This window comes from Hugenholtzia roseola DSM 9546, assembly GCF_000422585.1.
Lineage (GTDB): Bacteria > Bacteroidota > Bacteroidia > Cytophagales > Bernardetiaceae > Hugenholtzia > Hugenholtzia roseola.
Genome location: NZ_AUGI01000032.1, coordinates 57,672 through 115,342, shown reverse-complemented (window position 1 = coordinate 115,342; position 57,671 = coordinate 57,672). Strand labels below are relative to the sequence as shown.

At 43.0% G+C, this 57,671-nt stretch carries 49 protein-coding genes and 2 tRNA genes (2 of these 51 cut by a window edge); 32 read left to right on the top strand and 19 right to left on the bottom strand.

The window, feature by feature from the left end; genetic code table 11:
- The 5 genes from G500_RS24695 to G500_RS0101415 form a co-directional block, all read left to right on the top strand.
- Positions 1–1,835, top strand: partial view of a PAS domain-containing protein gene (locus G500_RS24695; protein WP_051203205.1) — the 3' portion only. 1,243 nt of this gene lie to the left of the window's left edge; the window shows 1,835 of its 3,078 coding nt (coding positions 1,244–3,078); its start codon lies off the left edge, out of view; its stop codon occupies positions 1,833–1,835.
- A gap of 132 nt (positions 1,836–1,967) precedes the next feature.
- Entirely contained in the window at positions 1,968–3,491 is a 1,524-nt protein-coding gene (locus G500_RS21915; protein ID WP_051203204.1) for an ATP-binding protein, read from the top strand.
- Positions 3,492–3,520: 29 nt separating this feature from the next.
- Positions 3,521–5,590, top strand: a complete 2,070-nt coding sequence (locus tag G500_RS24690; protein WP_051203203.1) for a GAF domain-containing sensor histidine kinase — start codon at positions 3,521–3,523, stop codon at positions 5,588–5,590.
- A 117-nt stretch (positions 5,591–5,707) separates the two neighbouring features.
- A complete protein-coding gene (locus tag G500_RS24685; RefSeq protein WP_051203202.1) occupies positions 5,708–8,104 on the top strand; it encodes an ATP-binding protein in 2,397 nt (798 codons plus the stop codon).
- A 104-nt stretch (positions 8,105–8,208) separates the two neighbouring features.
- The gene (locus G500_RS0101415) at positions 8,209–9,366 is read left to right on the top strand and encodes a hypothetical protein (protein ID WP_027001304.1); all 1,158 of its coding nucleotides are present in this window, start codon (positions 8,209–8,211) and stop codon (positions 9,364–9,366) included.
- A 122-nt stretch (positions 9,367–9,488) separates the two neighbouring features.
- On the opposite strand, the gene G500_RS24680 is transcribed toward G500_RS0101415, so the two are convergent.
- From G500_RS24680 to G500_RS0101375, 6 genes are all read right to left on the bottom strand, one after another.
- On the bottom strand, positions 9,489–10,340 hold the full coding sequence (locus tag G500_RS24680) for a beta/gamma crystallin family protein (RefSeq protein WP_027001303.1): 852 nt from the start codon (positions 10,338–10,340) through the stop codon (positions 9,489–9,491).
- Between the two features lie 255 nt (positions 10,341–10,595).
- Complete coding sequence (locus tag G500_RS0101400; protein WP_027001302.1) at positions 10,596–11,324, bottom strand: MlaE family ABC transporter permease; 729 nt, start codon at positions 11,322–11,324, stop codon at positions 10,596–10,598.
- A 14-nt stretch (positions 11,325–11,338) separates the two neighbouring features.
- Positions 11,339–12,736, bottom strand: a complete 1,398-nt coding sequence (locus G500_RS0101395; protein ID WP_027001301.1) for a tetratricopeptide repeat protein — start codon at positions 12,734–12,736, stop codon at positions 11,339–11,341.
- Positions 12,737–12,903: 167 nt separating this feature from the next.
- Positions 12,904–14,331, bottom strand: coding sequence for a Glu/Leu/Phe/Val family dehydrogenase (locus tag G500_RS0101390; protein ID WP_027001300.1), 1,428 nt, complete (start codon positions 14,329–14,331; stop codon positions 12,904–12,906).
- 370 nt (positions 14,332–14,701) lie between these two features.
- A complete protein-coding gene (locus G500_RS0101380; protein WP_027001298.1) occupies positions 14,702–15,190 on the bottom strand; it encodes an HIRAN domain-containing protein in 489 nt (162 codons plus the stop codon).
- Positions 15,191–15,348: 158 nt separating this feature from the next.
- Positions 15,349–16,509, bottom strand: a complete 1,161-nt coding sequence (locus G500_RS0101375) for a BT_3928 family protein (protein ID WP_027001297.1) — start codon at positions 16,507–16,509, stop codon at positions 15,349–15,351.
- A 457-nt stretch (positions 16,510–16,966) separates the two neighbouring features.
- Here G500_RS0101375 and pheS point away from each other — a divergent pair, with 457 nt between their 5' ends.
- From pheS to G500_RS24675, 4 genes are all read left to right on the top strand, one after another.
- Positions 16,967–17,986, top strand: a complete 1,020-nt coding sequence (gene pheS, locus G500_RS0101360) for a phenylalanine--tRNA ligase subunit alpha (RefSeq protein ID WP_035755914.1) — start codon at positions 16,967–16,969, stop codon at positions 17,984–17,986.
- 90 nt (positions 17,987–18,076) lie between these two features.
- Entirely contained in the window at positions 18,077–18,463 is a 387-nt protein-coding gene (locus G500_RS0101355) for a DUF3127 domain-containing protein (protein ID WP_027001294.1), read from the top strand.
- Between the two features lie 128 nt (positions 18,464–18,591).
- Positions 18,592–19,284, top strand: a complete 693-nt coding sequence (trmD, locus tag G500_RS0101350; protein ID WP_027001293.1) for a tRNA (guanosine(37)-N1)-methyltransferase TrmD — start codon at positions 18,592–18,594, stop codon at positions 19,282–19,284.
- 115 nt (positions 19,285–19,399) lie between these two features.
- Complete coding sequence (locus tag G500_RS24675; RefSeq protein ID WP_161626058.1) at positions 19,400–20,884, top strand: OmpA family protein; 1,485 nt, start codon at positions 19,400–19,402, stop codon at positions 20,882–20,884.
- Between the two features lie 30 nt (positions 20,885–20,914).
- On the opposite strand, the gene G500_RS0101340 is transcribed toward G500_RS24675, so the two are convergent.
- Positions 20,915–22,108, bottom strand: a complete 1,194-nt coding sequence (locus tag G500_RS0101340) for a tetratricopeptide repeat protein (RefSeq protein WP_027001291.1) — start codon at positions 22,106–22,108, stop codon at positions 20,915–20,917.
- A 145-nt stretch (positions 22,109–22,253) separates the two neighbouring features.
- On the opposite strand from G500_RS0101340, the gene G500_RS26335 reads away from it, so the two are divergent.
- Both G500_RS26335 and G500_RS0101330 read left to right on the top strand, forming a co-directional pair.
- Complete coding sequence (locus tag G500_RS26335) at positions 22,254–22,601, top strand: helix-turn-helix domain-containing protein (protein ID WP_245574449.1); 348 nt, start codon at positions 22,254–22,256, stop codon at positions 22,599–22,601.
- The gene (locus tag G500_RS0101330; protein WP_027001289.1) at positions 22,594–23,193 is read left to right on the top strand and encodes a MunI family type II restriction endonuclease; all 600 of its coding nucleotides are present in this window, start codon (positions 22,594–22,596) and stop codon (positions 23,191–23,193) included. The genes G500_RS26335 and G500_RS0101330 overlap by 8 nt, the downstream gene beginning before the upstream one ends.
- Here G500_RS0101330 and G500_RS21890 read toward each other — a convergent pair.
- Positions 23,165–23,917: an MT-A70 family methyltransferase gene (locus tag G500_RS21890; RefSeq protein WP_086047768.1), complete on the bottom strand. Its 753-nt coding sequence runs from the start codon at positions 23,915–23,917 to the stop codon at positions 23,165–23,167. The genes G500_RS0101330 and G500_RS21890 overlap by 29 nt on opposite strands.
- A 183-nt stretch (positions 23,918–24,100) precedes the next feature.
- Between G500_RS21890 and G500_RS0101320 the strand changes: the two genes are divergently transcribed.
- The 3 genes from G500_RS0101320 (at position 24,101) to G500_RS0101310 (ending at position 26,967) form a co-directional block, all read left to right on the top strand.
- Positions 24,101–25,495 carry a bifunctional UDP-3-O-[3-hydroxymyristoyl] N-acetylglucosamine deacetylase/3-hydroxyacyl-ACP dehydratase gene (locus G500_RS0101320; RefSeq protein ID WP_027001288.1) on the top strand — a complete coding sequence of 465 codons (1,395 nt, stop codon included), beginning with the start codon at positions 24,101–24,103 and terminating at the stop codon, positions 25,493–25,495.
- Between the two features lie 96 nt (positions 25,496–25,591).
- On the top strand, positions 25,592–26,398 hold the full coding sequence (lpxA, locus tag G500_RS0101315; protein ID WP_027001287.1) for an acyl-ACP--UDP-N-acetylglucosamine O-acyltransferase: 807 nt from the start codon (positions 25,592–25,594) through the stop codon (positions 26,396–26,398).
- A gap of 323 nt (positions 26,399–26,721) precedes the next feature.
- Positions 26,722–26,967: a hypothetical protein gene (locus G500_RS0101310; RefSeq protein WP_154656971.1), complete on the top strand. Its 246-nt coding sequence runs from the start codon at positions 26,722–26,724 to the stop codon at positions 26,965–26,967.
- A gap of 128 nt (positions 26,968–27,095) precedes the next feature.
- Here the strand turns inward: G500_RS0101310 and G500_RS0101305 are convergent, their stop codons facing one another.
- The 4 genes from G500_RS0101305 to G500_RS0101290 form a co-directional block, all read right to left on the bottom strand.
- A complete protein-coding gene (locus G500_RS0101305) occupies positions 27,096–30,041 on the bottom strand; it encodes a T9SS type A sorting domain-containing protein (RefSeq protein ID WP_027001285.1) in 2,946 nt (981 codons plus the stop codon).
- A 5-nt stretch (positions 30,042–30,046) separates the two neighbouring features.
- Positions 30,047–30,463 carry a hypothetical protein gene (locus tag G500_RS0101300; RefSeq protein ID WP_027001284.1) on the bottom strand — a complete coding sequence of 139 codons (417 nt, stop codon included), beginning with the start codon at positions 30,461–30,463 and terminating at the stop codon, positions 30,047–30,049.
- Between the two features lie 93 nt (positions 30,464–30,556).
- The gene (locus G500_RS0101295; RefSeq protein WP_027001283.1) at positions 30,557–30,985 is read right to left on the bottom strand and encodes a hypothetical protein; all 429 of its coding nucleotides are present in this window, start codon (positions 30,983–30,985) and stop codon (positions 30,557–30,559) included.
- 125 nt (positions 30,986–31,110) lie between these two features.
- A complete protein-coding gene (locus G500_RS0101290) occupies positions 31,111–34,452 on the bottom strand; it encodes a T9SS type A sorting domain-containing protein (protein WP_027001282.1) in 3,342 nt (1,113 codons plus the stop codon).
- 327 nt (positions 34,453–34,779) lie between these two features.
- Between G500_RS0101290 and G500_RS0101275 the strand changes: the two genes are divergently transcribed.
- The 3 genes from G500_RS0101275 (at position 34,780) to G500_RS0101265 (ending at position 38,486) form a co-directional block, all read left to right on the top strand.
- A complete protein-coding gene (locus G500_RS0101275; RefSeq protein ID WP_027001281.1) occupies positions 34,780–35,211 on the top strand; it encodes a lipocalin-like domain-containing protein in 432 nt (143 codons plus the stop codon).
- A gap of 149 nt (positions 35,212–35,360) precedes the next feature.
- Complete coding sequence (locus G500_RS24670) at positions 35,361–37,667, top strand: ComEC/Rec2 family competence protein (RefSeq protein ID WP_051203201.1); 2,307 nt, start codon at positions 35,361–35,363, stop codon at positions 37,665–37,667.
- Positions 37,668–37,796: 129 nt separating this feature from the next.
- Positions 37,797–38,486, top strand: coding sequence for a YceI family protein (locus G500_RS0101265; RefSeq protein ID WP_051203200.1), 690 nt, complete (start codon positions 37,797–37,799; stop codon positions 38,484–38,486).
- 120 nt (positions 38,487–38,606) lie between these two features.
- Here G500_RS0101265 and G500_RS0101260 read toward each other — a convergent pair whose 3' ends face one another.
- The 3 genes from G500_RS0101260 to G500_RS0101245 form a co-directional block, all read right to left on the bottom strand.
- Positions 38,607–39,896 carry a citrate synthase gene (locus G500_RS0101260; RefSeq protein ID WP_027001279.1) on the bottom strand — a complete coding sequence of 430 codons (1,290 nt, stop codon included), beginning with the start codon at positions 39,894–39,896 and terminating at the stop codon, positions 38,607–38,609.
- 224 nt (positions 39,897–40,120) lie between these two features.
- A complete protein-coding gene (locus G500_RS0101250) occupies positions 40,121–40,492 on the bottom strand; it encodes a hypothetical protein (protein ID WP_027001278.1) in 372 nt (123 codons plus the stop codon).
- Positions 40,489–41,679, bottom strand: coding sequence for a glycosyltransferase family 4 protein (locus G500_RS0101245; protein ID WP_161626057.1), 1,191 nt, complete (start codon positions 41,677–41,679; stop codon positions 40,489–40,491). Before G500_RS0101245 ends, G500_RS0101250 begins: the two co-directional genes overlap by 4 nt.
- Before the next feature lie 30 nt (positions 41,680–41,709).
- On the opposite strand from G500_RS0101245, the gene G500_RS0101240 reads away from it, so the two are divergent.
- Complete coding sequence (locus tag G500_RS0101240; RefSeq protein ID WP_027001276.1) at positions 41,710–42,360, top strand: class I SAM-dependent methyltransferase; 651 nt, start codon at positions 41,710–41,712, stop codon at positions 42,358–42,360.
- A gap of 10 nt (positions 42,361–42,370) precedes the next feature.
- Positions 42,371–43,516 (top strand): glycosyltransferase, encoded by a 1,146-nt coding sequence (locus G500_RS0101235; RefSeq protein WP_027001275.1) that lies wholly within the window; start codon positions 42,371–42,373, stop codon positions 43,514–43,516.
- Between the two features lie 19 nt (positions 43,517–43,535).
- Here the strand turns inward: G500_RS0101235 and G500_RS0101230 are convergent, their stop codons facing one another.
- Positions 43,536–44,621: a glycosyltransferase family protein gene (locus G500_RS0101230; protein ID WP_027001274.1), complete on the bottom strand. Its 1,086-nt coding sequence runs from the start codon at positions 44,619–44,621 to the stop codon at positions 43,536–43,538.
- 40 nt (positions 44,622–44,661) lie between these two features.
- Here G500_RS0101230 and G500_RS0101225 point away from each other — a divergent pair, with 40 nt between their 5' ends.
- The gene (locus G500_RS0101225; RefSeq protein WP_027001273.1) at positions 44,662–45,453 is read left to right on the top strand and encodes a metal ABC transporter ATP-binding protein; all 792 of its coding nucleotides are present in this window, start codon (positions 44,662–44,664) and stop codon (positions 45,451–45,453) included.
- On the opposite strand, the gene G500_RS0101220 is transcribed toward G500_RS0101225, so the two are convergent.
- A complete protein-coding gene (locus tag G500_RS0101220) occupies positions 45,416–45,886 on the bottom strand; it encodes a HEAT repeat domain-containing protein (RefSeq protein ID WP_027001272.1) in 471 nt (156 codons plus the stop codon). The genes G500_RS0101225 and G500_RS0101220 overlap by 38 nt on opposite strands.
- A 630-nt stretch (positions 45,887–46,516) precedes the next feature.
- Here G500_RS0101220 and G500_RS0101210 point away from each other — a divergent pair.
- On the top strand, positions 46,517–47,794 hold the full coding sequence (locus G500_RS0101210; RefSeq protein ID WP_027001271.1) for a tetratricopeptide repeat protein: 1,278 nt from the start codon (positions 46,517–46,519) through the stop codon (positions 47,792–47,794).
- A gap of 46 nt (positions 47,795–47,840) precedes the next feature.
- On the top strand, positions 47,841–48,311 hold the full coding sequence (locus tag G500_RS0101205; RefSeq protein WP_027001270.1) for a hypothetical protein: 471 nt from the start codon (positions 47,841–47,843) through the stop codon (positions 48,309–48,311).
- A gap of 69 nt (positions 48,312–48,380) precedes the next feature.
- On the opposite strand, the gene ruvC is transcribed toward G500_RS0101205, so the two are convergent.
- Entirely contained in the window at positions 48,381–48,980 is a 600-nt protein-coding gene (ruvC, locus tag G500_RS0101200) for a crossover junction endodeoxyribonuclease RuvC (RefSeq protein ID WP_027001269.1), read from the bottom strand.
- Between the two features lie 88 nt (positions 48,981–49,068).
- Here ruvC and G500_RS24665 point away from each other — a divergent pair, with 88 nt between their 5' ends.
- Both G500_RS24665 and G500_RS0101190 read left to right on the top strand, forming a co-directional pair.
- On the top strand, positions 49,069–50,130 hold the full coding sequence (locus G500_RS24665; protein WP_027001268.1) for a lysylphosphatidylglycerol synthase transmembrane domain-containing protein: 1,062 nt from the start codon (positions 49,069–49,071) through the stop codon (positions 50,128–50,130).
- Between the two features lie 163 nt (positions 50,131–50,293).
- A complete protein-coding gene (locus G500_RS0101190; RefSeq protein WP_027001267.1) occupies positions 50,294–50,887 on the top strand; it encodes a DinB family protein in 594 nt (197 codons plus the stop codon).
- A gap of 516 nt (positions 50,888–51,403) precedes the next feature.
- Here G500_RS0101190 and G500_RS0101180 read toward each other — a convergent pair.
- Positions 51,404–51,790, bottom strand: a complete 387-nt coding sequence (locus G500_RS0101180) for a TraR/DksA family transcriptional regulator (RefSeq protein WP_027001266.1) — start codon at positions 51,788–51,790, stop codon at positions 51,404–51,406.
- Positions 51,791–51,943: 153 nt separating this feature from the next.
- Here G500_RS0101180 and G500_RS25600 point away from each other — a divergent pair, with 153 nt between their 5' ends.
- From G500_RS25600 to G500_RS0101130, 8 genes are all read left to right on the top strand, one after another.
- Complete coding sequence (locus tag G500_RS25600) at positions 51,944–52,096, top strand: hypothetical protein (protein WP_154656970.1); 153 nt, start codon at positions 51,944–51,946, stop codon at positions 52,094–52,096.
- A gap of 250 nt (positions 52,097–52,346) precedes the next feature.
- A tRNA-Phe gene (locus tag G500_RS0101170) sits at positions 52,347–52,419 on the top strand.
- Positions 52,420–52,536: 117 nt separating this feature from the next.
- Positions 52,537–52,610, top strand: a tRNA-Asn gene (locus tag G500_RS0101160).
- Between the two features lie 69 nt (positions 52,611–52,679).
- Complete coding sequence (locus tag G500_RS25420; protein WP_027001264.1) at positions 52,680–53,702, top strand: lysylphosphatidylglycerol synthase transmembrane domain-containing protein; 1,023 nt, start codon at positions 52,680–52,682, stop codon at positions 53,700–53,702.
- Positions 53,703–53,730: 28 nt separating this feature from the next.
- The gene (mce, locus tag G500_RS0101150; RefSeq protein WP_027001263.1) at positions 53,731–54,141 is read left to right on the top strand and encodes a methylmalonyl-CoA epimerase; all 411 of its coding nucleotides are present in this window, start codon (positions 53,731–53,733) and stop codon (positions 54,139–54,141) included.
- A gap of 38 nt (positions 54,142–54,179) precedes the next feature.
- Entirely contained in the window at positions 54,180–55,382 is a 1,203-nt protein-coding gene (locus tag G500_RS0101145) for a porin family protein (protein ID WP_027001262.1), read from the top strand.
- A gap of 293 nt (positions 55,383–55,675) precedes the next feature.
- A complete protein-coding gene (locus G500_RS0101135; protein ID WP_161626056.1) occupies positions 55,676–56,659 on the top strand; it encodes a hypothetical protein in 984 nt (327 codons plus the stop codon).
- Positions 56,652–57,671, top strand: partial view of a vWA domain-containing protein gene (locus G500_RS0101130; protein WP_027001260.1) — the 5' portion only. The gene runs 9 nt beyond the window's last position; the window shows 1,020 of its 1,029 coding nt (coding positions 1–1,020); it begins with the start codon at positions 56,652–56,654; its stop codon lies off the right edge, out of view. Before G500_RS0101135 ends, G500_RS0101130 begins: the two co-directional genes overlap by 8 nt.

The window sequence follows — 57,671 nt, the reverse complement described above, 5'->3', positions numbered from 1 at the left end:
ACATGGAACGGACAATTATTCGCGCCAACGCCCTTTTTGCAAATTGGCTTGGCTATCAAGAAAAAGAACTCTTAGACAAAAAACACAAAGAACTTTGTTTTGAAGACGAGGAAAGCATCAAAGACTATGAAACCCTTTGGCAGAAATTAGAAGCAGGGCAGACAGTTACGGGGGGTTTTAAACGAAAAACCATCAAGGGCGAGCTTCTCTGGATTTTTGGCGCGTATTGCCCTATTATTGATGTGGAGGGGAAGGTTTTGAAGGTTATCAAAGTGGTTTCGAATTACAACGAACAGAAAAAAGCGCAAGAGGAACTGGAAAAACTTTCACTTATTGCGAGCAAAACCAGCAATGCCGTCATTATTACAAACCCCAAAGGCGAAATTACGTGGGTCAATGAAGGCTTTACCCAAATTTCGGGCTACACCTTGGAAGAGGCGTTGGGAAAAAGACCTGCCCAACTTTTACAAGGCAAAAACACTGCCCCTGAACACATTGCAAGTTTTGGAGAAGGCTTGCGCAGCAAACAGTCTTTCACACAAGAGATTTTAAACTATCACAAAAACGGAAAGCCCTATTGGATTGAAGCCAGCATCACGCCTGTCCTCAATGAAGAGGGCGAGGTAGAAAGGTTTATCGCCATAGAAAGCGATATTACCGAGCGCAAATTGGCGGAGGCTGAAATTAAGGCAAAAAATGAAGCCTTAGCCACTTCCGAAGAGGAGCTACAACAAAATTTGGAGGAGCTACAAAGCACCCAAGATGCCCTTCTGACCCAAAATGAAGAATTAGAACGCACCCTAAACGAACTCAAACAGACGCAACAGCAACTTGTAGAGTCGGAGAAGATGGCGACCTTAGGGCAGCTTGTCGCCAACATTGCGCACGAAATCAATACGCCTATGGGTGCGATTCGTTCTTCGGCAAGCAATGTAGAGGCGATTTTAGACGATGTCCTCCCCCTGCTACCTACCTTTTTCCAAAACCTTTCCCAAGCCGAGTACCAACTCTTTGTTTCCTTTTTAGAAAGGGTTACACGCCCTCAACTCTTGCTCACCACGCGCGAAAAGAGGGGCTTTAAATACGATTGGATAGACTTTTTGGAAACAACCACCTGCGCTCAAAAGATGCCCGAAGCCGTAGAGCCAATAGCCGACTTTTTTGTAGAGATGGGCTTGACAGAAACCGCCGAGGCACAAGACGAAAACAGCGACCTATACAAAATTTTGCACCTGCAAAATTGCTTTCTCTTTGTCAAGACCGCCTACAACCTTTCTGCCCTTATCCGCAGCAATCAGACCATTAAGACCGCTACCGAAAGGGCTTCGAAAATCATTTTCGCCCTCAAAAGCTATTCCCGACAAGGCAATCGAGGGCAGGCACAGCAGGCAAATATTGCCGAAGGCATAGAAAATACGCTACTACTCTACCAAAATCAAATCAAACAGGGCATCGAAATTGTTAAAAACTTTGAAGACCTGCCCCCTATCCTTTGCTACCCCGACGAGCTAAACCAAGTCTGGACAAACCTCATTCACAACGCCATACAAGCGATGGAAGGAAAAGGCAGACTCGAACTTGCCTTACACAAAAAGACCGAAACCGTCTTGATTTCCTTAAAAGATAGCGGCAAGGGAATCCCCGAAGAAATACAAGAGCGCATCTTTGAGCCTTTTTTCACTACCAAAAAAATAGGCGAAGGCAGCGGTTTGGGCTTGGATATTGTGCGAAAAATCATAGAAAAACATCAAGGCAAAATTTGGTTTGAAAGCCAACTAAATGTCGGAACGACGTTTTTTGTAGAAATTCCCCTGCTTTTGGAAGAAAAACGCTAAAACTTACCTGCAAGACCTCACAAAACCTCCCCCCCCCTTTTTCAAAAAATAACCCCAAAACTCGACGACGGCTAAAAGCCTTTTTAGGAAAATAACAAAAAAACCTCGACGACGGTTAAAAAAAATAAAGATATGATTTCTGCCCCTTTACCCGAAAACGAATCTGAACGGTTAGCCGCCCTGCTGCGCTACGAAGTATTGGACACCGACGCTGAAATAGAATTTGACGATTTGGTGCAATTAGCTTCTCAAATTTGCCAAACTTCTATTTCTTTGGTGTCTTTAATTGATGCCGAAAGGCAGTGGTTTAAAGCAAAAGTAGGCTTAGAAGCCGACGAAACACCGCGCGAATTGGCTTTCTGTGCGCATGCGATTTTGCAGCCCACCGAAATCTTCGAAGTCCCTAATGCGCTTGATGATGTCCGTTTTGCCGACAACCCTTTGGTTACGGGTAATCCCGACATTCGCTTTTATGCAGGCATGCCGCTTACTACGCCCGAAGGCATGAGTTTGGGGACACTTTGCGTCATCGATACGAAGCCCAAAACGCTGACCGAATCGCAAAAATTTGCCCTGCGTATTTTGGCAAAGCAGGTTACGGCACAGTTGGAATTGCGCCTCAAAGTCAAGGACTTACAAATGCGCATGGAGGAAATCAAGCGCACACAGGCAAAACTCATTCAACACGAAAAGATGGCTACCTTGGGGCAACTTGTCGCCAGCATTGCGCACGAAATCAATACGCCTTTGGGTGCAATTCGTTCCTCTGCCGATAGCGTTACCAATTTTTTGAGCGAAAGCCTTACCGCCCTGCCGCTTTTCCTACAAAAATTGAACGGCGAGGAGCTTCGCCTTTTTTTGGAAATTTTAGAAAAAACGCCTACCTTTCCTACCACTTTCACCACCAAAGAAAAACGCCAAAAAAAATACGCCCTACTCGATATTTTGGAGGCAGAGCCAAAGCAAATAGGAAAATTTGATGTCAATACTTTTGCCGATTTATTGGTAGAATTGGAACTGGAAGGGCAGTGGCGCAATTTTTTGCCCCTACTTGATTTTGAAAATGGCGCACAGATACTTGCCCAAGCCTTTCAAATTGCCAACATTTGGCGTAGCCATCAAAACATCTTGACCGCCACCGACCGCGCGGCGAAGGTCATTTTCGCGCTCAAAACTTTTTCTCGCGCCGAGCAGGGTAGCGAAAAAAGGGAAATCAACCTCAACGAAAATATCCAAACGGTACTCACTTTGTACCAACATTTGCTTAGGCAAGGGGTAGAATTGGACGTAATTTGGGGGCAAGACTTACCGCTCCTGTCTTGCTTTCCCGACGAACTGGTGCAGGTCTGGACAAACCTCATTCACAACGCCCTACAAGCCTTGCAACAAAAAAATGGCGATACTGCCAAACTTTGTATCAGGACAGAAAAAGAGGAAAACAGCCTACTTGTTGTCATCACCGACACAGGCATAGGGATACCAAAAGCCTTACAAGATAAGATTTTTGAACCTTTTTTTACCACCAAACGCGCAGGCGAAGGCAGCGGCTTAGGGCTGGACATTGTCCGCAAAATTGTGGAAAAGCATCAGGGCAGGATTGATTTTGAAAGCGAAGAAGGCAGAGGTACAACTTTTTGGGTGCGTCTTCCACTTTGAAAAGTTTTCAAAAATTTTAAAAATTTAGTATGAATAAAAGCAATCATTTTTCTATGGATATTGATTTTAATGAAGGTACTACTTTTCGCAAACCGCCCCAAGTGGTGATGCGTTACGCGCTTTTTGGCTTTCTATTTGGCTTGTGTTTTCCTTTGGGAGCTTGGGTTTTAGATGGCTTTTTTTTCCAACAGCTCCCTGAAAACGAAGTTTTTTTAATCGCCCTACACAAAATCAATCCGATTCATTTTATCATCGATACCGCACCCGTTATTTTGGGCTTTGCCTTTGGCTGGGCGGGCAGAATTGCACAGAAACTCTACAATCTGCACCACCACTTAGAGGACGAAGTCAAGATACGCACCCAAGAGTTGGCGGCTTCGAATGAAGAACTGCGCCAAACCTTAGAAGAAGTCAATAGCATCAATGAACAACGGCAGGAGCAGGAAATAGAACTGCAAGTCAATTTGCAAAAGCAAGCCATTTTGAATCAGGTACTGCAAAGTTCTATCTTTCAGAGTCAGGATTTGAAGATTTTTTTGCAAGATGTCATCAACTGTTTGGGGTTTGCTTCTTTTTTAAAATTAGAAAAAGGCATTGGTATTTTTATCAAAAACGAAGACACAGGGCTTTACGACCTTACTGCCCACCAAGACCTTTCTCCACAAATTCAAAACCTTTGTAAAAGCATTGCTTCGGGACAATGTCTTTGCGGTTTGGCTATCGCCAAAAAGGAGACGCAATACGCTCACTGCCTCGATTCTCGCCATACAATACGCTATGAAGGCATCAAAGCACATGGACACTACAACATTCCCTTGCTTTATGGCGAGGAAGCCTTAGGTGCGATTGTGGTGTATCTGCCCGAAGGACACGAGCGCGATGAACAGCAAATTCTATTTTTAGAAAGCATAGCCGCTATCGCAGCCAGCACAGTGAAAAAAATACAGATGTCCAGAATGGTAGAAAAGCAAAATTTAAAACTGCAAGAAAATTTAGAGGAGTTAGAAACGTCAAAGTCCATCTTGGAAGCCCAAAAGGAAACCTTAGAGCAGACCCTTAGCGAACTAAAAACCTCACAGGCACAACTCATTCAATCGGAAAAATTGGCAACCTTGGGGCAGCTCATGGCAAGCATTGCGCACGAAATCAACACGCCCATGAGTGCCATTCGCTCCTCATCGGGGCATATAGAAAATATTTTGCAGCAAATCCTACCCAAACTGCCTTCTTTTTTCGCCTCCCTGCCTTTTGAAACGCAACAGCATTTTTTCAAACTTTTAGAAATTGCGCTTACCAAAAGCGAAGAAATTTCTACACGCGAGCGGCGCACACTCAAATACGACTTGCTCAATGATTTGGAAAACCTCGTAGCGGAAAATAAATTATCCTTAGAAGCTACCACTGCCCCCGAAATCCTCGCCGATTGGTTGGTAGATATGGGGCTACACACCGAAAGGGAACGCTTCCTACCGATTTTGGTCTTGCCAGAGGCTACCCAAATTTTGCAAGTGCTACTCGAACTTGTCAATCTTTTCCGCAGCAATCAAACCATCAAGACCGCAACTGAAAGAGCTTCAAAAGTGCTTTTCGCCCTTAAAAGTTTCGCACGAAAAGATGCACTGGGGAAAAAACAAAAAGTCAATCTCAACGACAATATCCAAACTACATTAGTTTTGTACCAAAATCAACTCAAACAAGGTATAGATGTCATTAGGGGATTTAGCCAACTGCCCGACCTGTACTGCTTTGCAGATGAACTCAATCAAGTCTGGACAAATCTCATCCACAACGCCATTCAAGCCATGAATGGCAAAGGCACACTCGAAGTTTCTACTGATTTGATAGAAAATGCAGAGGGCGAAGATACCGTTCTTATCAGCATCAGCGATACGGGAATGGGGATTCCTGCTTCTATTCAAGACAAAATCTTCAATCCCTTTTTTACCACTAAAAAAATGGGCGAGGGCAGCGGTTTGGGCTTAGACATTGTCAAAAAAATTGTGGAAAAACATGAAGGCAAGATTTGGTTTGAAAGCGAGGAAAACAAAGGCACGACCTTTTTCATTAGTTTGCCTTTGCGCACCCAAGCCGAAGAATAATTTAAAAAAAAACGATAAAACACAATGATAGAGGTAGTTTCTACCCTTATCTTAAAAAAACACTTTCTTTGCAATTTTCATTTATAGAAAAATAGTTAGGGCTATTTTATTTTCGGTATGATACCATCTTTTTCTTCTTTTCGTATAAAAGTATTCTTTTTTGTTTTTTGCAGCCTCCTATTTTCAAATCTTTGGGCGCAAAGCCCCGACCCTACGGCGGAAAAAGTGGTCGATAGTCTGGAAAAGGCACTCGCTAAGGCAGCCGAAGGCAGTTCAGGACAAGCGGAAATTCTAAGCGAATTGGCGTGGAAACTCCGCAATAGCGATTTTGACAAGGCTCTTTTTTATGCTAAAAAGGGCATAGAAGCCGCCAAAAAAGCAGGTAATCCTGAATTAGAGGCACAGAGCAATAGCTTTGCAGGCGTGATTTATCGCAACAAAGGCGACTACACCAAAGCCATGGGGTATTATTTTGAAGCCCTCACCGTAGCCGAAACTCACCAAGTAGATGTGCAGATAGGCTATGCCTACAACAATATCGGGGATTTGTATAAGGTGCAAAATCAACTTAGTTTGGCATTGGAAAATACCCAAAAGGCGATTCCTTTTTTTGAAAAAGTGGGCAATAAGCGCGGCTTGGCGTATGCTTATATCCGTTTGGCAGAAATTTATGCAGAAAGCAAGATTTACGACAAAGCCCTTGTAGCCTACGAAAAGTGCCTCAAAATCAGAGAAGAACAAGGCGACAAAGAGGCTATCGCCAGCACGCTTAACGGTATGGGTATTTTGTATGTAGAGCAAAAAGAATTTGAAAAAGCCATTCCTTATCTGCAAAATTCGTTGGAAATTGCCGAGCAAAACATCAGCGACAAGCGTCTTTCGGGGGCATACAACCATTTGGCACAGGCGTATTTGGGGTTGGGTCAGATACCCAAAGCAGACTCTTTGGCACAAAGGGCGCGTTTTTTTGCAGAAAAATTAGATGCGAAATCTTATCTGAAAGAAGCCCTGCAAACCCTTGCAGACGTAAAAGAAAAGGCAAAACAACCCGATTCGGCACTTTTCTACCTACGCGCCTACGCCGATTTACAAGGTCAGATGTTGAACGAACAGGGTAATAAACAAATAGAGAATCTCAAAAACGCCTACGAATTGCAAAAAAAGCAAATCGAATTAGATAACATCAAAGCGCAAGAAGGGCTACAAAATAAAATCCGCTTGGCAATGGTTGGGCTTATCCTCCTGCTCTTTGGCTTTTTGGCAGTGGCTTATCAAAATTATAGAAAACAGAAAAAACTCTACGCCCTTTTAGAAAAAAAGCAAGCAGAGGTAAAAAGTCAGAATCAGAACTTAGCCTCACAAACGCAAGAAATTCAAGAACAAAACGAAAAATTGCAAGCCTCTGAAGAAGAACTGAAACAAAACTTGGAACAGATGAAAGAAGCGCAGATGGAAATAGAAAGCCAAAAGGAAGTCTTGGAAGATATGCTCTTCGAGCTAAAAACGGCACAATCGCAGTTGGTACAGGCAGAAAAGATGGCAACCTTAGGGCAGCTTGTCGCTAATATTGCGCACGAAATCAATACGCCTATGGCGGCGATTCGCTCCTGCTCACAAAGCATGGCACTCACTTTGGAGGAATTATTGCCCTCGCTACCTACCTTTTTAAAGTCCCTTTCGCAAGAAGATTTTGCCCTTTTCCAGCTTCTGATTCAAAATTCGCTGCCACACAAAGAATTGCTTTCTACCAAAGAGCGGCGCAATCTCAAATATTCGCTTGCCGACTGGTTAGACCAAAACCAAAAACAAGGCAAGATTAGCCCACCACTCCACTTCGAGCAGGATAGGTTTGCCGATTCGCTGACTGAAATGGGAACGGCGGCGCACTTTTTAGCAAATTCGCAGGATTTGGTACAACTTCTCCAAACCCAAAACCCCATTCTATTGGTTGATACGGCGGCTTCGGTTTTGAGTTTGTATAAAAACAACCACACCATTTCGGCTGCCACCGAACGCGCCTCCAAAATCATTTTCGCGCTCAAAAGCTATTCGCGACAGGAAAAAGGCACTGCCAAACAAAAAATAGACATCAACGAAAGCCTCGACACTACCTTAGTCATCTATCACAACACGCTCAAACAAGGCATTGAGGTAGAAAAAAAATGGGGAATCTTGCCCCAACTTGAAGCCTTCGGCGACGAACTCAATCAGGTCTGGGCAAATCTTATCCACAACGCCATTCAAGCCATGCAGGGAAAAGGCAGGCTCACGCTGCAAACAATGGTAAAAGACAACGCCATCTTAGTAGGCATTTCAGACACAGGGGCAGGCATAGCCCTTGATATTCAGGAAAAAATATTTGAGCCTTTTTTCACGACCAAAAAAGTGGGCGAGGGAAGCGGCTTGGGCTTGGATATTGTGCGTAAGATAGTAGAAAAACACGAGGGCAAGATTTGGTTTGAAACCCAAGTGGGCGAAGGCACTACTTTTTGGGTACGACTCCCCATTTTGTAACCCAAAAAGGGAGTAGGTTTCGAGTTTCTATATGATTTTGTGTCAGGTTTTTATTTATTTTTGCACCCTGCAATTACGTTTTAAAAGTTCTATCCTTTTGAGGTATGAAGTGGAAAATTTTACGCGCTTATTTTCTGGGGGGCTTTTTTTCGGGCTTGTTTCTGCCTTTGCTCGCCTTGGGCTTAGAACTTTTTTGGTTCAATCCCACCGACTTCGAAGGCGATTTTATTTTGAAAGCCCATCTACAAAATCCTTTGCTTTTTCTGATAGATACATTGCCTTTTTGGAGTGCTTTGTTTTGGGCGCGGCTCGGTTGGCAGCGCGTACAAAGGCTCACGGATTTAGAAAAAGAGCCTTCTTCTGCCCTCTTTTCACAAAAGACCTTTGACTCTTTGCGCCGTTTGCGTTGGAGCTATTGGGGTTTGGTAGGATTGATGGGTATTTTGCTTGTGCTGGGTCAGATTTTGCTGCAATCTTTTTTAGAAAGGCAGAGTCAGGGCGCGAATCTGATTAGTTTGGCAGGCAGGCAGCGTTTGCTTAGTCAGCGCATTGGCAAAGAAATCCTATTGCTTTCCTATCAAAAAAATAGTGCCTACTCTCAAACACAAAATTCGAACATCGAGCGTCCGCTTACGGCAGATAGTGTAGAAAAGAGTTTGGCAAGTTTTGAACAAGCAGCGGATAATTTTATCAGCCTTTTAGAAAATTTGGAAAAAAAGACCGCCCAAGAGCGCGACCAAGACCCACAGGTTTTGATAGAAAACCTCCGACAATACCAAGACGGTTTCCTACAAAGTGGCAGAAAGTGGCTTCTGGCACAGAGCCTCGCCGATACGCTGCAAAGTCAGCAACAAGCCGCCTACGCCCTACAAGAGTTTTTTCGCTACGAAGCTGCCTTTTTGCCTTTTATCAATTCTGTGGTGCAAAAGGAAGTCGTTTGGGTGGTCAATCGTTTGGCTTTCCTCAAAAAAGTGGAAATGTTGTTCCTTGCCCTTACCCTTATTGGTTTGCTTTTGATTAGCCTTGCCATTTTTCGCCCCATTTTGAAGCGTACCGAAAAGGCAATGCGCCAAGTATTGGAAAATCACCAACAATTAGAGCAAGCCCACCAAAGAGCCGCCACTTCGGAAGAAGAATTACGGCAAAATGTAGAGGAATTGAAAACCGTACAAGATACGCTCCTTACCCAAAAGGCGCATTTGGAAAAAGTAGTAGCCGAGCTAAAAGCCACACAAGAAGAATTAGAACGGTTTAGAAAATAGTAAAAAATGTTGCTCTATTTTTAATGACTTTTTTTCAGAAGAATGAAGGTATGATAGAACATGCCTTCATTCTTTGAGCTTTATCTGCTATATGATAATTTGGCATTGATTACTGCCACTTTTTATTTGATTCTTTCCACACGGATACTGGAAACTACGTCATTGAAATCTTCTAAGGCTCTGGTATCAGCAGTGATTACCTTTGCTTTTCCTGTTCCTTTATAGTGTTCGTACAAAGTAACTTTCCAGCCTGCCTTCACTTTAATAGAGCTAATGATGTCGTTTCCTATAGTGAGTTTGTCTATTTCATAGAAGCCTTCGGAAAGTACCTGCGATTTGCCGCCGTAATCGTAATGTTCATAAACGGTAGCCACATTTTCGCCACTGGCTGCGGTAGAGGCTTTTAAGGCTTGTCCATTGACAACTACCTTTGCACCTCTTAGGTTATTGCCTGTCGCACAGTCGTCAAACTGCACAATCACGATTCTATTCTTTTCACCCGCTACTACAAAATCTTTGTAGTCTTCTGTTTTTGGTGCGTCACCATATTTAATCTGCCCCTTGAATGTGCCGTTGGGATATTTTGAGTTGAAGATGTAAGCTCTTGCGCCGTCATCTACTTTCTCGAAAGTTACCATCAATTGTGATACGGATACATTTTTAGGTACTTCAATTACTGTTTCGAAATAGGTGAAATTGATACTCTTTCTGCAATCGTTCAAGACTGAAGCTGTGCTGCCACCAAAGACAATTTCACCATTGGCATTTAGGGGTGCATTCTCCCAGCCGCCCTCATAGGTACCAGGAATCGACATCTTAGCATAAGCCGAAGGGTCTCCATTTACAGGGTTTTGGTGAGCAATAACTTTTTTGCCCCCATAATGCATGCGCCAAGGCCACATGGAAATATTTTGAGCCAAGATAGAGCCTGAAAAAAAACAAAAAGAAAACGCTAAAAGAAATATTTTTTTCATAAAAAAACGTTGCTTAAGGTGATTTTTTAAAGAAGAAAACAAAGCTAAAAGTTATAGCTGTGCGTAGCAAAGGATAGCCAAAAAGTGCGCCAAATAACTTATTTTTAAGCTGTTTCCTCTTTTTTTTTATTTTTTTAAAAACAAAAACGTTAAAATGTATATTTTTTTCATCAAAAAATGCAAAAACAAGAGTGCCTTTATGAAAGTTAGTGCCTTAATGGATTTGTTCTTGTCTTTGCCGCTACCCCCAAAAATTTAGACCAAAAGTTGCGCTAAAAGATAATCAGCCAAAAGGATAGCAATACAACTATTGGTTACGGCATTGGTGCTGGCAGTTCCTACCTCTAATGCGCCCCCTCTGGTATAAAAGCCTTTGTAGGCAGAGATAGAAGCCACTAAAAAGGCAAAGACTACCGATTTTATGAGCATAAAACTAACATTAAACTGCATAAAATCGATGCGAATACCGTAAATATACTCTTCGGGTGTGAGCAAGTTTGCCAACGTTCCTGCCAAATAGCCGCCCGAAATGGCTAAAAAAGCCGCTATCGTAACGAGCATGGGATAGGTAATCATCGCTGCCACTACCTTAGGCAGCACTAAATAAGAAACGGCATTGATGCCCATTACCTCCAAAGCATCTATTTGTTCGGTGATGCGCATTGTACCCAAGCCGCCCGCAATATTAGAACCTACCTTGCCTGCAAAGACAATCGCCGTAACGGTAGGCGCAAGTTCTAAGATGGTCATATCGCGCACTATCGTCCCGATAATATAAACGGGAATAAGCGGACTGACTAAATTGTAAGCCGTCTGTACGGCAGTTACTGCCCCAATAAAGGTAGAAATAATGGCTACCAAATAGACCGAATCTACCCCAATGCGGACACACTCATCGAGTAAGAGTTTGCTATAAACACGCAAAGGCTCTCTATCGGTGAGCATGCGGAAGAGAAAAATCATGTACTTTCCAAAACTTCTCATAGCGACTTTGCTTTTTATTTATAGTTTTGCACTAATTTATAGATAATTTTTTGTGCTTCCAATTTTGGAAAGAGTTGGTATAAAAGCGTATGCTTATCGTAGTCCAGATGGAGGGCTTGGGTGAGATAGCGCGTTGTTTCTTTGTACTTTCCCGCCATCAGGTAGTATGCCGTTAGGTGATAAAGCAGGTCTGCATTTTCGGGCAATTCGTCTATGGCTTCTTCCAAAATGGCAACGCTTTTAAAGAAATCGCCTTGTTCGTAACAGACTTGCGCCCATTGTAGCCAAATTTCGGCTTCTTGTGGCAGGGCATTGACGGCATTTTCGTAGGCTTCCTTCGCATTTTGTAGGTTTCCCAATCGGTATTCACAACGGGCTTTCCCAAACCAAAAAACGCCTTCTTCTGCCAAAATCTCTAAGGCTTTGTCGTAGAAACGCGCTCCTTCGAGCCATTTTTCGCTTTGTTCGGCACAGGCAGCCATGCCATACCAAGCGTAGGCGTAGTCTTTGTCTAATTCGGCTGCCTCTTGGTAGTGTTTGAAGGCTTCGGCGGTGCGCTCGTTCTTTTCTTTGGCTGCCCCTAAGTGGCAGAGCAATTCGGCTGTCGGTTTTTCGTGCAAAAGGGCATTTTCAAAGGCTAAAATTGCATCTTTGTAGTGTCCCAAGTTCATAAAAATATTGCCTTTATTGAAGTGCGCCGAAGCGTTTTTTTCATCTAAGGCAGTGGCATAATCGTAGGCTTGCAAGGCTTTGTCCCATTGTGCCAAACGCCCATGAAGCACGCCCAAATTGTACCAGTTATCGCTCGAATAGGGGTCTTGGTCTATGATTTTTTCGTAAAAAGTGATGCTTTCTTCTAATTTCCCCATCTGTTCGAGGCAGAACGCCAGTTCGAAAAGTGCCTCACTGTGTTTGGGATTGATAGCGATAGCATTTTTGAAACAAGCCACCGCTTTCTTAATCTGTTCCTGCATTTGCAGGCAGTAACCCATCTGATACCAAATTTCGTCGGTTTCGTCGGAAAGCGGCAATATTTTTTCGTAAATGTCCAAAGCGGCTTGGTAGGCTTGGAGTTCGGAGTACGTCCAGGCTTTGAGTAGTTGGATTTCGATATCGGAGGCTTGCCAGCTCTCTGCCTTTTCTATCAAGGCAAGGGCTTTTTCGGCTTCTAAGATAAGCAAATAAACTCGTGCCTTTTCCAGCATAAGCGTAGTGGAAAAGGGGTGCTGTGCCATCGCGTAGTCGCAGGCAAGAAAGGCTTTGTCCCAATTTTCCTTTTCGCGATAGTGTTCGATGAGATACTCATAACTTTCCTCCTCAAAGAAAAAACTCTGTTGGTTTTCTATCATCTGCTCGAATTGCTCGACCAAACCAGAAGGTTCTTCGCGTCTTTCTCTAAAATCGCTTAGCATGTAGGGTTCGAATAGGTGAGAATAAAAACAAAAGCGAATATAGCAAAAAAAATGCAATCCTAAAAAAGGCGACCTTTAAAGAATCCAAAAAGACGAAAAAACCCTAAGCGCGTAGCACGCTTAGGGCTTGCAAGACTGCAATGCTGGACAATTTGAGTGGGTTCTAATCAAGGGAAGATGCCAGATTCGATGTATGCCACACCGATTTTATTGATAGAAGACACAAAGGCGGCAGTACGCAAATCCTGAATGTCTTTGTGCTGCACCAAAGTTTCGCGGATTTGGTGATAAGCCGTAATCATGGTTTCTTCTAAGCCTGAATTAACGAGGTCGTTTTCGTCTGCCCCTTTTTCGATAAGACGGCGCAGGTCGGCACTAACCGCTACCCCTGTCGAGCTTTCTATGGCTTGGATAATGCGCGTATTTTCCATCAAATCATAACGCTTGGTAATCTTACCAAACGATACGCGCGAAAGATTTTTGAGCCACTCGAAATAAGATACCGTAACGCCACCAGCATTGGCGTAGAAGTCGGGCAAAATCAAGACGTTCTTTGCCAACAAAATCTTTTCTGCATCAGCCGTAACGGGACCATTTGCGCCCTCTACAATGATTTTAGCTTTGATATTCGCCGCATTTCCTTCGTGAATTTGGTTTTCCAAAGCGGCAGGAATCAAGACATCACACTCAAACTCTAAAAGGCTATTGCTGGGCGTGATATTTTTGGCGTTTTTGTAGTTTAGCAGCGAACCTGTTTCTAAGCGGTGCTTGAAAAGGTCGGCGATGTCTAAGCCGTTGGGGTCATACACGCCACCTTCGTATTCCGAAATGCCCACTACGGTTGCACCCCCTTCTTGGCAGAAAAGAGCTGCATGGTAGCCTACATTTCCGAAGCCCTGCACAATCACGCGCTTGCCTTCCAGACCAACGCTAAGTCCTAATTTGTCCATGTCTTCTTTGACGCTCACTGCCTCGCGTAGGGCAAAAAATACGCCACGCCCTGTGGCTTCTTTGCGCCCTCTGATGCCGTGCTGTGAAAGGGGCTTGCCCGTAACACAACCCAAAGCATTGATACCGGGACGCAAGAGTGCATAGGTATCAGCAATCCACGCCATCTCACGCGGTCCTGTGCCGTAGTCGGGTGCAGGCACGTCGATGGAGGGACCAATCATCTCTTTTTTCACCAATTCAGTGGTATAACGACGTGTGATGGTTTCGAGCTGACGGTCGGTATATTTTTTAGGGTTGATTTTCACGCCCCCTTTTGCGCCGCCAAAAGGTACATTGACTAAGGCGCACTTAAAGGTCATCAAAGACGCTAAGGCTTTTACCTCGTCTGCATTGACGTTTTCGGCAAAACGAATCCCCCCTTTTACGGGCAATTTATGATGCGAATGTTGGACACGCCAAGCGCGGATAACTTCATAGTCGCCGTTGTCTAAGCGCAAAGGGAAGTTTGTTTCATAAACGCTGTTACAAACTTTGATTTGCTCTAAAAGCCCTTTGGGGTGCTTGGTAAAACTGGCAGCATAGTCGAAGAAAGACAATACGTCGTTATAGAACTTTGTCCCTTCGCTCAAATGGTCTTTGCTCATACAAAATGTGTGTTTGTGGTTCTAAGGTTTGACTGGGTTAGGAAGTAGAATGAATTTGAAAAATTCTGACCAGATAAAGTTACAAAATTGCGGGCATATCCACAAAAAAGAAGCCTCTTTGATTTTATCTGCCTTCAAGATAAGGCAATTATCTGTATTTCTCGCGCCTTTCGCCAAGAAAAATACAAATCTCGCCTCGATGATTGTGAATAAACGGGGTTCTTTTTCTGAAAAGGCTTTTCCGAAAGATAGGCGTGCGCCTTTCGGTTTGGGCTTTGAATGAGCGTCTCAAATTTGGTGCAAATATACGCTTTTTATGCTTAGTGCTTATTTTTGTGATAGCACAATAAAAAAAATGCAACAAGGTTTTCTATGCCTTTTTGCTATATTTTACCAATTCTACCTCTACCTGCAAAAGTCCCTCCTTATTTTTATAGATTTGGCAGATGCTCGCCTTTACCAATAGCCCTTCTTCGAGCCTTCGCCTAACTTCTAAGGCAAGGTCGGCATCTAAATAGCCGATAATTTCGTCGCGTAGGGTCGTGATTTTGATAGCGTCTTTGTCGTATCGATTCAAAGGGTCGGGCAGCAAGAGCAATTTATCGCCTTTTTTGCACTTGGCAATAATTTTCTGCCTCTCCGAACCGTCGGGGTTGGCATAGCGCACGCCCATGACTTTGGTTTGAATCGGTTTGAGGGCTTTGGTATTTTTGGCAGGGTCGAATTGGTCTAAATAGAGTTTGTATCGCTCCTGCTCTTTTTGGCGTGTTTTATTTTGCGAAAAAAGCAAGAAAAGCAAAAGCATCAAGCCTATTACACCTACAATAAGTATAAAAAAAATTAAAAATCCGAAAGTCATAGTAGAAAATGTTAGGGTAATAAAATGGATTTGAAAAAGGCTGGACTTTTCTTACCCCTTGTAAGGACAAGGCAGTGCCTTGTCCGAACTGTGGGAAAATTGTACAAAAAAGAAAGAGCCAAATTTTATTTGGTGCTGCAAAGATTTAGAAATAGGCACTAAAAAAGAGCCACTACCTCGTCTGTATTTGGCACATTGTTGTAGTGCCATTTGCCCGTAACCGTTCCTTCTTTGAGCGTCCAGATGCCAATATTAGAACGCATGATGGTCTTCAAAACGGTTGCGTCCGCATAGAAAAAAGGAATTTGTAGCTGTGCCACTTCGTCAAAAGCGACATAGTCTGCACCTGCGGCAGAGGTCAATGCCCAAACTTGGGTCTGTGGGCGTTTGGCTTGTATTTCCTTGATTAGGGCGCGGATATTTTCTAATGCTTTTTGGTGCAAAGCCCCTACTTCTTGTGGTTTCTGCACAATGACAAAGAGTTTTTCCCCTACCAAAGCCGAATCGGTATAGGTATTTTCGTCGTTCCAAACAGCGAAATCCTCTATTTTAGGCTTTACTTGGTCTTGGTTCAAAGTTATCATCTCTTTGAATTTATAGCCTTCTTCCATATTGTATTCAGAAAAGCGGTACTCCTGTCCGTCTTTTTCCATGACGTACTCATAAATGGGCTGCGCCTGCGGCTTGCGCAATTCGGGGATATTATTGCCTACTTTATAGGCGCGAAAATCTATCGGTGGCAAATTTTCGAGTGCATACCAAGCCAAAAAGCTCGACCCTATCAAACTCAAAACCACTATCCCTGCGCTAAGGGCGGAAAACGTGTTTTCGATTTTTTTCTGAAAAAGCAAAATAGAAACCAGCACCAATAAGACGACATCTTTCCCAAAAGATTGCCAAGGAGTGAGTTTGATAGCATCACCGAAGCAGCCGCAATCGGTTACTTTATTGAAATAGGCTGAATAAAAGGTCAGGAAAGTAAAAAAGATTATCAGCCCCAAAAGCAGCCAAGCGGTTAGTTTGCGCCCAAAATTTGCGAGAAGCATCACGCCCAAAACCACTTCTAAGATGACGAAAAAAATCGCGATAGGCAGGGCTTTCTCTTTCAATGCCATAAAAAAATCGTGTCCTGCCGAATGTGCCACTGCCGTACTGGGGTTGTCGGTGCTTTGAAGGGGCGCGTCGAGGTCGGTGGCAAAGACTTCGAAATACTCTTCCATCTTGATGGCTGTGCCAATCGGGTCGTTGGTTTTAATTAGACCAGAAACAACAAACACAATTCCAACGAGGGCATATATAAAATAATTTACAATTTTCATAAAAACGCTATGATTTGGAGTAGAAGAACAAGAAGTATAGAAATGAGAGGGTAGAAATGAGGGTTAAAAATGCGCTTTTTTTTCTATACCTGCAAATCTTAAAAAAAGCTAACTCTGCCTTTGGCTTCTACCAAGCCCATACATTTTGTAAAGGTTGGGAATGGTGCAAAGATACAAACAATCCCAACAAACTTTGGGGCAGCCTTTTTTCTAAGGCTATCAAGTTCTATAAAAAGCCTTGTGGTATCGAATTTTGGGCAAAATAAAATTTGGACAGAACTCTATTTTTAGCTCTGAAAGCCCTTTTTTTATTTCTATCTTACGGCGAAAAAGGCAATGCCTTTTCCCTACTTCGGGGCGCGTTTTTTCTTTTTTTTCAAAAGCTGCTGCTTATATGGGCTAAAAATCTTATTTTTGCCCTTGACATTTACCTTTTCATCTGCATACCACTTTGTCCATGACTCTTAAAGATGAAGCCCTTAGTTTGCAAGCCGAAGTTGCGGCGTATGCAGTAGCGGGGGCAGCCGATTTAGAAGCCTTCCGTTTGGCTTATATCAGCAAAAACGGCAAACTTTCGCTGCTCTTCGAGCAATTTAAAAACGTTCCCAAAGAAGATAAGAAAGAATTTGGGCAAATTCTCAATGCCGTCAAGCAAGCCGCCGAAGATAAGTTTCGCCTCCATAAGGAAAAAATCGAAGCCCAAGCGGAAGCCCAAGCAGGTGCTGCCATTGATGTTAGTTTGCCTGCCGATTTGGGTATGAAAGGCTCTTTGCACCCCCTTACCCAAACCAAAGATGAGATAATTCGCATCTTCCAAAGAATTGGCTTCAACCTCTCCGAAGGGGCAGAAATTGAAACCGATTGGCACAATTTCTCGGCTCTTAACTTCGCACCCAATCACCCTGCCCGCGACATGCAGGACACTTTTTTTGTGGAAAAAGACCCCGATATGCTATTGCGCACCCATACCTCGTCAGTACAAATCCGCGTGATGGAAAGCCAAAAGCCGCCCATTCGTACCCTTTCTGTGGGGCGTGTCTTTCGGAATGAAACCATTTCGGCGCGTGCGCATTGTATGTTTCATCAAATAGAAGGGCTTTATATAGATAAAAACGTCAGTTTTGCCGACTTAAAAGAGACCCTTCTCTACTTTGCCAAAGAGTTTTTTGGCACACAGACCAAAATTCGCCTGCGCCCCTCTTATTTTCCCTTTACCGAACCCAGTGCCGAAGTAGATGTCAGTTGTAATATTTGCAACCAAAAGGGCTGCAATGTCTGTAAATATACAGGTTGGCTCGAAGTCTTGGGCTGCGGTATGGTACACCCCAACGTCTTGCGAAATTGTGGCATAGACCCCGAAGTTTATTCGGGCTTCGCCTTTGGCATGGGTATCGAGCGTATTACGATGATGCGCTACACCATCAAAGATTTGCGCCTTTATTTCGAAAACGATATGCGCTTTTTAAAGCAATTTTAAAACGGCTCTCAAAAATAGAGGACTATCTTTGCCCCAAAAAGGTAAATTCAGACCAAAACTTCAACTCTCACTCAAATATTATCTTTCATTATGCCCTCATTCGAAACCGAAGGAACGATAGAAAAAATCTACGCCCTGCGTGTCGTTTCTGATAAATTCCAATTGCGTGAATTTGTGTTGCGTGTCCCCGATGGCAACTATGCACAGGAACTTTTGATACAATTTACCAACACCGATTGCGACCGATTAGATAAGTTTAAAGAAGGCGATGAAGTGCGTGTAAGTTGCTGGGTAAAAGGGAAAAAGTGGCAGAAAACTCAACAAGACGAACCCAAATGGTTCAATTCGCTACAAGCACGCACCATCGAGCATCTCCACCAAAGCAATACCGATACCTCTGACGAATTTAATCAGGTATCGAGCCTGCCCGAACCGCCCCCCTTCAACGACATTCCCGACGACGATTTGCCCTTCTAAACCTTTTTGTTTTATAGTTTTGTGTCAAACCCTAAGTGTCTTGAATACGCTTAGGGTTTGAATCTAATTTCGGATAAGGCAGGCTACAAATTCTGTGGTCTTCCCATTAAAAAACGCCCTTTAAAACCATGCGAATAGATATTCTCTCTTGTGTTCCCAAACTGATGGAAAGTTTTTTCGAACACTCTATCTTGAAACGCGCCCAAGAAAAAGGCGTAGTAGAAGTGCATTTGCACGATTTGAGAGAATACAGCGACGATAAACATAGGCGCGTAGATGATTACGCATACGGCGGTGGCGCAGGCATGGTCATGACCATACAACCCATTGCCGCTTGTATTCGCAGCCTGCAAGCCGAGCGCAACTATGACGAGGTCATCTACATGACCCCCGACGGCAAAACCTTCGAGCAAGGCACAGCCAATCGCCTTTCTATGCTGCAAAATATTATCATTCTTTGCGGACATTACAAAGGCATAGATGAGCGCATTAGAGAAAAATTGATTACCTTAGAACTTTCCATTGGCGACTTTGTACTTTCAGGGGGAGAAATTCCTGCCGTCTTAGTTGCAGATGCGATAATTCGCCTCATACCGCAGGTTTTGAATGACGAAACCTCCGCCCTAACAGATTCCTTTCAAGACCACTTGCTTGCGCCCCCTGTCTATACGCGCCCCCCTGACTGGGAAGGGCTTGAAGTACCTGCCGTCCTACTTTCAGGCGATGAGGCAAAAATCACCGATTGGCGTTGGGAACGTGCCGTAGAAAGAACCAAATTGCGCCGCCCCGACTTATGGAAAAAGTGGGAAAAGGGGGATTAAATAGGCTTTTGTAACAAGCAAATAAAAGCAGGGTAGGCTATTTTTCTCACTTCTAAAATTTAGAGATAACATGAAAAGCACTTATATTTTTTGGACTGTATTTCTATGTTTTTTCATGCCCATATCTATTGCTGCCGCCCAAGAAGAAGACCCGAAAAGATATTGGCTACCCGTAGATTTGGGCTTGCTCAAATTGCCCATCTCCGCTTTTGGCGAAACGCCCGAACCTGCCTTTTGGGTAGGAACGGAAAAAGGACTTTTTAAAATTAAGGCACTCGATGCGGAAGGTACGCCCCAGATGCAGCATTTTCTACCCCAAGAGGCAATTTCTACCCTTTGTACTACCCCAGCAGGCGAAATTTTTTTAGCTACCTATTCTCAACAAATTTTCAAAATTGAGGCACAAACAAGCCAGATTAGCCCCCTTCCTGCCCTCAAAGTAGTACCCAAAAAGCTCGTGGCAGGGCAAGAGCAAGACCTTTGGCTTCTGACCCAAGCGAATGAATTATATCACTATCAAAATCAGAAATGGACGCAAAAAAGCCTCCCCAAGCTATCACAAGCCACTTTATACGACCTACTTCCCTTTGCAGAAGGATTGCTTTTGGCGACATCTAATGGGGTTTTTATCCAACTCGAAGACGAAAAAAAACAAAAGTGGCAGGCAGTCAAGTCCGTCTTGCAGGCGCAAGTTTTTCAGACTTACCAAACGGAAGCAGGCGAACGCTCTATTTTTATGATGGGATTTGATAAAAAAAGCAGGGCAGCCCTTTTCGAATTTCGCTTAAAAAGTTCTAACGCCAAACAAATCTTGAAAGCCTTTGGGAAGCCTACCCAAAAAATAGAACTGCCCGCGCCTTGGGAAACACAGGGGCTGCGCACTTTGGCAATCAACCAAAAGGGTGAAATTTTTAGCGTCGCCGATAAAATCCTTAGAATCAGCAATTTATACCCAAAAAACACAAAGACGAAAGAAAAAATCGCCTTTCAATTTTACAGCTTCGAGCAGGGCTTTGAAAGCAAATCAGGACTCTGTATTTGGGCTGATAGCCAAGATAATATTTGGGTAGGAACGGAAGGGCGTGGGCTTTTTATCTACCTACAAAATCCGATAGAGATAAGTCAAGAAAATTCGCTTGTCGCTGAAAAAATAACCAATCCTAATCGCGAAAAGACCACTTTTAGTTGGGAAGACCTAACCCAAGAAGCGAAAAAAAATCCGACTCTGACCCAAAATTGGCACAACCAGACCCTGCCGCTGCCCATAGCTTTCGAACTTCAAAAAGCCACTTTGCAGGCAGAATACCAAGAAAAATTAGCTTCTTTTTTGCCTACGCTGCTTTCTATTTTAGAAAAAAATCCTTCGCTTGTTTTGCAAATTGAGGGGCATACCGAGCCAATAGGCAATGCAGCCCTCAATCTAAAACTTTCGCAGGCACGTGCGCAAGCAGTAGCCGATTTTTTGGTGCAAAAGGGCATCTCTGCTTCGCGCTTGCGCGTGCAGGGTTTTGGCGGCAATAGACCTATTGAAAAAAAGGGCGAATCAGACCCTAAAAAAAGCAACCGCCGTGTAGAACTGCGGTTGCTTTTTGGAAAATAAAAGGAGAGAACAAAGCCTATATGACGCGCCTTATTCTGTTGCTTCTGAAAGGATTTTGAAGCGAGCCTGCATTTTTTTGGCTTTGTCGTCTTGCTTCAATTCTTTGTAAAGCGTTGCTAATGCGCCTACGGTCTGCAAATCGTCATTGCGCGACTCAAAAGCCTTTTCCATGTAGGGGAGAGATTGATTAAAGAACGCTATCATCTCTTTTACTTGGGGGTTGTTGGCATCTTTATACTGCGCGTCTGTTAGGTTGGCATATATATTTTGCCCCTGTGTGTAGTAGTAAGCACCCAAGCTATAATTTGCTTCAAAGTTTTTAGGGTCTACTTCTACGGCTTTTTTGAAAGTGGCGAGGGCTTTATCTTGTTGTTTATTTTCGGTGTAAAGTACGCCCAAATTGACCAAGAAGCTAATATCTGGCTCTACCGCTACGGCTTCTTCCAAAAGAGAAATAGATTCCTCTATCTTGCCTTCTTTCATATTTTGATTGATAAGATAGGTAATAAAGAAAAGCTCTTTTGGATACTTTTGCATAGCTTCTCTGACTACGGCAAGGGTCTGTCCTTCATCTAATTTAGCTTCCTGACGCATCTGAATCGTCTTGATGTAGGCATCTTTGGGGTTGGGATACTCCTCTATTTTGGTGAGTTTGTAGTAATACTCGGCGGCTTCTTTGGGCTTATCTGCGCTTTCGGCAAAATAGGCGGCATAGAGTACGCAAAGGGTGTCTTGTGGGAACAAGTCGGCAGCTTGCGCTAAGGCTTCGGCAGCTTTTGGCATATCTTCACCATTGTACGCCGTCACGCCTTTATTGATGAGGGTATTTTTGAGCCTTTCGCGTGGGCTAATGGTAAGCCCCGGAATACTATTATCGAGCATGACGGTGTACTTATCCTTGCCTTCGGCTTTTTCCAACTCTTCCACTTTTTTCATGGAATTAAGAGCCTCTTGGGTGGGGTTATCTACCAACTTTCCCATAGCGGTACTATCGTCGGCTAAGATAGAAATCATGAGTTCGGCGCGGACATACCAAGTTTTGGGGTTGTCTTTGCTTTTTTCGTGTGTAGTGGCAGCCTGAATCATATCTAAGGCTTTGTCCAACTTGCCTTGTGCGGTAAATTGCTCGGCTTTGGTTACGTTGCCCATCTGCGCTGCCGCCTCAAAACAGAAAGTAGTGGCTAAGGCAATAAATAACCACAGCGTTTGGCTTATTTTGGTCATGGTCGTCTAAAATAAGGGTAAAATGATAGTGTGAATATAAAACAAGGAAAAAGGGCTACCATGCCTTCTTTCCGAGGGTCGTTTTTTGTTTTTTTTAATAGATACGCAATCTTAGCGCGTTTTGCGTAAGCTAATAAGAAAATTGATGCCAAAGTTAGGAAAGTCTTTTGAAAAGCGAAAAAAGCAGCAGGGGAGTAAAAAAAATGCTAATTTTAGTATGTTGCGCTATACAGTGGCTTTGATTATTTTTGTTGGTATTATAGAAAATATGGAAAAGCATACAATTTTAGTACAATTTGGAAAACGTGTAAGGGAATTGCGAAAGGCGCAGCATCTCTCACAAGAAGCCTTGTCTTTCAAAGCCAATTTGCACCGTACTTATATTGGCATGATTGAAAGAGCAGAGAAGAATATTACATTAGTTAATATTTCAAAAATTGCATCAGCATTAGGAGTAAGCATTGATACTTTAATGAAATTTGAAGATGGGTAGCGACGCAAATAGACTTCGAAGGAAGTGGCAAGATTACAGTCTTAAACAAGCCTTGCAAGTAGAAGAAGATTTTTATGTCCTCTTTCAGACCTTATTCGTAGATACCGAATATGAGATTCGCTCGCGCCCAAGTGAATTTAGGAACATCTATCTAAACATACCACTATCGCCGTCTGAATTAGCGGCAATCTACAACCCTGCGATTGAGATAAAAAGTCATGGAATTTTTCCCGACTATGCAATATCTAACCATAACACAAACAAGACGATTTATGTTGAGGTAAAACGGCAAGACGGTTGGGTTGAAGGCAAATCGCGTTCAGCAGGTAGGGGAAATGCACACGAAAGGGCTTGCAAATACTTTACGCCCGGCTTGCAGCGCATTTTGAGAGAGGCAGGGAATTTGCCTGCTGACGTGCTTCCTTTCTGGACTATCTTTCAAGGCGACATCACGCGCGACCCCTGTCGTGTGCGAGAGATTACCTGTTGGTATGAAGGCTTCGAAGGACACTTTTTCTTTTGGCGCAATTTATCCGACCCCGCGCCATTGATAGAACATTTTATCAGTCAGATACAGCCTCTTTTGGATTAAATGTCGTTTCTGCATATTCCTCTCTTACATCGAGTCCCCATACGTCCCAATTTTTGGGTTTATGACGTGCAAAAAGTTCTATCCGTTTTTGAGTTGGAAACATGCGCTCTATGTTATGTAAGACCTCCAATGGTTTCTGACTATGCTCCCCTCGTGGCACTCTCACAAGCTGTTTGATATTTCTCGCCCCTCGCGGACTTGGAATTCTTCCTCTTTTAAAAACCAAACACAGTTCACAATAAGAAAGGGTGTACTGACCCGGGTTATGGTTCATTTTATCCCAAACGAAGGCTACCGTTTTATATTCAAACCCCCATGCTTTCCCCAAAGCGATTCCTTGTTCCAAATGCGGATTCGTCACCCACATGAATAACAAACAATCTTCTTTGGCAATTTGGTAAATCGGAATTTTCATCATCTCACGGGTCTTGAGGGTAGGATATTTGAAGTTTGCAGCACTAATAAAAATATGATTATCCCAATTTTTATTAACGTCCTTGCGTGCGCTTTTATCAAACTGCATTTTTCCACCATAATCCCAAGGAGGGTCTGCATAAATAATATCATACTTCTCTTCGGGCAAGTCGGGATAGAGGCTTGGCAAGTCATTTCTTATCGTTCTGCGTTTCTGTTGGGCATCATAAATGCGATAGCCCGACACAACCTTGGGCGTGGGGGTAGGCAGTTGTGGCTGGGAACTTCCAAATAAATCTACATTTTCCATTCAAAATGTGGCGTTTAAGACAAAAAGCAAATAGATAGGATAGCACAAGGCTAAATTACGAAAAACAATTGACTTGCCCAAATCCGCATTTGCTTTCCTTTCGCACACATGAAAGTTTTTCAAAATAAAGTCGTAACTTTGTGCGCTGTATATCCTTCATTCTTTTTTGTACCCACTCCGTCGATGAAGACCAACCAACATACTATCAAGAAAGCGGTTACGATTTCAGGCATAGGCTTGCATACAGGCGTACCCTCTACCATGACCTTCAAACCTGCCAAGACCAATCATGGCTTTAAGTTCCAACGCATAGATTTAGAAGGAAGACCCACAGTAGATGCCGATGTAGATAACGTGGTCGATGTTTCACGCGGCACTACCATCGAGCAGGGCGAGGCGCGTGTGCATACCGTAGAGCATACCTTAGCCGCCTTAGTAGGCTTAGAAATAGACAACGTGCTGATAGAAATTGACGGTCCTGAGCCACCTATCATGGACGGCAGCTCGATGGACTTTGTGCGCATCTTGAAGGAAGCAGGCGTGGAGGAACAAAACGTGCCGCGCAATTTTTTTGATGTGGATTCGGCAATTCATTATAGCGAACCTTCCAAAAATATCGAGATTGCTGCCCTGCCCTTAGAAGACTACCGTCTGACGGTAATGGTGGATTACAATTCGCCTGTGTTGGGTAGTCAATATGCGACTTTAAACAACTTTGCCCAATTCGAGCAAGAGATTGCACCCTGCCGCACTTTCTGTTTCCTTCACGAATTGGAGATGTTGTATAAAAATAATCTCATCAAAGGGGGGGATTTTGATAATGCCATCGTCATTGTAGATAGAATCCTATCGCAAGAAGAAATGGATAGGCTTGCCAAGATGTTTAATAAGCCCTCTATTTCGGTGCAGAGCGAAGGAACGCTCAATAATGTGGAGCTTCGTTACAAAAACGAACCTGCCCGCCACAAACTTTTAGACCTCATCGGCGATTTAGCCTTAGTAGGACAACCGCTAAGGGCGCAAATATTGGCTGCTCGCCCTGGTCATGCCGCCAATGTCGCTTTTGCTAAAAAAATAAAACAGCACTTGCGCCGCGTGGTGCGCAATCAAGTACCCAAATACGACCCCAAATTGCCGCCCGTCTTAGACATCAATAAAATTGCCTCTATCTTGCCACATCGCTACCCTTTCCGCTTGGTTGATAAAATTATCTATTTAGACGAAAATTCGGTAGTGGGTGTGAAAAATGTAACCATCAATGAGCCTTTTTTTGAAGGACACTTTCCCGGAAACCCCGTCATGCCCGGTGTCTTGCAAATAGAAGCAATGGCACAAACAGGCGGTATTCTGGTCTTGAATACGGTAGATAACCCCGAACAATATTGGACATATTTTGTGGGTATAGAAGACTGCCGCTTCAAAAAAATGGTCATGCCCTGTGATACCCTCGTCTTTAAGTGTGAGCTTTTAGCTCCCGTCAGACGTGGTTTAGCCAAGATGCAAGGACGCGCCTTTGTTGCAGGTGAATTAGCCTGTGAAGCCGTTATGTCTGCGGTTTTGGTAAAAAAAGATAAGTAATTTGCCTTTTCTCTCCCACTCTCCGACTAAGTACCTACCTAATACTCTTTTCCTTTTCTCTCCAAATCAGACACTAAGCCTGTTGCTCGTTGTTTTATGATTCATTCTCTTACACAGATTCACCCCGACGCGAAAATTGCCGCCAATGTAACCATTGAGGCTTTCACTACCATTTATCAAGATGTAGAAATTGGAGAAGGTACTTGGATAGGCTCGAATGTAACCATCATGGATGGGGCAAGGATTGGGAAAAATTGCAAAATCTACCCCGGTGCAGTCATCTCTGCCCCCCCCCAAGACCTCAAATACAAGGGCGAAAAGACCTACGTCGTTATCGGCGATAATAGCACCATTCGCGAGTGCGTAACCCTCAACCGTGGCACTGCTGCCAACATCGAAACCAAAATCGGACAAAATACGCTCATCATGGCGTATGTGCATCTGGCACACGACTGTATCGTAGGCGATAACTGCATCTTAGTCAATGGCGTGCAATTAGGCGGACACGTAGAAATAGAGGACTTCGCCATCATAGGCGGCACCAGTGCTATCCATCAATTCACGCGCGTAGGGGCGCATGCCATGGTAGCAGGGGGTTCTTTGGTCAGACGCGATGTGCCACCCTTTGTATTGGCAGGGCGCGAGCCTTTGCGTTATGTGGGTATCAATTTAATAGGTTTGCGACGACGCAATTTTTCGCGCGAAAGCATTGCCCAGATGCAAGATATTTATCGTCTTATCTTTCAGAAAGGTAAAAATACGAGCAATGCCCTATCCGAAGTAGAAAAGACCATATCCGATTCGGCGGAAAAAAGTCAAATTCTGACTTTCATCAAAAAATCGCGACGAGGAGTTATCAAAGGCGCAAATCTTACAGACGAAGAAGAAGAATTTACACTTTAAAAACTTATCGTTCCTAAGCAATTTGCAAGGCGAAACACCCTCATAAAAGGCTTATACTTTAAAAAGTATAAGCCTTTTTTTATTTCAAGACCACTTCCGACAAGGCAGTGCCTTCTCTACATTCGAAAAATAAAATTACGCTTTTTCGATGGCAAAATCATTCAGACCATAACAAAGAAGTTCCAAATTCATTAGAAGCGTGTTAAAGTATGATAAAGTATTTGTATCTTTGAAAAAATAGCATAATTTTGAGGTATCGTATTTGTGAGATTTTTCAAATTCGTTTATTCTGTTTTTGTTTAATATCTTTTAAATTTGATAAGATGATGAATGAAGAAACACTTAACAAAAAACTAAAAAAGCTGCACAACCGTATGCTTTTTGGTCTTAGCTTTATCGGCACTCCGCTGATGTACGCGATTGATAAGATAATGGGAATAGACCTCTCGCCTTTTCACTATCTCTTTATCTTTTTTCTAAATCCTTTGATGTACTATTTGGTCATTGTACGCACAGGTATTTTAGATGCGGCTTTCAAAAGACAAATTCAGGAAAAAGAGGAAAAATAAAATTCCAATCATTTTCCTGCTTCGTACCTAAAAAAGCGAATTGACAAAAAAAACGCCTCGAAAAATTCGGGGCGTTTTTTGGTATTTTCTTATGATAAAAAGTAAAAAGCGTATGCTTTACGCTGATACTATTTGAGGATACTTACTTTTTGTTGTAAGATGCCATTTTCGGTTTTGAGCGTAACCAAATACAGACCATTGGCAAAAGAGCTAAGGTCGAGAGAAAGGCTATTTTGGTTTGCTTTTAGGTTATGTCTATAAATGATTTGTCCTGCGGTGTTGCTGATTTCTAATGTCGCATTTCCAACATTTTGGTCTTGGAAAAGGATTTGGAACTGCCCTTGATTGGGGTTAGGGAATAGCTTAAAACCTTGTTGTGAGGCTTCATCTTCACCCAAAATAATCGAAGGCGTGAATTTGACCACATTAGAGAACAAACCTTTTCTAAGGTTATTGACATTGAGTTGGAAAACAGGACGCACAACGAAAGAATAGGTTACGCCATTGAGCAAGCCCGTAACGGTGAAATTCGTTTCGGTAGTAGTTCCTACACGTACTTCGCTGATATTTCTATCGCCACCGTAATACACTTCATAGTAGGCTACCTTCAAAGCATTTTCCATTTCGGGGGCATTCCACGTAAGCTCTACACTGCGGCTTGCAGGCGTTCCTGCCAAAACAACGCGATAAGGAAGTGGCTCTGGCTCTGCACCTGTGTCAATGGGGTCGCTGGGGCAGGTAAGCATCACCGAAACCATCTGTTCACATTCATACTCGGCTTTGGTTACAATCGCCTTTACGATATATTCGCCATAGACATCGGTGAAAAACTCACGATTTGTAGAAAGCGGAATACCTGTGGCTAAAGTTTCGGCTTTGTACCAAACGAAAGAAATTTCGCCATTGTCATAGTTAAGAATATTAGGCGCGAAAGTAGTACCGTCGCAATTCTCAACATCTAACAAAACATCAAAAATCGGCGCAAGATTGTAATTGATTTCAAATTCCAAAGGTGCAGCCGTAACGCAACCTGTAACCGTGTTGGTAAGTTCTACGCGGATGTCGTCTTGGATTGTGGTCGTAACTCCTTCGGGCGTGTTGAAAGGAATTTGTAGAACGGGGTTTGTAGTGGTTTGCTCCAAAACGCCATTTCTAAATACCTGATACTGAATGGGCTGCAAATTCAACTCGCTGCCCACATTGATAGTAAAGCTACCACTGGCTTCGCAAGCAAAATAAGCCGCATCAGGCGCAAGGAAGGCAGGGCGTGGGTTGTACGTAACCACTACCTCGTCTTCGTCAAACTGACCGCCACAAATTTGGGTTACGCGCACTTTGTAGGTGCGGATAATCGGCGCGGTAAAACCTGCCGCAGGTGCAGGCACTACAAACTGTGAGCTATTGGTGTTTGCGATTGGCACATCATTTAAAAACCACTGATATTCTACGCCTACGTGTGAATCGTTGAAAGATTCGAGCAAAATATTGCCATCACCATCACAACGTTCAAGGTCTGCTCCTAAATCAACCGTAGAAGGCTGGTCGGGAATGACGAAAGAAACAGGCAGAGCTGCCACAGCCGTACAACCAAAAGAAGCACTGTTGATTTCTACCGAATACACGTCTGAAATGGTAACGTTGGTAGCAGGCGCAATGATGGTAAGGTTGGGCGTGCCTTGTCCTGCTAAGGTCATGCCATCGGCATCTACGCCATCTACAATCGCTACGCCGTTTTTAAGCCAAGTATAAGTAAGGTCGACGGCATTAGGCGAAGCCAAAGCATTTAGCGTTGTACCTACTGTGCTGGTAGTAGAAGCACAGATGGTATTATTGCCCTGCAAGCTAACCGAACAAGGGATAATGGCGCAGTTGGTCAGACCTGCTCCGCCAATTTGCTGCATCGTAAAAGTAGGCGAAGCTGCACTAGCAAATCGGTTGATAAACAAGACATAATACTCACCCACTTGTGCGTTGAGTACGTCTACGTTTTCTATCGCCGCCGCCGAAAAACTACAATCGATAGGTGCGCCTAAATCTGCCCCACACACGTCAGGGTTAGGAAAAGGTCCCCAAAGGGCAAAGTCAAAGTCTACTAAGATAGTAGGCGTAAGTTGGGCATTGATAGTACCAGCTTGGTCTATTTGAAAATAAAACCACGCCGAATTGCCTTCTTCGGTGGCGGGCGTAAAAGGCGAACCATTAGCACTGCCCAAGCAGCCAAAATCTACGCCATCTAAGGCATCATTGACATCGCCTGCCCCAATACCTGTGATAAACGTAACGGCATTGTTGGCAAAACACAAAGGCTGCTTGCCTATACAGTCGCCCGAAGAAGCTCCCGTAGGGCATATTGGCTGCTGAAAAATAACAGGTGCTAACACGCCCCCCCCAAAAGTAACTTCGCCCTGACGAATGACATCGCCACACGAAGCACCACTATTGACCATAGAAATAATCCAGTCGGGGCTTGTGCCGTTAGCAATACCATTGCCCCCTGCATCTGTAATTTCCAAGTCTATAATAGAGCCAATGGTTTGGCAGCCAATATAAATAGGCAGACGAAGGTTGTTGGGCAGAGAGCCAATCGCGCCCGAAGCTACTACTACGCCACCTACTTCCAAAGAGTAGGCGTTTTGCGCTGCCGTAGAGCCATCGCCATCAATTTCTACCATCAAAAGGCGCGAACCCGTAGCACAAGTCGAGCGCACATAGACGACTCCGCCTACACCAGCGACATCGCCTGTACCAATTTGTACGCCGTCAGCCGTAACAATTACGTCATCAGTGCCGCCGATTCCATCTCCAAACGTATCACCGACATAGACAACTACTTGCGCTCCGATAGGATAACAGTCTGTATGTACCACAATGGCAGAGTTGTCCGCTAAGGTATTCGGATTTCCTGCTGCTACTTGCACACCATCAACAAAGACGCGATAGTATGTTTCATCTCCAAAACCATCAGTATTGATGGTAACTTCTATTTCTTCCTCACCCGCAGGGCATTGTGCTTGCAGGGCAAAAGAGGCAAAGAAAGAGAGAAAAAGGGTTAAGAAAAAGCGTTTAAGTTTCATATTGTTTAATCTTGTAGGGCTTGTTTGAGGGCGATATTTGCCTCTTGGTCGTTAGAAGTATTGGAAAGAATTTGATTGAGAGCGGCAAGCGCAGCGGCAACCTTAGCACGCATGCCCGCCAAATTGTAATCATTCTGACGTGGTGCCACAACTTTTAAAAGGTGGGCTTGGGGTAGAAAGCGAAATTCTACCGTAGGGTTGTTCGTTTGTAGGTAGTGAATCAAAAAGTTGGTCTTGTACTCACTATCGGCGTAGTCTTCCAAACTTATGAGGTAGCCCCACTTATCGAGCGGCTCACCATAGGTAGCCACTTTTTCGGGGTTATCAAAAGTTACGTCGAATTGTGCAAAGGCTTGATTATCAAGCGCGACAAGCACATACAAACAAAGCGAAAGGGCTAAAAAAAGGACTTTTTTTAACATACATTTGTTTTTTATGGAGTGTTAAAAAGACGTAAGGTAAGATAGCAAGAAAGCCACCTTACCTTTTGATAAGTTTTGAGAAAATGTATGAGATTACTTAACCGCTTCTAATTCAAAACGATAAGTAGTGCGCTCCTTACCGGGCAATCTTACGTCCCATTCCCAAGTCATCATTTCACCTGAAGGGCTAAAGAAAACAACCGTTACGGCAGTAGTGCCATCAAAAGTAATTTCAGAGCCTACCGCGTTTGAAAGCCAGTTGCCGCTCACCCCTGCCGAAGGAGAAGGGAAGCCGTCGGGATTGACTACACTATAAGAGCCGTCTGCATTCAACTGAATACGGTAGTTTTCAAACATGCTCGCCTCGGCTACCTCACGACCAAATTTAGCCGCTACGATACGCCATTCTTTGGCAAATCCATTTTGAGCATTCACATCATCAGAAGGAGTGTTCTCACCAGAACAAGCAGTAAAGGCGAAGCTAATTACTGCGAAAAAGAAAAAGAGTGCTAATTTTTTCATTGTATGAAAATTTGCTTTAGTTGTTAGATTACAGAGTTAAGCGTTTGCAGGAATCGACAAAAACAATGCAAGTGTAGCAATTTTTCTTCTAAAAACAAAAATCGCTACACTTGAAAATGTCGTAATTAGCGAACAATCGTCATTTTTTGCTTCAAAATGCCCTGTTCTGTCCTAATTTCGAGTATATAAATGCCTGAAGTCAAGCCCTCGATAGCAATTTCTTTTTGTAGAGAAGAATAGCTGCCTTCGAGTGTTTCTTGGTAAAATACCTGTCCTGCGGTATTGAAAAGGCGGATACTTTGTGGCTTAATTTCCACCCCTTCTAAGCGAATTGTGAAGCTGCCACTATTCGGATTGGGGTACACTTTTAAGCCAATCGTTTCTACTTCATCCTGACCTAAAACAATAGAAGGCATAACTTCTACTCCATTAGAAAACTCGCCACGGCTACCATCTAAATAAATGGCGCGGACGCGGAAACCTACCTTGACCCCATTCAAAAGCCCTGTAACAGTGAAAGTATTATCCGTTGTGATGCCAATTCTGGTAGTAGGACGGTTTATATCAAAACCATAAACCTCGAAGTGGCGGATACGATTTTCAGCAACGGCAGCGTTCCATGCCAAGTTTGCGGAACGATGTCCGGGCGTAGCCGTTAGGGTAGGCGTGTAAGGAAGTGCAGGGTCTTCGGGTTCGGTAGTCATTGCTTCGGCTACATTGCTATAAGCAGAAAGCCCCGTAGCGTACTGATACTGAACACGATAATAATACGTTGTGTTGTGCTGAACAGCGTAATCTATGTAAGAAGTAGAATCGGTAGGCAAGGTCGCAATCACAACCCAATTTCCAACCCCTTCGAGCGAAGTTGCGCGTTGTAACACAAAACCGCCTTCGGTTGCGCTATTATCCGTCCAAGAAACAGACACCGAATCAGGATTGCCACCAGTGGCAGTAATTTGTGGCAATGGCACAGTGCCACAAACTTTTACGTTGTCGAGCATCCAGAACATAGAGAAATCACCTACCCAACGGAAGCGAATTTGTGCGTTGGCTTGGTTTGCTAATTGTGGAAGCAAAACGCTTTCAGAAATAACAGGGCGCGTTGCATTTGCACCTGCATCAGGGAAGCCTGCTGCATAGGAAACCATATTGTAACCTGTGGCAGGAACGTTGGTAGAAGGCGGATTTGTAGAAGCCACTGCCGTCCAAGAGCCGCCGCCGTTAGTAGAAATTTCAACTACCCCACCACCTGTGAAGGAATTATTGAGATAGCTATCAAAAGAAAGTACCACTTCATTTTCCGCACTTGCATTGAAAACAGGGCTTTCTAAGGCTACATTTTCTGCGCCACCGCCAGAGCTATAAGCGTCGCTATCAAAAGCGGCTACGCCACCTGCAAAGGGCGCGACGATATTACGACCACCGGGGTTATTAAAACGCCAAGTATCGAAGGCAGCACTACCTGCCAAAATATTGTTCTGCCAATCGGCAGGTGCAGTATTGAAGTTTTCATCTATCAAACAGTTGCCTTGTTCGGATACTGAAATATGCGTAACCGAGCTTACAAGGGTATTGTTGTTCAAATTGACATCGCCTGCCAAATTCGCCGTTACGGTAATGGTATAATCGCCGATGAAAGAAAGATTTGCAGGCGCGGTAAAGCTAAAATTAGTCGTTTGGTCTGTGCCAAGATTTAACGTTGCCGTTTGCGATACTTCGCTGATGCCATTCGAGCCTTCCACTTTGTAGGTTAGTACCACGCTGCCAATATTGCCTGCACCCACATTTCGAAGCTGTGCCGTAATGATTTGTGGTGCTAACATATTTTGAGAAGAAACAGGCGTGATAAGTTCTGTAACGGCAATATCAGGAACATTACCACCGATAATGACATCATCAAACCCTGCGCCTTCGCTTACGTCAGCCGCATTTGATTGGAAGAAAAACAAAAAGCGTACATTAGATTGCCCATAAACAGGGGTCAGGACGTGTGTAGAACGAATCCAACCTTCGCTATCGCCCGACCAAGCACTTGCGGGATTGTTATACCAATTAGATTGGTCGCCAAAAGCACCCAAGAGTTGCTCATTCCCAAAATGATTTGCACTTGTGCTATAATAAATTTGGAAACCGTCTGCATTGTCGAAGGTCTTAAAGATATTAGCCAAGCTAATGACGGCGCGATTTGTGCCACTGAAAGTAGAAAGGTCAAAGACAGGTGAAACCACCAAAGTATTAGAGTTGTTGGCATAGTTGCCTGTTAAGGCTGTAACGAAGGCATTATTTCCGCTTGCCGCTGCGTTGATAGTCGCTTTTGAAGGCGTGCCACGCTGCCAAATCGTGCCTGCCTGATAGCGCGGGTCGACGTTCCAACCGCTATTAGCCGCTTCAAAGCCCTCTGTATAAGGGAAAGCAGTAATTCTTCTGCGATTTTCTACCAAAATCGTTTGTGTGTTGTTATCAGGATTTGCGTCGTTGGGCGTAGTTGCCGTAACTTCAATGATATAAAAATCATAACCCGACAAGTCCGCCGTAGTAGGCAAGTTGAAAGTGCCAGTAGCCGTACCACAAGGGTCTAAATTTAGGCTAATTGTGTTGGTAAAATTCGCATTTGCGCCATTGCCATTGTAGGCTTGAATCGCTACATTAGCCGTTACACTTGTAATAACTGCACTGCCTACATTGCTCAAAGTCAAGGATATAGTTTCCGCATCTGTCAAATCTACTCCCGAAGTAGGGTTTGTAATGGCAGTAAGCGCAATATCTGAAACAGGATTTTCTGTAATGGCAATGTTATCAAAACCAAAGCCATCAAAGGCAGTTACAACATCTGAATTTAGCACCAAGCGGAAATAGACGCTACTTTCACCCACTACCTCACAAGGCAGCAAGTTTGAGGCACGAAACCAGCCCTGCGAAGATTCCAAAAGGGCGGCATCTGCGCCACTAATACCGTTGTTGTCGTTGCTGCCTGCCCAACCGGGTAAGCCAGAAGCATCGATAGTATTCCAATTATACCAATTTGTACCCTCACCTACATCACCTACAACGTCCCAAGTAGTGCCGCCATCAATGCTATACTCCAAATGTACGCCATCATAAGCAAGAAGAGAGAACCCAAAAGAATTGAACGCTTCCAAATCATACCAGGCATCAAAGGCAATCGTAGGGCGCGAGGTCATGGCAGAAAAGTCAAATTCAGGTGAGGTGAGATAGCGCGTAACGTCTATTGTGTGAAGACCCGAAAGTTTAGTCTTCCACGAATTGACTCCGCCGGGCGCAGGGGTATTGATTTCTACGTTTGTCGCATCAGGCGTACCTAATTCCCATTCGCCATCGGGGTCTGCCCAGCCGCCGTCACCTGCTTCGAAGTCATTCGAATAAGGGGCAGTGCTACTCACGGCAATTTGTGCATGTAAGGCGCAACTAAACAAGAGCAAAATTGCGCTTAGGAAAATTTTTTTCATAGGTTAAAAAACGAATAAGGTCAAGTGGTCTGTAAGAAAATTTTAGCGCAAAGATAAAAATTATATTTCACCAAGCCCATTTTTAGCTCCAAAAAAAACGATATTATTTTGAAAAAAAGCCTTTTTTCTACTTTTTTTCACCTAAAAGCACCCGCACTTGAGTTTTTTTGCTAATTTTACCGCCGAAAAAAGCCAACCTAACCCTGCTTGTTTCTGTGTTGCTTTGGTTTTAACTTGTTTCAAAAATAAAGGCAATCGAAATACGATACTATAATAGGTTTGGTCTTCCTCTCTGCTTTTACAACATTCCTCAACTTCCTTTGCGATATGAAAACCATTCGTTTTTATGCACTTCTTGTGCTGACCCTTACTTTTATTTTTGGTACTACCAGCTGTTTCGAGGAGCAAGACAACTTAGTGCCGCTCCCCAGTGCCAGCGTTTCGAACACCAATCAAATTACAGGGCAGTGGAAGGTCTATGCCTTAGTAGGCGGCACATTAGACCAACCCTACAAAGGCGTGAGCCATGACGCAGCCGTTACACTTCACAGCGACGGCACGTTGGTCATTCGTCGTCGTGGCATTGACTACAATGGCACTTGGCAAATTGACAAAGCTACACGCGGCTATCTAACCATCGATATGGACGTAGAAGACAATGGCACAATCATTCCCAAAAAATGGGCAATTACCCACTTAGAAGGCAATGAATTTTGGGTAGCCACAGGTGCAAAGCGCGTCAAGATGCGTAAAATGTAAAAAACTGAAATACAAAATAAAAAGCAAGCCACTTGTTTTTTATCAGAATCTTGCTTATACTTGTACTGCTTTCGTAGAAACGCAACAGGTATAAGCATTTTTTTATGCCCTCGCACTTGGTTTGCCAAATCTGACCTCAATGATAGGCTATGAAATACGCCAAAAATTTGCAATCTCCTCTTTTTGAGTGGGGTAAATACCCTTTTGTGAGGCTTTCCCTTGCCCTTATTTTCGGCATTTTGGGTAGCTCGTTTGCAGAAGGTTTTGTGTGGCTGCTCCTCTTTTTTAGCTTATCGGCTGTTTATACGCTTCTTTTTTTTATCGCCATTTCCCAAAAAAATACGGCTTCGCACCCCTTTTTGGGTATTGTTATCTTGCTGACTATCAGTAGTTTAGGGGCTTATTTGAAAGTGCAGAGTAGCCCCCTGCTCGAAGAGAACCACTTATTAAATGAAAAGCGGCAAGTGCAATATTATCAGGGGCGCATCAATAGCTTTGTATCAGAAAAAGAAAAATATTTTTATGCAGATTTTGAAGTAGAAAAGGTAAGGATAGAAAACCTTTGGTATCCCAAAAAAGCAACCCTGCGCATGTATTTTCCAAAGGATTTGCCCCTTTTTACTGCCTTTTCAGACTCTGCCAAGCAAAAAAATCAAGAACCTATCTCCTCTGCCTTCTATCTTCCCACCTACGGCGACCGCCTTTTGCTTAAAAATGCACCCGCTCGCACGCGCCCCCCTTCCAATCCTAACGCCTTTGATTTTCAGCGGCATTTAGAGCTACAAGGCATTTTTCATCAGGCGCACCTACAAAAAGGCGACTTTATCTGGCTCGAAAACGCGCCTCCAAATGCTATCCTGCATTTTATTTTCGCCCTTCGCCGAAAGGCACAAGAAAGTTTGAGCAAGGCACTTTCCGATAAAAATAGCACAAATATAGAAACAAATGATGAAGCAAATGTAGCCATTGCACTACTTTTGGGCATCAAAGATGGTTTGGATAGCGAACTAAAACAAGCCTATAGCGGCACAGGTGCGACCCATGTGTTAGCCGTTTCGGGGCTGCACGTCGGCATTATTTTTCAGGGGCTTACCCTTATTTTGGGTCTATTGAGCAAAAGAGCTAATTTTATGCGGTATAGTCAAATTTTTATTCTTATTTTTTTATGGTTTTATGCTGCCCTTACGGGCTTTTCGCCTTCAGTTTTGCGTGCCGTAACCATGTTTTCTTTTGTTGCCTTAGGAAAAATAGGTAAAAAGCCAAGCAATATTTACAATAGCTTGGCACTTTCTGCCTTTATTCTATTACTTTTTCAGCCCAATATGCTCTATGAATTAGGTTTTCAACTCTCCTACTTAGCACTTTTTGGTATTGTCTATTTGCAGCCACAACTTAGTAGGCTTATCGCTTTTCCGAAGATAGACAAAAAAATGTCTTTTTTCAAAAAATACACACTTTCCCTGCTCAAATGGTCATGGGATTTGACGACTGTCGCTTTGGCGGCGCAAGTTTTTACGCTGCCCATTATGCTTTATTATTTTCACCAGTTTCCTATTTATTTTTGGCTCTCTAATTTTATCGTCATCCCTGCCGCCAGCCTGATTGTGGGTTTGGGTTTTATGGTCTTGATGGCTGATGGTGTGGCTATTTTTTTGCCTTTTCTTTCTTTTTTGGTAGAAATTTTAGCTTTTCTTCTAAAATTTATTCTGACGGTCATGAACTTTTGTATCGTCTTTATCTATGAAAAATTCCCCTTTTCGGTAATAGAGGAAGTAAGTTTTTCGGCATATCAAGCTATTTTCTATGCTTGTGGGGTCTTTTTCTTGCTTTTATTTTGGGAAGCCAAAAGATTTGCATATCTGCCTATCGCCTTTTTATTCAGTGTTTTGATGACCTTTGAAGGCTTGCAAAGACTTGAAAATCAAGCCAATAGGAGCGATTTGGTCTTGTATCAAAGTTCGCGTTTTCCTCATTTAGTTTTGCAGGAAAAAGACAAAGCCTATATTTTTATAGATTCTTCTTTGTATCAAAATTTTGATTTGAAGCAGACACAAGCGCAAATAGAAAAGGTAGCTTTGGAAGATTGGATTTCTAAAAATATAGAAAAGCGCGTTTTTGTGAGCCAAGATACCAACTTTCATGTTGCAAGTTATCGCCAAACGGCGCAGGGGCAAATTTGGCATTGGAAAGGGCTTGACATCGTTTGGCTGCACGAAAAGCCTAAAAACGCGCTGCCTGCCTTCCAAACCGATGTGCTAATTTTGGGAAAAAAAGCGGCTTTTGCACCCGAAAAATTAGCAAAAGTAAAATTTCGCCTACTCATCTTAGAGTATCAGGTGAGCAGTCAATCGTACAACTTTTTTAGGGAACAGGCAGCAAAACAGAATTTTGCACTCCACCATTTGCGCGAACAAGGCGCGTATCAGGCTACTTGGGGCGCACTCAAAGCGCAATAGGGACAAAATGCTAAGAAAAACTTTTTCCCTCGACAAAATCTTCTAACTTTGTAATCGTACCAGAAAACAAAGCCAACTTTCAAATTGTGCTACCTGTTTTTGATTCATCACCTTCTAAACTATCAAAAAATGAAAGCTATTATTTTAAACTATCGCAATCTAACACTTCTTGCTGTTTTGCTCTTTTTAGCCGCTTGCGGTCAGAAAAAAGACCAAGCCAATGGCGAAAATACCCTTAGCGATAGCACGCAAATTGTAACCGAAACGCCACAAAATTGTACATATAGCTATGATTCAAGCGAAGTTACTATCTCTTGGACAGCTTATAAATTCACCGAAAAGACGGGAGTCAATGGCAAATTCAGAAGTGTCAAAGTAAATACCAGCAATGGTGCAGCCCAAAATGTAACAGATTTGCTCAATAACCTTACTTTCGAAATTCCGATTGAGGGCGTGGATACCAACGACCCTGAACGCGACAAAAAAATCAAGACCTACTTCTTTGGCACACTCAAAGAAACAGAGGTATTGCGCGGCAGTTTTACCAAAGTAGAAGGCAACGACCAGAGCGGAACGGCTACTATTTTATTGAAAATGAACAACTTAGAAAAAGAAGTTCCCCTTTCTTACGAAGTAAATGCTGAAAACGTCTTGCGCTTCACAGGCGATATTGACGTAAATCTTTGGGAGGGCATGGCGGCTATCAATGCGCTAAATGAGGTTTGTAAAGACCTGCACACAGGCAAAGATGGCATTAGCAAACTTTGGTCGGAAGTTTCGCTTAATATCAGTGCCAAGCTGATGAAAAATTGCGAATAAGGCGCGTTTCTAAGCACGCTAAACTATTTTAAATAATTTTGGTAATCTCTTTCAGAAAAAAAACCTATAAAGTGGCTTGCTTTATAGGTTTTTTTAGATTTGAAAATGCAATGGATAGGGTTATCGCTTGTTCATCTCTACATACGGACGCTCGGTAGCTCCTGTGTAAATTTGACGCGGACGACCAATAGGCTGCTTCATTTGCAACATTTCGAGCCATTGTGCAATCCAACCCGGCATACGTCCCATAGCAAACATAACCGTAAACATATCCACAGGCAGCCCCAAAGCGCGGTAGATGATGCCTGAATAGAAGTCTACGTTTGGATATAATTTGCGGCTTACAAAGAAGTCGTCTTTTAGAGCCACTTCTTCGAGCTGCTTGGCAAGGTCTAAAAGTGGGTCATTGATGCCCAACTTGTTCAAGACCTCATCGCAAGATTTTTTGAGGATACGCGCACGCGGGTCAAAGTTTTTATAGACGCGGTGTCCGAATCCCATCAAACGCATTTCGCGACTCTTGACTTTTTCTACAAAAGTGCTGATGCTCACGCCGTTTTTATGGATGTCTTCCAACATTTCGATAACTTCCTGATTTGCGCCGCCATGCAGGGGCCCGCCTAAGGCATTGATAGCCGAAGCGATGGCAGAATAGATATTTGCCAAAGAAGAGCCTACCATTCTAACAGTAGAAGTGGAACAGTTTTGCTCGTGGTCGGCGTGCAGGATAAGGAGTTTGTCGAGTGCATCTGCCACTACGGGGTCTACATGATAATCTTCGGTAGGGAGTGCAAACATCATTTTGAGGAAACGCTCGCAATAAGAAAGGCTATTGTCGGGATAATTAACGGGGTGTCCCATTTCATTTTTGTACGACCAAGCTGCAATGGTAGGGATTTTAGCAATCAGACGCACCACAGAAAGGTAAATCTCTTCGGGCGGACGGTTTGTTTCCATCGCACGTGGGTAGAAGGCACTCAAAGCAGCGGTGAGAGAGCCTAAAACGCCCATTGGGTGTGCCGTAGTAGGGAAGCCATCGAAGATTTTGCGCATATCCTCGTGAATGAGGGTATGTTTGGTGATGTCGGTCTGAAACTTTTTGAGCTGTTCGGCGGTAGGCAATTCGCCATAGATGAGAAGCCACGACACTTCCAAGAAGCTCGATTTTTCCGCTAACTCTTCAATATTATAGCCCCGATAGCGCAAGATGCCTTGCTCGCCATCTAAAAAGGTGATGCTACTGGTAGTAGAGCCTGTATTTTTAAAGCCGGGGTCCATCGTGATAAGACCTGTTTGGTCGCGGAGTTTGCCAATATCAATCGCAACCTCACCTTCTGTGCCTTCAAGGAGTGGGAGTTCGTAGGTTGTACCATTATAGGTCAGCGTAGCGGTTTTGTCAGATTGTGCCATGCTTGGTGGGAATTTGTATATGTGAAACAGGGTATAAGATGCAAAGGGTTTGCGAGGAAATTCGCGCGGGAATGTGCAAAAACGAAGCGTTGAGGGTCTTGAAAAGCAAAGATAACGCAAAAATTGGTTTTAACAAGATGCTTTTTTATTTTTTTATCGATTTTAGTAGCCGCTCACCACTCTCTTTTGTGTAAAGAAGAGATAGTTGTATTTTTGTAATACTTTTATTTTTTTTGTATAAAATAAAGCATCACAAATAGGAAAGCGAGCAAGGGCGAAAAGAAAAGGCTGATAAGCTGCTCGGCATATACGACTAAGAACCCCAATCCGCTGATTTTGTTTGCCACCAAAAGAAGGATAGCCCCTCCCAACAAAGCCGCCTGTCCCATAAGCTGCCACAGCACCTTTCGCCACTCACCCCACCAAAGGATACAACCTATTAGCACGTTCAACCCCAAAAACAGCAGTGCTACCAAACCTGTATCTACCCAATTCCAGACCCCTACGCCGCGCAGCCACTCCGCCCAACTTACGCGATTCATACCCGCATAGAGCCAAAAAAGAAGGCACAAGGGGAGGAATATTTTTTTTGTCATGGGAGGGAGGGGTTAGAATTATCCTTAACTTTTAAAACTAATTCATATATTTTCTCTGCATAACTTTCTATGCTAAAATTTTCATAGACCCACTCCCAAGCCTGTGAGGTCATCTTATTGATATGGGTAGGATTTTCTATCAAAAAAATCATCTTTTGGGCTAAGTCTTCAGTAGTGCCGTCATAGGCAAGCCCGCGCCCGTCGGCTATAAGCTCGGCAGTACCTGCACTGTTTCGCCCTATTACAGGTCGAAGGGCAGCCATGCTCTCTACCGTTACGCGCCCCATTGCCTCAGCTTGCGAACACATCAGGGTGGCATTTACATGGGGGAAAACTTCTTCAAAAACATCTGAAACAAGACCTCTAAGACTTACATTTAGGCTTAGATTCTTTTTTCTGATGAGCCTTTCTAAGTTTTTTGTATCGCCTTCGCCTACTATCCAAAGTGTAGTTTTTGGATATTTTTCTACTACCAAACTAAGGGCTTCTACTGCTTGTTTTTGTCCTTTATTTGTTTGTATCAACCCAATAATACAAAATATAAAATTATTTGTATTTGCTTTTTGTTTATTTTGTAAAAATTTTTCTTTTTTCAATATTCCATTGTAAATTACTTCTATAGGTACATTTCCTATCTTTGCCTCAAAGTGGCGTGCTATGTTTTCACTAATGGCAATGCGAAGTGTTGTCTGTGCTATTTTTTGATAATGTTCCTCGCCGTCAGAAAAAGGAAAGACGAGTTTATAATCTTCCCAGCCAAATTCACGTAAATGCCACACGTGCGCCAAGTTTAATCTTTTAGATATATCATATCCTACATCAAAAACCGAACTATTGGAATAAATCAAATCTGGTTGCCACTCTTGCAGTTTTTCAGTAAGTAAGTTATTTGCTTCCTGATTTTTTCTTCGCGCCGTCCGCGCCTCTTTGATATATTGTAAGTATTGAAACGGTCGTTTAGGCAAAAAACGTGAATACCAACGATATTGCATGGACATAGCAAAAGGAAAAACGAGCGTTTCGATTTTCTTTTTTCTCAAAATCATTTCAAATTCGCTATCAGGATTGGGCATAACCACCAAAAACTTTATCTTTGCATCTAAGCTCTGCAAGCCCTCTATTAAGCCAATCAAAGACCGATTTGCGCCATATAGCTCTGTATAGTGGGTAAAAAAAGCAATTTTCATAGGACTATCATTCATTTAAAATACAAAAAGATGACGTTTTTAGACAAAATAAAAAAACTATTTTCTTCTAACCAAGCATTTAGTTCTAAGCAGTATTGGGATTCGCGCTATTCCTTAGGAGGCAATTCTGGTGCAGGTTCTTATGGTCAGATAGCGGAATTTAAGGCACAAGTCGTAAATGATTTCGTAGCCAAGAACGCTATCCAAAGCGTCATAGACTTTGGTTGTGGAGACGGCAATCAATTACAATACGCCCAATACCCGCACTACATTGGGATTGATGTTTCGCCCAAAGCCATAGAAATTTGCAAAGCCAAATATAAAGAGGATTCTTCAAAATCTTTCGAAATTCACGATGAGGAAATGGTAAAAAATCTAAAAGGTGATTTGACTCTCTCTATGGAGGTTATCTTTCATTTGGTAGAAGATGACGTTTATTTTAAGTATCTTTCAAACTTATTTGAAAGCAGTACAAAATATGTTTGTGTTTATAGCACAGATTATGACTTAGAAAAGCCAAAAGACATCAACGAACAAGCCGTTTCCCATGTCCGTCACCGAAAATTTACGAATGATGTGATGCGCATTTTCCCACATTTTAAACTTATAGAAACTGTAGAAACGCCCTTTGAAGGTCGTCAGGCGAGTAAATTCTTCTTTTTTGAAAAAGAGAGAGCATAAAAAAAGACTCATGAAGATACTACATTTTATTACAATCTTTTCACTGCCCTCTGAAACATTTATCTATGATTTTATCCTGAACCAACAACTGAAAGAATCATTTGTAAAGCAAGCGGTGCTTTGTTTCCAGCGTACTTTAAAAAAGCAACGTCCCCTCTCAAATTTGGAGGTCATAGAAAAATATCCGCGCTTTTACAAACGCTACTTCCTCAGATTGCTTGGCTTTAGCTTGAAAAAGCGAGTTATTTCGTTTTTAGAGAGATGTAGCCCAGACCTCATACAGGCACACATTGGCGTAAATGGCATCGAGATTTTCCAGCTTTTGCAAGGCACTCAATTCGAGCAGACTCCCATTTTAGTTTCTCTAACGGGTACAGATGCCACTTCTTTGCCTTTTATTGACCCAGTTTATAGAAAGAACTTCTTAGCATTGGCGGCTGCACCGCAGGTGGCTTTTACGGTCAATTCCGTTTTTCTGAAAAACAAACTTTTGAGTTTAGGTGTGAAAGAAAACAAAATTCACATTGTCTATAATATGTTTAACCCCGCCTTTCAATTTCAACCCAAAACTCTTTTCTTCAAGCAAGGCGACACCCTACGCCTTATCAGCGTTGCACGTCTGACGGCTTGTAAGGGTCATAAATATCTTTTAGAGGCTTTCAAAATATTTTCCCAACACTATCCTAATACGGTGCTTACCTTAGCAGGAGGAGGGGAGTTGGAGCAAGAAATTAGGCAACAGATACACGATTTGGGGATAGAAAGTAAGGTAAATATGTTGGGCATGGTGCCGCACCAAAAGTTGCCCGACATATTGGCAGCGCACGATGTTTATCTGCACCCTGCTATCATCACAGAGGATACGCGCGAAGAAGAAGCCTTTGGCATTTCCATTTTAGAAGCTATAGCGGCAGGGCTACCCGTAATAGCAAGTGCCATAGGTGGGATTCCCGAAGTAATAGGAAGGGAAAACAAACACGCTTTCCTTGTTGCTGAAAAGGACATTACCCAAATTGTAGAAAAACTTAAAATGATGGTCAGCACCGATTATGAGTTTTCGAGTAATGCCGCGTATGCGCACGAACGAACTACTTTCTATAGCATGGAAAACTACCTCAAACGCATGAATAAGGTGTATCAGGAAATTTTACAATAATAGTACAGACTTTTATACATCAAAGACTACCAAAAATATGCTGCAAATCTTTTGCGCAAGATTCCGTGCTATAATGCCTCGACAAGGTTTGATACCCTTGTTCTGCTATTTGTATCCTTTCTTGGTCGTTTTTAAGGAAATAGCGAACCTTATCTAAAAGGTCTTTTTGATTGTGGTAGGCTATGAAATCGCGCCCTTCCTTCAAAAATTCAGGATACCTACCTGCATCAGAAAGCATAAAAGCCTTCATACCCAAGGTTTCAAAAACACGCATGTTACCCTTTCGCTCACCTGTGCTATCGCTATGGCAATTAAATACGATTTTAGACCTATCTATAACGTCTAAGAAATCGCGAAAGAAAACCGATTTTCGATAAACAGGGTAAAAATTGAACGGCAAAATAGGCACTAAACCCTTGACGCGATAGTAAGTTTTTAGATGATATCGAATTTTATACTTAAAATAAAACTGTTTAATAATTTCAGAAAGGAAATTATTACGTTCGCCAAACATCCAATCGTTGTATGTACCCACAAAACTTAGGTCTATGTCTTTTTCTCTTTCTGGAAAAAAACGAGGCTTGATACTGGGTTCGAAAGCAAAATCGCGTAGGGCAGCTTTTTTTACGCCAACCTCTTTGAGTTGTGATAGATATAAATCATTAAAAGAAAGTCCGATATCGAAACAAGAGAAGTCTAAGTTTTTCGCAAAGGGCGAGGCTTTCCAAGCAGCACAAATCGGTGTTTTTTTGATTTTTGAATAATTTTGCGAAAACCATTCAGGATTGACCGTATAAATTACATCAGGCTGGAAGGCTTCTATTTGTGCGTTGAGAATTTCCAATTCCCAATTTTGCGCTTCATAAGACAGACCTTGTTCTTTCGCCCATAAGTTTTGCAGATAGAAGGCATTTCCAAAGGTTACGAAATGATGTATCCCTAATTCTGACTCTTGCGCTCCCATCAAGGAAGTGCTACCCGCGTGTAAAATTTGCAGAACACAAGCCTGATGGGTCAGCCCCTTGATACCCAACTTCTGAAAATAAGCGTCATTAAAAAGCGAAGCTCCCTGCTGCGAGGTTACGTGAAAAAAGATTTTGAGCATAATTTCGTAATTTTGGTCAAAAATACAAAATCCCTCTCACATGATACTGCACCCACAAAATGCCGTCTTAGAAGTTCACGACCTGACGGTGAGTTATGACAAAAAGCCTGTCCTTTGGGGCATAGACCTGACCCTGCCACAGGGTGCGCTCGTGGGCGTGATGGGACCTAACGGAGCAGGAAAATCTACCCTCATCAAAGCCATTATGGGCTTGCAGAGCCTTGCAAGCGGCTATGTGCGCCTTTTCGGGGAGAGCCTCGATAAGGTGCGTCTGCGTGTGAGTTATGTTCCACAAAGGGAAAGTGTAGATTGGGATTTTCCTGCGTCCGTTTTGGAAGTAGTCTTGATGGGCTTGTATGGCAAAATGGGACTTTTTCAGCGTCCTACACAGAAAGATAAGGAAAAAGCCCTACACTACCTTAGCCAAGTGCAGATGGAAAATTTCGCGCATAGACAAATTTCACAACTTTCGGGCGGGCAGCAGCAGCGCGTATTTTTAGCACGTGCCTTAGCACAGGAAGCCGACCTATACCTGATGGACGAACCCTTTGTAGGCGTAGATGCCACCACCGAACAAGCCATTATCCAACTACTGCAAGGCATGAAAAAAGAGGGCAAGACCCTCGTGGTAGTGCATCACGACTTACAATCGGCAGCCCAATATTTCGATTGGCTTGTCCTGCTCAATATGCGATTAGTTGCCAGCGCACCTACCGAACAAGCCCTCACGCCCGCCCTACTACGTGAAACCTACGGCGGAAAGCTCACTTTACTTTCAGAAGTAGGAGATTTGCTCAAAAAGTCGGAGTTTCCTTCGAGGGAGCAGCCATAGTGTAATTTTCAAAAAAAGGACTTGCCTGTTCTCCCTGTTGCTGTGCCAAAGTTTTGGCTTCCAATCGCACCAAAGCGCGAATTGCCCAAAGTGCTTCCTCTTTGCTTGTAGCACGCGAAAGCTGCCCTAAAAAGCCTTTTTCTTTCGAAGAGCCTATGTTTTGAATCGCTTTCAAGATTTGGATTCGAATAGAAAGCGGCTCCTGTGCATAACGTTGCTTCAAAGTAGGCAGCGTTTCTTTGAGCTGATATTTGCGAATGGCTATCACCACCAAACGGCGAATGGTCAGATTGGGGTGCTGTAATAAAGGAAGCGTTTTTTGTACCCAATCGCGCCTACCGCTCCAAATTAGCAGGCGCAAAACCATATTGAGCAAATAAACATTTGCCAATGCAAGCCGCCAAAAATAGTGAATGGTAGTTTTTTTGCTCATAACACAAAACGGAAAGTTGCGCCCAAGTTGTGATAAAGATAGTCAAGAAGTTCATACCCAAAAGGTATGCGAAGTGTCCGATTAAAAACTAAAATAAAAATCAACCCAAAAGAGAGGTACAACACCACTCTAAAACTCAATCCTCATAAACAGAAAGGACACTTGACGATAAGATAACAAAAAAAGCCGCTTTTTCGTTCTTAGTCTGACGATAAAAGAAGGAAGAAGTACAAAAAGAGTTCATCAAAACAACCAAATGTGTCTCCGAAGCCCCAAATCGCCTTTTCTTACTACAACGCAAAAATTGGCTTTATCATTGCAAAAGACTTTGGAAAAATAAAATATCTCAGCCCTATCTATCCTGATTTTCAATAAAAAAGCCTTTCAAACGTTTTCCAAACAAACCGCTTTGAACTATTCACTTTGTGTCTGCCTTCCGCCAGTCAAGACTTTTTTGTAGGGCAAAGTTAGCACGCCCCTGCAAAACAAAACGAAAAGCCTTCTATCTGACCAAACCTAAATTTTGCCCCTATATGGTGGCACAATAAATGCCCTGCACTCGAAAAATTGATAGGGCAGAGCCATAGGTGCAAATCGCTTGTTTTTTCACGTTTACCCCAAAAAGTAGAGATGAAGTTTTTATTTTGGTTTATCGGTTTTATTTTTTATATAAGTTCGGCGTGGGCGCAACCCGACGCACTCAATCACTATGTTCAGGCAGAACAACATCGCCACCAAAGGCAATATGATGCGGCAATTTCCGAATACGACAAGGCTATTTCGAAAGACCCCTCGAACTATAAATTTTTTGTCCAACAAGGGAAATGCTATGTCTTGAAAAAAAATACAGAAGACGCGCGTCTTTGTTTTGAAAAGGCACTCAAACTCAAACCCGACGATTTGGAAGCCTTAGTCGGTTTGGCTCGCATCTATGGGCAACAGCGGAATTTAGATAAGACCCTCTTTTATTTAGACAAGGCTTTTGTCTATGAAACCGACCCTGCCGAAAAGGTTGCGCATAAGCTCCAAATTCTCAAAATTATCTACCAACAACAAAGCCTTTCCCTTGCCGAAAAACACGTACAAGATGCCTTAATGTTAGATTCAAAAAATGCTGAATTTCTCTTTTTTGGGGCTTGGTTTCAAAATCTAAAACAAAATCATGCCGTAGCCATCAGACACATAGAAGCTGCCCTGCCTTTGCTTGCAGGCAATTCGCCCGAAGAAAATGCCCGCTACTATCTACAACTTGGTATCGCCTATTTCCAACTCAAAAACTACACAAAGGCAAAAGAAGCCTTAGTAAAGGCAAACTATGGCACGTTTAAAAATCAAATCGTGCGCATGACTCCTGAATACCACTACGCCATTGCACAAGCCTTCCAACAGATGTACCTCTTTGAAGAAGCACAAAAATACCTCGATAAGACCCTCGAAATAGAGCCTGCCTACACCTTAGCACGCGATTTAAAACTCACCATCATCAATCAGCAAGTCAATCATAGCCCCAAAATAGAAGTCTTGAAAAATGCCATCTGGCACGAAAACAATCAGGAAAATAGAGCCAAAAAATACGGCGATTTGGCGCGTTTTTATCTTGAAAACCAACAATTTGAAAACGCCTACTTAGCCGCCCAAGAGTGCCTCAAAACCCTGCCAAGCCGCTACGATATTCGCTTTCTAAATGCCTTAGCACTTTATAGAGCAGGAAAAAAGAGCGAAGGGCTGAACGAATTGCAACATCTGGTCGCATTGAGTAGTATTTCCAACGACTTACGCTCACTTTTTGCCTTCACCTTAGGCAAACTCTATCACGAAGCAGGCGACAAAAACAAAGCCGAAACCTACCTCAAAAAAGTAGGCACGCCCATTTTCAGAATGGCAGCCATGGAACTCCTAAATCCTTAATCTTTTTATCTAAAAACTATCCTCAATATCCTCCCTTTATACTCGCATGCTCGCACTTCCTACACGCCTTTCACGCCTTTTGGCTATCGGATTATTGGGCTTCCTAAGCCTCTACAATCTTTCTAATACACAAGCACAAGACAAAACACTCAAAACCCTTGCACAGCACGATTTTGTAGAAATTACAGAACAAGATGGCGAATTTGTCTTCTTTACCCTTTGTGGAAAAGCCGCACACAGCCTTTCAGTGGATTTGGGCGACCCCACTGCCCCTACTTTGGCGATTATGATGCAAGATATGATGCGTTTCGTTCCCTTAAACAAAGTCAAAGAAGAAAAAGATGGCAAAATCCATTTCGAGTACAAAGAACAGAACGACTCCCTACAAAAAGGCTGGCTACTTTGGAAAGAAAGCGAACAGAGGCTTATCGTTTATATGAACCTTTCGGAATACACTTTCACGCTCGAAGAGAAGACTACCGACCTACTCAAATTAGACGATTGTAACAAAAGATAAACTTTTATAGTTTTTTAATATGATTTTCTAATTTTAAAATTTTCTAACCTTTCACAATTTTCTAACCTTTCACAATTTTCTATCTGGATTTTCGGATAAAAATTGCGCCCAACTGCCTTTGCTGCCTCCTTTTTTGCCTTTTGTAGGCTTAACTTGGGGCAGCCCTCCTTCGCGACTCTCGAAATAATGACAAACCGCCACTGCCACAGCGTCTGTGGCATCTAAAAGTTCGGGGATTTCTTTGAAGTGAAAAAGCGTCTGCAACATACGCGCCACCTGCTCCTTCGAAGCCGCCCCACTACCCGTAACCGCCTGCTTGACTTTCAAGGGCGCGTACTCGAAAACGGGCAACTGCTGCGAAAGTGCCGCCGCCATCGCAACGCCTTGCGCTCTGCCCAATTTGAGCATCGATTGTACGTTTTTTCCAAAAAAAGGGGCTTCCAAAGCCATCTCTTGGGGTCTAAATTCGTCTATTAAAAGGGTGAGCCGCTCAAAAATCTTTTGCAGGCGCGTGTAATGATTTTCGTATTGTTTGAGGTGCAAAACCCCCAACTGTAAAAGCAAAAGTTCTTTTTTAGCACTAATACCAATCACGCCATAACCCAAGATTTGCGTACCGGGGTCTATTCCCAAAATAACTTTTTCTATTTCAAGTTCTTGATGGTTCATAATGGTCTAATTTTCTGTAATAAAACAAGATTTTATATTACCTTTGTAGGCAGAATCGGCTCGATGGTGGGGCATCATATCGTACAATATGCAGCGACTTTGGTTTTTAAAGCAATATGGCTTTTTTATTTTTTGGATTAAAAAAAATCTAAAAAATAAAAACTTACAAAAGATAGGACTTTTTCTCAAAGCTCTCTTAGGCTTGGGTATCCTTTTTTTGCTCTTTCAATCGCTACAAAGCAAAAGTAGCCTCCCTAAGCAATGGGATTTATGGTTACAAAATTTGCAAAAAAAATCGGATTCTGCACAATATTGGAGCATCTGGGGGCTTTTTTTTCTGGGAATCGCACTTAATTGGTATGCAGAAGCGCGAAAATGGCAACTGCTCTGCCTGCCTTTCCTATCCATTTCACTACGCAAGGCATGGAAAAGCGTTTGGGTAGGATTAGCCGTTTCTGTGGCACTGCCTTTTGGAAACTTGCTCGGACGTTTGTGGGTAGTGCCGCTGCATAGGCTCGAAAATAGCCCTGCGGCTCTGCCCTATACCCTTCTAAGCCTCAATGCCCTGACACAAAATGCTTTCACTTACTTATTGGGGCTGCCTGCTTTTTGGTTTCTGATGCGAGAAAGATTTACAAATCCATTTGCTGCTTACTCCGAAGTTGTACTTTTTTTCTTAGCATTTTTTTTGGTAGGGCTAATTCTTGCTTTTTTAGCCCTTCGAGGTGCTTTTTCGAAACCTAAAATCTTAGAAAAGATACAATTTTTTTACCGCCAAAATATAGCCCTGCACCGTTGGAAGACGCTTTTTCAACTATTGGGGCTTTCTTTTTTCCGTTATAGTGTCTTTACGGCACAATTCGCGCTTTTGCTCTTTCTTTTCGATTCAGATTTGAAAGTAGAAGACTGCATTTTAGGCGTGATGGCTACTTATTTTTTAAAATCGCTATTTCCTTTTTTTAATTTATTTTTTGACTTGGGCTTGCGCGAAGGGGCGGCTATTCTTGTTTTCGAGCAATTAGGCGCAAACCTGCTACCTGTCTTACTTGCTTCTCTGTGCATTTGGTTTTTCAATTTATTCTTGCCTACCTTTTTGGGATTCTGTTGGGGCGGGTCATTATTTTTTAGCCTTCCAAAAGACAAAATTTAATTTTTTTTGTCTAATAAAATTCTTTAAAAAAGATAAAAAAATTATTCTTACTATAACTTTTCAAGGATTTTTCAACCTACTGCAACCTTTTTCAAACAAAAGAGTATAAGAGTGAAAACACTGCCTTTGTGCAGTTATTCTTATCCTACCTAACTTTTTTTGTATGCAAACCCAAGTCTTACTTTCTGACCTCAAACAAATTACCGAGCAGGCAGCCAAGATTTGTCAGCAGACCTTCGTACCGCTTTCCGAGCGAGAACTGAATTGGAAGCCGCAGCCCGAAAAGTGGAGCGTTTTGGAATGTTTGGCGCACCTCAATTACTACGGAAGATTTTACATTCCCGTCTTTAAGGCGCGTATCCAAAAAGGCATCGAAAGGCAGAGCCGCCCTGAAAGTGAGGTCATTTCTAATTGGTTAGGCAAAAAAGCGATTGCCGCCGTCCGTTTAGACCCACAAAAAAAACAGCCCCTTCAAAAGATGAAAACGCTCAAAGTTTCCAACTTTGCCTCACAAAATTTAGAAAAACAGCGCGTACTTTCTGAATTTTTGAAACAACAAGAAGACTTTTTGCGTATCATAGAAAGAGCTGGCGAGGTAAATCTCAATCGCATCAAAATCCCGACAAGCATTTCGAGTTTGGTGCGCCTGCGCTTAGGCGATGGCTTGCAATTTATCATTTACCACAATGAGCGGCATATCGTACAAGCGCAAAACGTTCTTAGCCTACAAAAAGAAGTAGAAGCGCAAAGCCTCTAAGAACGCCCAGTTTATTTTTTAAACTCTATTTTTAAAGTTAGAATGAACGTATTGTATTTACTTTATTTTCGTAAAAAATGAAAAGTTGTTTATTAAGTCGTGAATAAATCCTGCCCTATTGAAAAGGCAGGATTTATTTTTTGTCTGAAAAAACCAAAACTTCACAGAATAAAGTTTGGAAGGGCGTTGTTACAACGGTCAGCATGTCAAAAAACGGGGTTTTGTGCTTCGTGCAAACCTGCTGAACCCCCACCCTGCCCTCCCCCCATAGGGGAGGGTTCGAAAACCAAATCATTTTTTTGCATAAATGCAAAAAAATGATAGCGAAAATAAAAGCCCCGCCCTATGGGGGCGAGGTTTGGGGTGGGGTGCATTTAAGACTTTTATCGTTGTAACAACGCCGTTTGCAAGCCCTATTCTATGAAGTTTTTAGCGAAGTTTTTAGAAGTTTTTAGCAAAAAGCGATTCGCTATGATACAATACATATCAAACCTATTTTCTTCCTTACTTTCTTCCCTATTTTCTTCCCATTTTTGCCTCGATGCTCTGCTGCGTGTGGGGGACAGCCAAAAGGCGGGCTTTGGGAATAAGTTTTCCTGTATCGATGCAAATGCCATAAGTGCCATTTTTGATGCGAAATAAGGCACGTTCCAAATCGGCAATAAAACGCTGGGTGCGTGCAGCTAACTGATTGAGTTCCTCTTTTTCTAAGGCATCTGCGCCATCGTCGAAGGTGCTGACGTTGCTTCTGCCTTCCTCGCCATAGACATCGCGCGAAATTGAAGATTTGAGATGGCTCAAATCCTGACGCGCCTTATTGAGTTTGGTAAGGATGACGGCTTCAAACTCGGCTAAATCTTCTGCCGAATAGCGCGTAGGTTCGTTGGTATGTGTCGTTTCCATGTGGTTTCTATTTGCGTAGTTTTGCGTCGGTAGATGCGCGATTTGAAAAACAGCGCAAAAATAGGACTATTTTGCTTTTCTAACAAAAAAAATTTTAAAGCTACTATGAAAATCCAAAGACCCCGCTATTAAATTCTTGTGAAAGCCAAATAAATGCTATGTAAAGCCGCCATTTTTCGTTTTCTTGGGAGTGCCTTCCGAACTTTTCGCCTGCCTTTGCCACTGCTTTCCAAACGCCGCACCTACTTTCGTACCCTTTGTACGAAAAGCCTTTTGATAGGGTTGCTTCTCTTGAAAAGCGGCTAAAAACAGAAAAAAAATCGAAATTTAAACGCCTGATAATCAAATCACAACGAAAAAAATCCAACTTTTTTCAAAAAATTACGTAGGAAAATTTGGAGCTTCGAAAAAAACGCCCTACCTTTGCATCACCAAAACGGACAACGAAGAGCAGTTTTTGATTCTCAAACACAAAAAAGAGAAAGCAAAAAAGAAAAGAACCCTTAAAAAGGAACTTTTAAATCGCAAGTTTGGTTTTGGAAAAGTAAGACAAAAAGGTGATGTAGCTCAGCTGGTAGAGCGTCGGACTGAAAATCCGTGTGTCGGTGGTTCGAGTCCACTCATCACCACAAGAAATTCTAAATAATTGAAAAGTAGGCAAAAATATTTTTCTTGAAATTTGGAAATTTGAAAAAAATCGCGCAACTTTGTGTGGCTTTTTCAAAAAAGCCACACAAGACGCAAATTCCTCCTTAGCTCAGTTGGTTAGAGCATCTGACTGTTAATCAGAGGGTCGCTGGTTCGAGTCCAGCAGGGGGAGCAAAAGCCTGTACTGAAAAGTGCAGGCTTTTTTTGTTTTATTTTTCCTCTACATTTTTCTCTACAAAAGATGGCAGGGTTTCAAATACGTCCGCGTCAGGCTCTACAATATGGGCTTTCCTTTTCCATAGCCGCCTTTCTCTTTTATTGGCTCTATCGTGATGTAGATATGGCAGAGATGTTTGCCAAACTTGGGAAGGCTAATTTTGGTTGGGTCTTGCTCTCTATGCTTTTGGGGGCGATAAGCCACCTTAGTAGAGGCGCACGATGGCGGCTTGCGCTTGCGCCTTTGGGCTATCGTGTGAGTGTGAGCAGGGCTTTTTTTGCGGTCATGACGGGCTATTTGGGCAACTTGCTTCTGCCCAGAGCGGGCGAATTGGTGCGCTGTGTGGCATTGGATAAAAATGCAGGTGTGCCTACGGAGGTTTCTTTGGGTACGGTGATTACTGAACGGACTTTCGACTTTTTGGTCTTGCTCACGCTTTGTCTTCTCACTTTTTGGATAGAAATTAGCAGGTTAGAACAAATTTTAGGCGATAAAATAGACTTACAAACCTATCAGACCCAACTCGATGGCTTGCTTGCCCAATCCTTTTGGCTTGTGCCTTTGGTGGTGCTTCTATTTTTGGGGCTTCTTTTTGTGGTGTTCAAATTCAAGACTTTATTTTTTGAAAATAAGTTAGCCCAAAAAATCAGGCAGTTTGTCAAAGGCTTGGTAGCGGGTTTGCTTAGTATTCGCAACCTGACTTGGGAGCAGCGGCTGGGTTATCTTTTTCATACCTTTGTGATTTGGCTCATGTATTTTTTGATGCTTTATGTTCTCTTTTTTAGTTTGGAAAGTACAGCGCATTTGGGTTGGGATACTTGTAATTTGCTTATCGTAATGGGTGGAATTGGTATGATTGTGCCTGTGCAGGGCGGCATAGGAGCGTATCATTTTCTGACCCAAATCACGCTGATGAGCTACGGTATTTCGGAATCGGATAGCAAATATTTCGCTTTTTTGGCGCATAGCTGCCAAACTTTGATGGTAATTTTGATGGGAACGATAGCTTTTGTATTTTTGAGCATGACAAAAAAGAAAAGTTTGTAGCCCTCCAACTCTCACTCCTATCTTCTCTATGTTTGAAAAACCCGAACACATAGGTATCGCTGTTCAGAATTTAGAACAAGCCAATGCCCTTTTTGCCAAACTCTTAGGCAAGGCACACTACAAAATAGAAGCTGTGGTATCCGAACACGTCTTGACTTCCTTTTTTCAAGTAGGCGAAACTAAAATCGAGCTTTTAGAAGGCACATCAGAGGAAAGCCCCATTCGGAAATTTATAGAAAAAAAGGGGCAGGGTATTCACCATATCGCCTTCGAGGTAGCCGATATTGAAGCCGAAATGCAGCGTCTGGCGGCAGAGGGTTTTGTACTACTAAACGAAAAGCCCAAGCGTGGGGCAGATAATAAACTCATCTGCTTTTTGCACCCCAAAAGTACGGCAGGGGTCTTGATAGAATTGTGCCAAGAGATAAGAGAAGCCTAACGTTATCCCCTTTTTTACCTACCGCTTTCCCTACTGCTATGCGACTATCTTTTTTTTCGGCTTTTTTTTCGGCATCTTTTTCGGCTTCTTTTTCGGCTTCTTTCTGGCTCTTTTGTGGCTTCTTTTCGCTTTTCACCTTCTTTGGGAATTTAGAAAATGCCGCTCTTTGGGCGCAAGATAGCACCCGACAAGAAAAGCTAAAACCCACAAGCGCGAAACCTTCCAAGACGCAAAGCCTACGCGATGCCTACCGTTTGGCACAGCGTTATTTTCAGGAAGGAAAGACAGATAAGTGCCTCGAAGTACTCGAAGTAGCTTGTTTTACAAAAGAAAAACGCTACCTCTTTGCCCTGCTTTCTGCCGACCTTCGCGCTCAAATTTACGAACTGGCAGCCATGTCTGCCCTTATTTTAGACAAGCCACAAGAGGGGCAACATTATTTGCGAATGATGCTCGAAAATCGTCCTTTTTACGACAAGGAAAGCTATGTACTTCCTAAAATGCGCGTCGCGATTGATACGATGACCATCAAAGCCAAGTGGAGCATTGGTCTGCACGTGAGCCTCAATGCGGCAGCGGTGCAAAGTGTTGCCGACTATTCAGTTTTAGAGCCTATCGGCTATGAAGTGGGCAAAGACCACTTTAAGACCCTGCCCGCCATTGGCTTGGGTTTGAGCATAGAAAGGGGCATAGGCAAAAGGCTTTCTCTTTTGATGGACATGGGTTTTTTACGGCTTCGCTACCGCTATCAGCTCGATGATGCAAGCCCAAGAATTGCCTCTTTTGGATACGTACAGCAAATCAATAGCTTCAACTTTCCACTTTCTTTGCGCTATTATTTCAGGACTACACGCGATTGGCAGCCCTATTTGCAGGGCGGTATTTTTTATACCCAATTAGGGGCAAGTTCGCGCCTGCCAAGTGCAACCATTGTGCGCTCGGAAGAAAATAGTGGCAGTCAGCTTGCCGAAAATGCGGCTTTTTTGGCTACCGATTTTCTCTTTGTGAACAACAACTTCGGCTTGACCGCAGGGGCAGGTTTTCGCTACCGCATTGGGCGCGTAACCTTTGGCACAGGACTACATTGGCAGCATGGCTTAAATGTAGTAAGCAATAGAAGTAGCCGCTTCAATGCCAATAATTTTAATTTTGGCTATTACGACGCTTCCGACGACATCAAATTGCACCACCTCAATTTCAATATACAAGTTGTCTATGCCATCAAACATCGCGTTTTTTAGGGTTTGAGGAGAGGTCATTTGTTTATTGGAAAGGGCGCAAAAGTCTTTTGGCTCTATAAAAATGTTTAAAAAATGCCATTTAGACTTGCTTTTGTGTATCTTTGGAAGACTATCTTGAAAGATTACCTTAGAAGACCATCTCAAAAGCCTATCTCGAAGGGTTATCTCTATAGGAATTACCGCGATTGCAGGCTTTTCTGTATCTTTGCAGACCCTTGCTACAAAGGGTTTTCTTTGTCTGAAACAAAGTCTTGGACTTTTCTTTTTGCTTGTTGAATGTTATATCTTCTATTTTGATGCAAACCTCGATGTGGGCGCAAAAATCAGTGCTATCTTTCTGCACCCTTTGGCAAAGTTTGAATAAAAAGAACTTAGGGGTGAGTGGCTTTCTTTTTTGGGTACTATTGCTGCCTTTGGCGGCGCAAGATGCTGCACAGATGCAGAAGGGCAGGATTGTAGGCAATTTTCTGGTCGATTCTATGCAAATTGGAGAGCCGATTTATTATTCGCTTTCTTTTTCGCACCCTGCCGACTGGGAAGTGATTTTTCCCGATTCTACCTACGCCTTCAAGCCTTTTGAATGGGTCAGTCATCAGGCTTTTCCTACCCAAACACAGGCAGGAATCAGTCGGGATAGTGCCGTTTATGTGTTGCGTTCCTTTGAAATGGATACGATACAAAACCTAAGTGTTCCCGTATGGGTCTTGCGTGGAAAGGGCGACACGCTGCTTTTTACGCCACCTGCCGATGCCATAACGGTCAAATTCCATCTCACGCCTGAACTATTGCAAGATAGTAGCATGCAAAAATTGCAGACCAATACCGAACTTGTCCCGATTCAAGTTCCTTTCAACTATCCGATGGTGATACTTATTTCGGTAGCGGTCTTATTTTTAGTGGCTCTGCTGATTTTGCTCTTTGGGGGTAGGGTACGAAAAGCCTATCGCCTGCGCCGCATGCGCAACCAACACGAGCGTTTTGTGCAATCTTACTTAAAAGCCTTTGCCGAAAATCTCACCAGTCAATCTGCCGAACACGCCTTAGCGATTTGGAAAAACTACTTAGAAAACTTGGAAGAAATCCCTTATACAACCTATACGTCGAGCGAAATTGTGGCTATTACCCAAAATGACCAACTCAAAAGGCACTTAAAAGCCTTAGACCGCGCCATCTACGGCTCGGAAGTTACACAGGCTTTGCGCGAATCGTTGGACAATTTGCTCGACTTTGCTGTCAGTGTGTATGAAAATAGAATGAAGGAGGTGCGCAATGTATGATTGGCTCGACTACAAATGGTTTCTACCTGCCGCCCTGCGTGGCTTCGATTGGGAAAACGAATGGATTTTGTACCTCATTCCCTTTGTGCCGCTGCTTTTTGTGTTCAGATGGCTGCTTTTCATCAAATTCCGCCAAAAATTGGAAGTGGCTTTTTTTGAAAAACAACTCCCCTCTGACCCTACGGCTCTGCTGCGCCATGTCCCTAAAATTTTCCTCTCCCTCTTTATCGCCCTTATTTTGGTCGCCTTAGCCCGCCCACAACAGACCAACGAACTGGTAGAACAATGGACGGAAGGTATCGAGATTGTCTTAGCCCTCGACATTTCCGAATCGATGCTCATCGAAGATTTCAAGCCTAATAGATTGGAGGCCGCAAAAGAAATTGCGACAAACTTTATTAAAGGGCGTTTTCAGGATAGAATCGGCATTGTGGTTTTTTCAGGAGATGCCTATTCACTTGCCCCCCTGACGAGTGATTACGAACTTTTGTACCGCTACATAGACGACATTTCGCACCGTCTTATCCAAAAGGGCGGCACAGCAATAGGCAACGCCTTAGGGGTTGCGACAAACCGCATGCGCGAATCGAAGACCAAAAGCAAGGTTATCATCTTGCTTAGTGATGGCAGCAACAACGCAGGCTCATTAGACCCTATGACGGCGGCAAAATTAGCGCGTGCCTTCAACTGCAAAGTCTATACCATCGCCGTTGGCAAAGACGGCGAAGTGCCTATCCGCGACCAATTTGGGCAGGCACACTACATCAACAATACCTTAGACGAAACAACCTTACGCGAGATTGCGCAAATAGGGGAGGGCAGATTTTTCCGCGCTTCGAGCAACCAAGCCCTCGCCGACATCTTCAATACGATAGACAATTTGGAAAAATCGGAAATCAAAGAAAATAGATTCAAGGATACCCAAGATTTTTACTACATTTACCTCATTTGGGGAATCATTTTCTTTCTAATTTGGCTGCTTACCAAAAATACATTTATGCACAACGCCTTA

Coding starts and splice junctions, on each gene's coding strand:
- G500_RS0101415 (WP_027001304.1), top strand. CDS start 8,209: ATGAAGTGGAAAATTTTACGCGCTTATTTTCTGGGGGGCTTTTTTTCG.
- G500_RS0101220 (WP_027001272.1), bottom strand. CDS start 45,886: ATGAGCAAAAAAACTACCATTCACTATTTTTGGCGGCTTGCATTGGCA.
- G500_RS0101305 (WP_027001285.1), bottom strand. CDS start 30,041: ATGAAACTTAAACGCTTTTTCTTAACCCTTTTTCTCTCTTTCTTTGCC.
- G500_RS24675 (WP_161626058.1), top strand. CDS start 19,400: ATGCCCATATCTATTGCTGCCGCCCAAGAAGAAGACCCGAAAAGATAT.
- G500_RS0101225 (WP_027001273.1), top strand. CDS start 44,662: ATGATACTGCACCCACAAAATGCCGTCTTAGAAGTTCACGACCTGACG.
- G500_RS0101265 (WP_051203200.1), top strand. CDS start 37,797: ATGAAAGCTATTATTTTAAACTATCGCAATCTAACACTTCTTGCTGTT.
- lpxA (WP_027001287.1), top strand. CDS start 25,592: ATGATTCATTCTCTTACACAGATTCACCCCGACGCGAAAATTGCCGCC.
- G500_RS0101275 (WP_027001281.1), top strand. CDS start 34,780: ATGAAAACCATTCGTTTTTATGCACTTCTTGTGCTGACCCTTACTTTT.
- G500_RS24665 (WP_027001268.1), top strand. CDS start 49,069: ATGCAGCGACTTTGGTTTTTAAAGCAATATGGCTTTTTTATTTTTTGG.
- G500_RS0101295 (WP_027001283.1), bottom strand. CDS start 30,985: ATGAAAAAATTAGCACTCTTTTTCTTTTTCGCAGTAATTAGCTTCGCC.
- G500_RS0101330 (WP_027001289.1), top strand. CDS start 22,594: ATGGGTAGCGACGCAAATAGACTTCGAAGGAAGTGGCAAGATTACAGT.
- G500_RS0101210 (WP_027001271.1), top strand. CDS start 46,517: ATGAAGTTTTTATTTTGGTTTATCGGTTTTATTTTTTATATAAGTTCG.
- G500_RS24680 (WP_027001303.1), bottom strand. CDS start 10,340: ATGAAAAAAATATTTCTTTTAGCGTTTTCTTTTTGTTTTTTTTCAGGC.
- ruvC (WP_027001269.1), bottom strand. CDS start 48,980: ATGAACCATCAAGAACTTGAAATAGAAAAAGTTATTTTGGGAATAGAC.
- G500_RS26335 (WP_245574449.1), top strand. CDS start 22,254: ATGCCAAAGTTAGGAAAGTCTTTTGAAAAGCGAAAAAAGCAGCAGGGG.
- G500_RS25420 (WP_027001264.1), top strand. CDS start 52,680: ATGGCAGGGTTTCAAATACGTCCGCGTCAGGCTCTACAATATGGGCTT.
- G500_RS0101290 (WP_027001282.1), bottom strand. CDS start 34,452: ATGAAAAAAATTTTCCTAAGCGCAATTTTGCTCTTGTTTAGTTGCGCC.
- mce (WP_027001263.1), top strand. CDS start 53,731: ATGTTTGAAAAACCCGAACACATAGGTATCGCTGTTCAGAATTTAGAA.
- G500_RS24690 (WP_051203203.1), top strand. CDS start 3,521: ATGAATAAAAGCAATCATTTTTCTATGGATATTGATTTTAATGAAGGT.
- G500_RS0101340 (WP_027001291.1), bottom strand. CDS start 22,108: ATGACCAAAATAAGCCAAACGCTGTGGTTATTTATTGCCTTAGCCACT.
- G500_RS0101390 (WP_027001300.1), bottom strand. CDS start 14,331: ATGAGCAAAGACCATTTGAGCGAAGGGACAAAGTTCTATAACGACGTA.
- G500_RS21890 (WP_086047768.1), bottom strand. CDS start 23,917: ATGGAAAATGTAGATTTATTTGGAAGTTCCCAGCCACAACTGCCTACC.
- G500_RS0101375 (WP_027001297.1), bottom strand. CDS start 16,509: ATGAAAATTGTAAATTATTTTATATATGCCCTCGTTGGAATTGTGTTT.
- G500_RS0101245 (WP_161626057.1), bottom strand. CDS start 41,679: ATGAAAATTGCTTTTTTTACCCACTATACAGAGCTATATGGCGCAAAT.
- G500_RS24670 (WP_051203201.1), top strand. CDS start 35,361: ATGAAATACGCCAAAAATTTGCAATCTCCTCTTTTTGAGTGGGGTAAA.
- pheS (WP_035755914.1), top strand. CDS start 16,967: ATGACTCTTAAAGATGAAGCCCTTAGTTTGCAAGCCGAAGTTGCGGCG.
- G500_RS0101300 (WP_027001284.1), bottom strand. CDS start 30,463: ATGTTAAAAAAAGTCCTTTTTTTAGCCCTTTCGCTTTGTTTGTATGTG.
- G500_RS0101250 (WP_027001278.1), bottom strand. CDS start 40,492: ATGACAAAAAAAATATTCCTCCCCTTGTGCCTTCTTTTTTGGCTCTAT.
- G500_RS0101380 (WP_027001298.1), bottom strand. CDS start 15,190: ATGACTTTCGGATTTTTAATTTTTTTTATACTTATTGTAGGTGTAATA.
- G500_RS21915 (WP_051203204.1), top strand. CDS start 1,968: ATGATTTCTGCCCCTTTACCCGAAAACGAATCTGAACGGTTAGCCGCC.
- G500_RS0101395 (WP_027001301.1), bottom strand. CDS start 12,736: ATGCTAAGCGATTTTAGAGAAAGACGCGAAGAACCTTCTGGTTTGGTC.
- G500_RS0101180 (WP_027001266.1), bottom strand. CDS start 51,790: ATGGAAACGACACATACCAACGAACCTACGCGCTATTCGGCAGAAGAT.
- G500_RS0101240 (WP_027001276.1), top strand. CDS start 41,710: ATGACGTTTTTAGACAAAATAAAAAAACTATTTTCTTCTAACCAAGCA.
- G500_RS0101205 (WP_027001270.1), top strand. CDS start 47,841: ATGCTCGCACTTCCTACACGCCTTTCACGCCTTTTGGCTATCGGATTA.
- G500_RS0101355 (WP_027001294.1), top strand. CDS start 18,077: ATGCCCTCATTCGAAACCGAAGGAACGATAGAAAAAATCTACGCCCTG.
- G500_RS25600 (WP_154656970.1), top strand. CDS start 51,944: ATGCTATGTAAAGCCGCCATTTTTCGTTTTCTTGGGAGTGCCTTCCGA.
- G500_RS0101230 (WP_027001274.1), bottom strand. CDS start 44,621: ATGCTCAAAATCTTTTTTCACGTAACCTCGCAGCAGGGAGCTTCGCTT.
- G500_RS0101260 (WP_027001279.1), bottom strand. CDS start 39,896: ATGGCACAATCTGACAAAACCGCTACGCTGACCTATAATGGTACAACC.
- G500_RS0101400 (WP_027001302.1), bottom strand. CDS start 11,324: ATGAGAAGTTTTGGAAAGTACATGATTTTTCTCTTCCGCATGCTCACC.
- G500_RS0101310 (WP_154656971.1), top strand. CDS start 26,722: ATGATGAATGAAGAAACACTTAACAAAAAACTAAAAAAGCTGCACAAC.
- G500_RS0101235 (WP_027001275.1), top strand. CDS start 42,371: ATGAAGATACTACATTTTATTACAATCTTTTCACTGCCCTCTGAAACA.
- G500_RS0101320 (WP_027001288.1), top strand. CDS start 24,101: ATGAAGACCAACCAACATACTATCAAGAAAGCGGTTACGATTTCAGGC.
- G500_RS24685 (WP_051203202.1), top strand. CDS start 5,708: ATGATACCATCTTTTTCTTCTTTTCGTATAAAAGTATTCTTTTTTGTT.
- G500_RS0101190 (WP_027001267.1), top strand. CDS start 50,294: ATGCAAACCCAAGTCTTACTTTCTGACCTCAAACAAATTACCGAGCAG.
- trmD (WP_027001293.1), top strand. CDS start 18,592: ATGCGAATAGATATTCTCTCTTGTGTTCCCAAACTGATGGAAAGTTTT.
- G500_RS0101145 (WP_027001262.1), top strand. CDS start 54,180: ATGCGACTATCTTTTTTTTCGGCTTTTTTTTCGGCATCTTTTTCGGCT.